Below are 46,224 nucleotides of genomic sequence, written 5' to 3'. Positions count from 1 at the left end.
AGATTAAATTTCATAATTATACAAACATACATTCTTATTGGACTGTATGCTTGTTAAGGTTACCCTTTTTTAAAGAAATCATTTCATTTTTCTTTTATTTTGTTCTTGACATATTACCAAATTGCTTATTTTTTTATATAAAATTTATATTATGATTATTTGATAAAGTATTTAATTTATCAAATAATCAAATTATTTTAATTAAAATCCATATGGTAAATATATTATCATTATAATTATGCCCTAGGATGAGTTTTATTATATACCTCTGCTATCCTACTTTTTTTAGAAATACTGCTATATATTTGTGTAGCTGCTATGCTTGTATGTCCTAATAATTCCTGCACTATTCTTATATCTGCTCCATTTTGAAGCAAATGCACAGCAAAAGAATGTCTTAAAGTATATAAATTTATATTTTTCTCTATTTTTGCATCCTTAGCATATTCCTTTATGATTTTCCAAAATCCCTGCCTTGTTAATTTAGTTCCTTGCGAATTAAAAAATAAATAATCTAAATTGTTTACATTAAAGCTAGACCTTATTTTCAAATACTCTTCAATACAATTTGATGCATAGGAACCTATGGGAATTATTCTTTCTTTTTCCTTAGTTCCTTTACACTTTATATATCCTAATTTTAAATTTATACTATAAATATTTAAATTTAACAGTTCTGTTACTTTTATACCTGTAGCATACATAACCTCAAGCATTGCCTTATCTCTTATACCTTTATGGCTACTTAAATCCGGCATATTTAAAAGTTTATCTACTTCTTCTACCGTCAATACCTTTGGTATATCTCTTTTAACTTTAGGCACTTCATATTTATACGTAGGATCTTCATCCACTATTCCCTTACTCATTAAAAATACATAAAATCCTCTTATAGAAATTATACTCCTCACTATAGAACTATTGGCCATTTTTCCCTTTTGAAGTTCCTGAACATAAGCCATTATAGTTATTGTATCTACTTCGCTTATTTTTTCATCTCTGGCACTTAAAAATTTTATATATCTTTTTATGTCTCTTTTATATGCCTCTATGGTATTTTCACTTAATTTCTTTTTTCTCAAATTTTCTACATATTCTATTAAATTTAACTCATTCATATGTAATCACCTAATCTCTCATAGAATATATTAAACTAATTTCATTATTTTTTCAATAGAATTTAAAATTTAAAAATTTAAAGTATCATTTTTATTATATGAGGTACTATATATCCCTCTATAAAAAAACCAATAAAGCATATTAATGTACAAATCATTACTATGACTGAATAAGAAGCTATTTTACTAATGACATTTGTGGTCCACTGCTTATTTAATCGGTTTTTAACCATAGATAATGAAAACTCCATAGCCAAAACAGATATAAATACTATACAGGGTATATATATTATATTTTGTGGGATAAGTCCAAATATGCTCATCCAAATACCTTTCATTCCTAAAGCATTTATTAAGGAGCTTATAGAAAATCCCAAGGTAAATCCCTTTACCATATCTATTATCAATATTATAGGTATTCCAATAACAGTTAACCCCAAAAACCATATACCTAAAATCATTGGAAGAATATTTTTTATGGCTTGAATAAAAATTTCTTTAGGTTCAGCACTAGTTAGGGATATATTTTCTACAAATTTATTTAAATACTCATACAAAGTGTTTTTTTCAGCTTGTCCCATATATTTAACGCAATACACCCCCAAAAACATTCCTATTAAAATGCATACTATACTTCCCACGTATAACCAAGTATTTTCTTTTATATGCCTATTCAAATTATTTTCAACATTACTTATCATATATAAAATCCTCCTCAGTTTATCGTCATATTATATTTATGATAAACCAAGGAGGAATATTACTTATCTTTAATCAAGTAAAGCTTTCCAAGTATTTATACCTACTATACCATCTGACACTAGATTTCTACGCTTTTGAAAAGCCTTCACTACATTTTCAGTAATTTGTCCAAATACACCATCTACACCTGCTGAACCTAAATTATATCCTTTTTTCTGCAATATTTCTTGAATTATTTTGGTTATTTCACCTTTAGCGCCTTTTTTAACATTAACCAAGGCAGCTAAAGTTTTAGGACCTAGTATGCCATCTTCTACAAGCTTAGCATTAAATTGAATATTTAATTGTTTTTGAAACCTTAAAACCATATTATTTTTCCTATACTCTGGAATAGGATCACTTTGTATAATATCCTTTTGGGAATTTAAATCCTCCAGTTCTAACCCTTTCACAATTGCTTCTGCAATTTTAGTTTTACCTAAACTTCTATACATGTCCATATCACTTTTATTATCTAAAAAACAAACTTCAATAAGCATAGCTGGGCATTTAGTCCTTCTCACAACATATATCCAACTTCCTTCTTTAATCCCTCTACTCCTAAATCCAAGTTTTTTTATTACTTCTCTTCCAACCTCTCTAGTCAAAAACTCTTCCTTAATCCCTAAACTTCGTGCACCTAAATCATATCCAGATACACAATGTCCCATGTCAATTGCTATTTTCATATATACCACCTCTCTATATATTATGTATATATACAAAACAGCGTCACCATTAACTTTATCTTCACTTATTCATGCTGAAGTATAAATTTATTCTCTTAATACAAATATATCATTTATTTTAATTATACTAAAAATACTTCTTCAATTTTAATAATTTTGCATAATAAAATAACACCTCCATTTTCAAATACATTTCTGCAGTTGATAATAGAAGTGTTTATAGGCTTATCTAATAACTAGTTTGTTATCCTAAAAAACAGTTAGTTGGTTTTTTAATATAAATTTGACAAAATACCAACCACCTGTTCCATAGGGATTTTTCTATAGTCTATCCATATAAAAAATTAACAAATCCATCAACCATGCGGCTTAAGAAACCTTATTTTTAAGTCTTAGCTTGTCTGCTACCATAGCAATGAATTCACTATTTGTTGGCTTGCCCTTATCATTGTGTATAGTATAGCCAAATAGCTTATTAATTGTATCAACTTGTCCTCTGCTCCAAGCTACTTCAATAGCATGTCTTATAGCCCTTTCAACTCTACTAGCGGTAGTATTATACTTTTTAGCAATGGATGGGTATAATTCCTTTGTAACCGCTGACAACAACTCTATATTGTTTACCACCATAGTTATAGCTTCTCTTAAATACATATAACCTTTAATATGTGCTGGAACTCCTATTTCATGAATTATATTTGTTATTTCTGTTTCTAAATCCACTGGTTTATTTTCATCACTCATATTAGATTCTACTTTTGGATAACGATTATTAGTTTTTACAATATCACAATTAGATATGGTATTATTAAACATTTGTCTTATTCTTTTTATAAATACATCCATATCAAAAGGTTTTACCACATAATAATCTGCTCCCAAATTTATTGCTCTCTGAGTTATTTTATCTTGACCCACAGCAGATAATACTATTATTCTAGGTATTTTTTTCATTTCCATGCTATTAATTCTTTCCAATACCCCCAATCCATCTAAATGAGGCATTATTATATCTAATATTACCAAGTCCGGTTCTCTTTCTTCAATTAATCTTAATGCTTCTAATCCATCTTTTGCTATTCCTGATACCATTATATCTCTTTGGCTCATTAAATAATCATTTAAGATATTACAGAATTCCTTATTATCATCTGCAATAACTACATTAATTCTTGAATCCTCCATTTCACACGCTCCCTTATAAATAATTACCATATCTTAACAATACTATTCGACAAATAAACTTCGATTCCTTCCTGTAAAAAAAAATTATATAAAATAAGAGCAAAAGAATCAATTTTAAACTTCTTTTACTCTTATTTTACTATTTTTAATATACTTTTTCCACCATTATTTCTCTAGAATACCTGAATCCTTAAGCATCCACTCAATATATACTCCATATCCTACATCAGGCTTGTTTACAAGTACGTGAGTTACTGCTCCAACTATTTTATTATTTTGGATAATTGGACTTCCACTCATTCCTTGAATTATTCCTCCAGTGGTATTTAATAGTCTTTTATCAATTATTCTTATAACCATGCTTTTTGGTCCTGGTTCTCTTTGATTTAACGTTTCTTCTATTTCTATATCATAAAGTTTAGGCTCTTCGCCTTCTATGGTAGTTAAAACTTGTGCTTTTCCTGTTTTAACCTCATTTTTATAAGCTATACTCATAGGTTTATTAAAGCTTTTATTTATTAATTGCTCTTGACATTTACCAAAAATACCGCAATTAGTATTGTACTGTATACTACCCAAATTATTATTTTCATCAGTAAATATTCCCCTTAATTCTCCTGGTTCACCTCGTACACCCTTTTTTACTGATACTATAGATGATGATATTATCTTTCCTTCTCTTACTTTTAATATATCACCTGTATCCATATCAGTTATAGCATGACCTAGGGCACCAAAACTTCCCGTTTCAGAATGATAAAATGTTAATGTTCCAATTCCTGCAGTAGAGTCTCTTATCCATAATCCTATTTTATATTTACCTTCTTCTAAAGTCTTTATAGGCACCAAGGTTTTATTTATTTTAGCTTCTTTTCTTTGTATAGTTAAATCCAAACCCTTACCTTCCGATTCTTTTATTTTTTTTGAAACTTCTTCACAGGTATTTACCTCCATTCCATTGATAGCAATTATTATATCTCCAGCTTTTACACCGTTATCATTGGCAGGGTTATGCATTTTTCCATCCGTTCCCTTTAAATTGGATAGCCCCACAACTAAAACACCTTTAGTATTTAATTTAACTCCTATTGGCTGGCCTCCGGGATAGACCTGAATATTAGGTTTGGCACTAACAGCAGATATGTTTAAGTACCCAGGATATATTTTATACTGGAAACTTAAAATAAAAAAGAAGAAAGGAGCTATTAAAATCATAATGGATTTATTTATTTTTTTGTCCATTCTATCTCCTCCTAACTCTTTATTTAATTTTAAGTTACCCTTTTAGTAATCTTCTTATGCTATAATTTTAATGCTTTAAAAGTCAATGATTTATTAATAAACTAATTTATTATACTTATTAAAATTTTATAATATTTCTGTGTTAATTTTCTTTAGAATATTATTGAAAAAAATTTAAAAAGTCAAATTTAAACAACTTATTTTTATATAAAATTTATTTTTATATAAAAAAATAAAACTACATTAAACTGTAGTCTTATTTTTTGCATAAACTATGTTTTTTATTATAGCCATTATTTATAAGTTCTTTAGAATTTTTTAAAGCTAAATCTGTTAAATTGCTACCGCTAATCATCTTTGCTATCTCTTTAACTTTGTCATCTTCAGATATTTTAATTATATTGGTATAAGTTTCATTTTCTTCCACATTTTTTTGAACTAAGTAATGATTATCAGACATAATTGCTATTTGAGGTAAATGAGTTATGCAAAATACTTGATGCTTTGTAGATACCATGTACATTTTTTCTCCAACTCTCTCGGCTATTCTTCCACTTATACCTGTATCAATTTCATCAAAAATTATAGATGGTATATCGTCCTTATCAATAAATACTGTTTTTAAAGACAACATTATTCTTGATAGTTCTCCACCAGACACTACCTTTGCTAACTCCTTAAGTGGCTGTCCTGGATTAGTGGATATTAAAAACTGTACAATATCTCTTCCTTTTTCATTAAATTCCCTAGAATACTGCACATTAATTTTAAAATCTGCTTTATCTAATCCCACGTAGCTTAATTCCTCTTTAACTTTTTCTTCCAAATCTTTTGCTAAATCACTTCTTATAATATGAATTTGTTCACTTTTTTCTTCCATATTACTTATTATTTTTTTCTTTTCTTTATTTAATCCTTCTACTATTTCCTTATAATTAATCATTTCTTCGTATTTAGAATTCATTTCTTCTCTATAATCTAATATTTCTTTTATAGAGTTGCCATATTTTCTTTTGTAGTTATCTATTTCGTACATTCTTTTATTAATTATTTCTAATTCTTCTTGATCATAATATAAATTATCAACTATATCTCTTAAGTCCTCTGCAGCCTCTTGAATATTATAATAAGTTTCTTCAAAAAAGCTATATATCTTCCCTAATCTTTCAGAAAAGTTTTCTACCTCTTTAATATTTTTTAAAACCAAATTTATTGCATCACAAATAGCTAAACTGTCTCCATCTCCACTATTTAACAAAGCATAGGAACTTCCTAAAGCTTTATTTAACTTCTCATAGTTTGATAGATTGGTGAATTTTTCCTCTAGTTCTTCCTCTTCACCTATTTTTAAGTTTCCTTTATTAATTTCATCTATTTGATACTTTAAAAAATCTACTAATTTCTCTTTTTCTCCTGTTTCACCTATTAATTCATCTATCTTAGAATCTATTTCTTTTAATCGGTTATAATAAATTGTATACTGACTTAATAACTTCTCTATTTTCTCTCTACCATAGGAGTCTAAATAGTCTATGTAATTGCTACTATCTAATAGACTTTGATTTTTATGTTGGCCATGTATATCTAGAAGGCAGGTGGTAATTTCCTTTAAATCAGATAAAATCATACTTTTGCCATTGACCTTAGCCACATTTTTACCAGATTGAAAAGTTTCTCTGCTTATTATAAGAATATCCTCTTCATACTCTATACCTTTTTTATCTAATATTTCTCTGGTATTTTCATTTTCTATAGAAAAAATAGCTTCTACATAAGTTTTATTTTCTCCTATTCTTATTAAGCTTTTTTCAAACTTTCCACCTAATACATAATCTATAGCATCAATTAATATAGATTTACCCGCACCAGTTTCACCAAGTAGTACATTAAATCCCTTTTCAAAGGATACACTTATGTCTCTTATTAATGCAAAATTCCTTATATTTAACTGTAGGAGCATTTATTATACCTCCTATTCATTTATCATTTTTTTAAGTTTTTGAACTATTTCCTTAGCTTTTTCTTCACTTCTTATTAATAAAAATATAGTATTATCTCCTGCTATCGTTCCTGCTATACCTTCAAAATTCATTGAATCTATTGCTTCTGCAGCACCTGGAGCAGAACCAGAAATGGTTTTCACCACTACGAAATTAGAAATATTTTCTACATAAAGTACAGTTTGAGAAAATATGGATATCAATTTGTCAGATAAAAAACTTTCTGTAGGAGATATGGTGGCATATTTATATCTTCCTGTAGTTCCTAAAACTTTTATTAACTTAAGTTCCTTTATATCTCTAGAAACTGTAGCTTGTGTAACTTCAATACCGCTTTTTCTTAATTCATCAGCTAACTCCTCTTGAGTTTCGATTTCCTTTGAGTTTATTATTTCTATTATCTTAGCATGACGGGCTATCTTCATAAATAATCACCTTCTCATTCTTTAATTCTTGATATTATTTTTTTTCTTAATACATTGAAATAATCATAGTTATGAGTCTTTATTAACTTAGTTTTATTTTTAGATTTCTTTATAGAAATTTCACTACTATTATTAAGTTCAAAGGCCTCCTGTCCATCTACAGTCAAAAAGGCATTTTCTTTATTTTGGTCAAAATTTATATTTATCTCGCTGCCACCATCTAATACAAAATTTCTTGCACTTAAGGATATTGGACATATAGGAGTTATAGTAACAAGCTCTAAAGTAGGATATATTATTGGTCCACCAGCTGATAAAGAATAGGCTGTAGAACCAGTAGGTGTTGATATAATAATACCATCTGCCAATATACTATTGTAATGTGTACCATCTATATTAATATTGTAATTAATTACTCTAGATAAAGTGCCCTTACAAACCACCACATCATTTAAAGCTAACAATTTTTGCTCTATTCCACAATGCTTTATGGTACATTCCAACATCATTCTTTCTTCTATAGAATATTCATCATTACAGGCTTTTTCCAAAGCATCTTCCAATTCTCTTCCTTCTGCAGTAGTTAAAAATCCTAAATTTCCAAAATTTATCCCTAGTATAGGTATTTCTCTATTACCTATAGCTCTAGCAGTTCTCAATATAGTTCCATCTCCACCAACGGAAATTACAAAGTCAAATTCGCTGCGGCTTTCCTTTAACTCTTCAGCGTCACTAAATACCACTACATTGCATTTTTTTTGCAACTTTCTTAATATTCTATTTAAAATTTGATTTTCTGGATCCTTTTGACTATTAATATTAATTCCTACATTTTTCATTTTCAACCCTACCTTAAACAACCGTGTGCTGATTTTACTGTCATTTCTATATTTTCATCTGTTATAATGTCCACATGGGAAATATCTTTAGTAAAATAAATTAAATATTCTATGTTACCTTCTGGTCCTTTAATAGGCGAATAGTTTAAACCTTTGATTTTTAAATTTTCTGCCCTCAAAAAATTTACCATTCTTTTTATAACCTCTAAATGTACTGAAGGTTTTTTTATAACACCATGTTTTCCTACTTTGCCTTTTCCAGCCTCAAATTGAGGTTTTATAAGTGCCACCACTTCTCCAACCTCACACAAAAGATCAATAACTGTTGGTACCACCTTCTCCAAAGATATAAAAGAAACATCTATGCTAGCAAAATTAACCTCTTGGTTTATTTTTTCTTTAGTTAAGTATCTAATATTAGTTTTTTCAAGATTAACAACTCTTTCATCTTCTATTAGCCTTTTGTCCAATTGACCTGTTCCCACATCTATTGCCCAGACTTTAACTGCTCCATTTTGAAGCATACAATCAGTAAATCCACCTGTAGATGCACCTATGTCAAAACATACCTTACCTTTTAAATCTATTTCAAAACTCTCTAAAGCCTTTTTTAACTTTAATCCCCCTCTACTTACAAAGGGCAATTTTTCTCCCATAAATTCTATTTTGTCTTCTGAAGAAACCTTTTGGGATGCCTTATTGACTTTAATTCCATTTACATATATCTCACCTTTTATTATACTCTCCCTTCCTTTTTCTCTGGAAGGGAATAGGCCTCTTCTTACTAATTCTATATCTAATCTTTCTTTTTCTGCACACATAATAATCTCACCTTTAATTAACAGTTCTCAAAATTGTCTGGACCATTCCCTCTATGTCCATATCATTTACTTTGTAAAGAGTTTTGGTATCACCGTGAGGAATAAATTCATCTTTATATCCAATATTAACAATATCAACTTTTTTATTTATTTTATTCAAGTAATTCAATATATTACTTCCGAATCCACCACTTACTACATTATCTTCTATAGTAAATATGTACTTCTTTCTTTGGGCTAAATCTTCTAAAAGCATCTCATCCATAGGTTTTATAAAATACCCATTTACAACAGATACTTTTATTCCAAAATCATATAATTTTTCTCTAACTTTTAAAGCCTTTTCTACCATATTACCTGTAGCTATTATGGCTATATCACCTTCATCCTTTAAAACTTCCCACTTACCAAGCTTTATATTCTCCACTGGTTTTAATGGTTCCCCATCATCCCCGCCTCTTGGGTATCTTATGGCTATAGGGAAATTTTGCTTTATGGACCAATTTAATATAGCCCTTAATTCTTCCGTGCTTTTAGGGCTCATGATTGTTAAATTAGGAATATGAGATAAAAAAGATATATCAAATACCCCTTGATGTGTTTCTCCATCATTTCCTACAATTCCTGCTCTATCAATAGCAAAAACTACCGGAAGATTTTGCATGCACACATCATGCAATACTTGGTCATAAGCTCTTTGTAAAAAAGTAGAATATACCGCAAACACAGGCTTAAATCCCCCAGAAGCAATGCCTGCAGCCATAGTAACCGCGTGCTGTTCTGCTATTCCCACATCAAAAAACCTTTTAGGATATTTTTGAGAAAATTCCTTAAGTCCTGTTCCATCGGGCATAGCTGCAGTTATAGCCACTACTTTTTTATTTTTCTCTGCAATTTTAACCATTTCATCTCCAAACACTTTTGAATATGTAATCTTTCCAGAAGAAAGTGATTTACCAGTTTTCCAATCAAAAGGCCCAATTCCATGAAATTTATTTGGGTAACTTTCTGCATAAGTATATCCTTTACCTTTTTTAGTTATAACATGTATAAGTACTGGACCATTTATATTCTTGCACATGGATAAAATTTTAACCATTTGCTTTATATTATGACCATCTACTGGTCCTAAATATTTAATGCCCATATCTTCAAATAACATTCCTGGCACTACTAATTGCTTTATGCCATCCTTTAATTTTTGAATTGAGTTTGCTACTCCCTCTCCTAAAGGCATTTTTCTAATAGTACTATTAAAATCACTTTTAAATTTATTGTATTTTGGATCTGTTCTTATGGTGCTTAAGTATGTAGATAATCCACCTACATTCTTATCTATAGACATTTGATTATCATTCAATATTATTATAACCTTGTTTTTTGAATATCCTAAATCATTTAGAGCTTCTAGAGCCATTCCCCCGGTTAAAGCTCCATCGCCTATTACAGGTATAACCTCGTAATTCTCACTATTTAAGTCTCTAACCCTAGCCATTCCAATAGCTGCAGAAATAGATGTACTACTGTGCCCTACTTCAAATACATCGTAAGGACTTTCTTTTCTTTTTGGGAATCCACTCATACCATCATATTGTCTTAGGGATTTAAAGTCATCTTTTCTTCCCGTAAGTATTTTATGTACATATGCTTGATGTCCCACATCCCAAATAAGTTTATCCTTTTGAAAATTAAAGACTTTATATAAACTTAAAGTAAGTTCAACTACACCTAGATTTGATGCCAGATGTCCTCCTGTTTTTGATACTTCCTCTATTAAAAATTCTCTTATTTCCTTTGCAAATATATCTAAATCCTCAAAGGACATTTTTTTAATTTGTTGCATGTCCTTATAATTTTTTAATAAATTTCCCATTATCATCTTTCCTTTTTAAACTTAATTTTTTGAACCCTTTAATGACTTTTGCTACATTATGAATTATATTATTACTTTTATTTATAGCTATTCCCTTTCCCAAGGCTTTTCCTCCTATAGTTACAGAAGCTATAATAGCTCCCACAAAAGCACTAGCTATGGGCATGTTTAATTTCGGAAAAACTTCAACAATCTTTTGCAATATTAAAATACCAACAGAACCACTGACTATACCGCAAATATCTCCTACTACATCATTGCAGACGTTTGATACCTTATCAGCATTTCTTATTAGATTTACTGCAATCTTCCCTTCTGGAATTTTTTTAGACGCCATAGAATGAAAGGGAGCCTCATCAGCTGCAGTTACCGCCACCCCTATAGCATCAAATGCAATTCCAATAGAAACTATAAAAACTAATATAATAAAAGCTACTAAAGTGTCCACTTCTCTTAGTAGCGTATCTGACAAAAGGGTAACACTTCCTCCAATTAATATACTCCAAATAACAATAGTAATTACCCATTTTCTATTACTTTTTTTACCATCATTCTTACTCCGACTTCCCAACCAATCATTCCCCCATTTTATACATTAAAACTAGATTTCTAAAAATTTTAAAATCTATATGAATTCTTTTTAACTTATAAAAATAAAAAATTTATTTTTGGTAATTATAAGATTAAGAGGTGGTGATATATTAAGTAAATCTTACGGCTTAGGTCCAGTAGGATTTCCCATAGTCTAATCTAAGTGTCGCCACTTTGACGGTTTCCCTTTAATAGACTATCTATTTTGTTACCAGAAATAGGACTGGATTACCACTTAGTCCGTACTTTAATCCCTAATATATCTCTTATGGAACAGTCTAGGAGTTTTCCTCGACAGTTAGGTGTTTCTCTAGCCTCTTTTGCAGCATAGGTTTCAGCATGCAATGGTTAAATGCCTTCGGCCAAAGTCATTTAACTTGTTCACACCTCTCCCTACACCACTTCAAGGCAGGCTACGCTGCACATAGCTTTTTTACCACAATGCAGGTTTAATCCACTGTCGTAGATTAGGCGACTAGCTTAACCCACAAGCAGTGGTCTCCACGAAGGTAGGGTCAGTGTCGCATGCCATTGCGATTGCCCCATCCCCCTTACTCCCAGCACCAACCCATAACTGGGCGTCATAAGCCAGCACCAGGAACTTCATCGATGTGCCCTTTAACGGATTTTTAGCCCCGTCTTCAAAAAACACTTACCCGACTAGAATACTGCACCACCTCGCAGAATAATTATATCATATGGATATTAATTATTCAAAATGTTTAAATTAAATTTAAAATAAATTTACTAATTATTTCTTTCTAAAAGAAACCTGGTTAATGCCACCAACGGCTCTGAATGTAAGTTTAATTCTCTTAATATTTTAATACATTCTCTAGTTAATTGTTCACATTTTATCTTACATTCCTCTAATCCATAGGTGGTTATAAAAGTAGTCTTGTGCATTTTATCATCACTATGGACATTTTTTCCAAGGACATTTGCATCTCCAGTTACATCTAAAATATCATCTTTAATTTGAAAGGCAACCCCTAATTTCTCACCATATAATTTAAGCTTTTCCACATGTTCATTAGGTGCTTTTGCCAATAATGCTCCTGCTACTATAGGTGCTGTAATAAGCTCCCCTGTCTTTTTTTTATGCATATATGTAAGTTCATCCTCTGTAACTTTTTTGCCTTCTCCTAAAATGTCAACTACTTGCCCTCCTATCATACCCTCTACTCCTGCAGATTTTGAAATAGTATAGCAAGCTTCTAAACCTTCCTTATTATCCAATATATATTTAAACATTATATTCATAGCTTCATTTAGCAATCCATCTCCTGCTAAAACTGCCATAGCATATCCAAAAACCTTATGATTAGTAGGTTTTCCTCTTCTTAAGTCATCATTGTCCATACAAGGTAAATCATCATGAATAAGAGAATACGTATGTATCATTTCCACTGCACAAGCCAAAGGAATAATTTTTTTATAATCCTCCCTATACATTTTATAGGTAAGAAGCATTAATATAGGTCTTATTCTCTTGCCTCCCACAGTTAAACTATATTTCATTGCATCGTATATTATTTTATTATAATTTCCCTTATCCTTAAAATAATCTTCAATCCAAAGCTCTATTTCCTCTTTTATTTGTCTCTCTATCATAACTATTCCCTTTCATCTAAGAAATCTTTCTCTTCTTCATCCTTGATTATCTTTATTTTACCCTCTGCTGTACTAAGTGTAGAATTTAACTTATTATATAATTTTATGCCTTTTTCATAATTTTTAATGGCATCATCTAAAGATAATTCTTCACTGTCCATAAGTTTAACAATGCCTTCTAATTCTTTTAACATCTCTTCATAGGATATTTTTTTAGCCATTGCTCTCCTCCAGAACTTGTATTTTTAATCTTACTTCTCCATTTCGTAACCTTATGTTTATTATATCATTTTTTATTATATCTTCTTTAGTTTTTATTATATTATATTTATCATCATATATAATTGAAAACCCTTTACTTAAGGAATTTAAAGGATTGTTTGATTCCAATATTATTTTATATTCATTTAATTTGCTTTTTTCTTCATATAATCTATTTTTAATAATACTTTCCATAGTATTTTTATAATTGTCCAGTATTCTATATTCATTTACAATACGATTTAAAGGACTGTTTACCTCTAGTACACTTCTTAAAGAATTAATTTTATTATATGATATATCTATAAACTTTTCCATATATGAGAATAAATATTCACCATAGTAAGATATTTCCTTGACCATATCCTCTAATTTGGGAACTAATATTTCTGCAGCTGCTGAAGGAGTGGGAGCTCTCCTATCTGACACAAAATCTATTATAGTAAAATCCGTTTCATGACCTACCCCTGACACCACTGGAGTTTTACATTTATATACTGCTTCTGCTAACTTTTCATCATTAAAAGCCCAAAGTTCCTCTAATGATCCTCCACCTCTAGCTATTATTATTGCTTCTATGTCTTCTCTTTCATCTAAATATTTCAAAGCATTTATAATTCCCAGGCTGGCAGCATCTCCCTGTACCAATGTGGGATAAATTAATATATCCATTTTAGTATTTCGTCTTTTACATACATTTATTATATCTCTTACAGCCGCACCAGTAGGTGAAGTTATTACTCCTATTTTTTTAGGATACTTAGGAAGAGGCTTTTTATTGTCCTCTTCAAACATTCCTTTTTCATATAATTTTTTCTTTAAATTTTCAAAGGCAATATGTAATTCTCCCAATCCTTCTATTTGCATCTCACTACAATATAATTGATAGTTTCCATCTTTTATGTATACAGATACCCTTCCTGTAGCTAAAACCTTCATTCCATTCTCAGGTTGGAAAGTGAGACCTTCAGCGGAATCCTTAAACATAACACAACTAATTTTACCTTCTGAGTCCTTTAAAGAAAAATATATGTGTCCACTACTATGTATCTTTAAATTTGATATTTCCCCTTTTACATATATATTTTTAAGTATAAAATCGCTGTCCATTATCTTCTTTATGTAACTATTTAGTTTACCCACAGTTAAAGTTTTAATAAACATATCTTGGCAGCTAACCTCCCATATTTTATTATTACTTTGCCATATTACCTAATATACCATTTATGAATGCTGGTGACTTATCATCTGAATATTTTTTTGCAAGTTCAATAGCTTCATTTACAGCTACTCTATATGGTATCTCTTCTATAAATTTTATCTCATAAATTGCTAATCTTAAAATTGAAAGATTCACCTTAGAAACTCTGCTAATTTTCCAACCACTTAAATATTTTTCTATCTCACTATCTATTTCTACTATGTTATCTTCAATTCCTTTTAAAGTTTTTATTACATATGAAAAATCTATATCTTCTATATTTTCTTCTGCATTTTCTTTAAAGTCCTCTATTAAATCCTCATACTCACCTTTGTTTATAATTCTTCCATATAATAATTTCATTGTAGCTTCTCTTGATTTTCTTCTGTTCATAAAAATTCTCCCTTCAATATTTGTTTTTACCTCTATTATTTAATTATTATCAAAAAAATTGTAAATATACTAAAATTATTCACAATGTTGAACATGGAAAAACCCTCTGAAATCAGAGGGTATATTTTAATCTTCTTTCTCTTCTTTACTATTTTGATCTTCAAGTTTAGGAATTGCTACGTTCTGAACATACACATTCACTGCTGAAACTTTTAATCCTGTTATGGTTTCTACTGTTTTCATAACATTCTTCTGCACTTTCTCACAAATTTCAGGAATTCTAACGCCGTATCTCACAACTACGTATAAATCTATGGTTGCACTTCCTTCATTCACAGATACCTTAACACCTTTAGATATATTTTTTTTGCCTCCAAGTATTTGTGATATGCCTCCAGCTAAGCCAGCATTTATTTCCTCTATTCCTTCTATTTCATCAGCAGCTAATGCAGCAATGACACTAACAACTTCATCAGAAATCTTTACAACTCCTACAGACTCTGTGTTTTTTAAACTTTCATCCATCTCTTTACCTCCTTAAGTCTCTTAAATAAACAGAGCTCTTAGCTTCAGATAGAGTTTTTACTCCATCTGAAGGTTAGAGATCGTTATCCAGGGACGTAGCTGCCGTTATCTCCCACTTTGTTAGAAGTGGGAGTGTTACGGCAGGTAGTCATCGAATAAATCTCTTTACCCTTAGATACATTATATCAAATACATTTTGCATTTACAATTATTATTCCTTATTTTCAATTTCCACATTATTTGATCCAGTAACACTCATAACCACATCTTGAATTTCTTTTGCTTGTTTATCTGATAATTTTTTACTAGACTTAACTATTACTCTGACCTTATTGTTCTTCTCTATCATGCATACAACATCTTCAAAGCCTTTTCCTTTAAGTGCTATTTCAATTTTATTTTCCTTATCTGCATTAGTTGATATGTTTTTGAATTCTTCTATAACCTTGGATTTTTGTTCTTTATCGATCTTTTCATCATCGATTATAGATTTTAATTCTTCAAGAGTTTGAATAGTACGCTCTTCTTTTAACATTTTTGATTCTGTAAAATAGTTGCTTTTACTTTCTTCCTTTTGGTTATTATTAAAAGATATAGCACTTTTCTCTCCAGTCTTTCCACCACTTTTAGATATTACTGAAGTATTTACCTTAGTTGCCACCATACCTAAGCAAACAATTAACACTAATAATGTTGCAATAATAATAGCTTGTTTCTTATTCATTACAAAACCCCCCATTTCTTCTTACATAGAATTATATGCTACTTTTTCATAGGATATACATTGACTTTAATATTTGGTATGTCAAATAATGCACATACCGCCTTACTTATCCTTAGTTCCGTTACCTTACTTTCAGCCCCCTGTGCCACTACTAATACTCCTGTAATCCTAGGCTTATTTTTTTTCACTATAAGTGGTTTATTACTTCCATCTTCATTAGTAATCACTACGTTTTTATCGTTATTGTTTTGAGAAATTTTTCTCTTTCCACCTGCTGTATCTTCTTCATTAGTCACATTATCAGAATTGCTGATATTCACTGCAGGTACTTTTTCTTCACCACTTTCAAAATAAATCATCACCTCTACCCTTCCAACTCCCTGAATTTTTTCTAGTTTATCCTTTAGTTGATTTTGAAGGAATATTTCATACTCCTTATCATTATTTCCTGTGTACTCTATATTTTCTTTAGTATTTTGATTATTGGCTGCAACTGTGTTTATGCTCTTTTTCCCCTTGAAACTACTGCCAGCTATCATCAATATGCATCCAATTAATATTATTACTATTAAATTAAAAATTTTTTTATTACCATCCTTGTCCTTATTTAATTCATTTTTAAACTTTAATAATTTATCCTTAAAGTTCATTTTATCCCTCCCTAGATTTTATATATATTTATAACATTAATTGGAATTTCAAATTCCTTATTAATATAATTTTTTATCTCTTTATCTAATTTATCCTCAACTTTTTCCTTACTTTTAGGCTCCCTTTTGGTATTTATCACAACTTTTTCTACCACCTTGTGTTTTTTTACTCCCACATTCATGCTCATTATTTTAAAGCTATTAGTGTCCTCTTGATATTTTACTTTTACAGCTATCTTAAAATTATTATCACTATATTTTTCCTTAAGTTTATTCATGCACTGCTTTTCTAAATTATATTCAAAATTTTTACAAGTACTTTCAATATTCTTATTTTTATATTCTTCATAAGTATTTTTATATAACTTATCTTCAGTATATTTATCCATGTTTATAGCACTTGTAATATTTAAATTTCCATTAATGATCTTTATAATAGGATTTATTATTGTGATTATTAATATTAATCCTAATACAAATTTTGCGTATTTTTTCAAATCATTAGAGGGCAATATGGATTCTACTGCTATTATAAAAAATACACAAACACTTATAGTTATTACCCAATTTTTCATAAATTCTATCATTTTTATCCTCCTAAAACCCCACTTCCAGCTGCTGCTATAATGCTTATCATTATAAAAAACATAAATGAAACACTAATTAAAGTGGACATTAGCATGATCAAAGAATCTCCAGAGTCACTTATACATTTCACTATACCCTTGTCACATATAGGCTCTATCAGTGCTGCACTTATTTTATACATAGAAGCTATAATAAATATTTTCATTATAGGGAAAATTATAATAGCTAAAAGTATCACAAGCCCTAAGCTACTTAAAGCATTTTTAGCTAAAAGTGAATATCCCGCTACTGTGGATACTGCATCTGAAAGACATTTACCTACCACTGGAACAAAATTATCTACTGCATATTTTGCTGTCTTAGACGTAACTGCATCTAAAGTTTTAGAAGTAATACCTCTTATACTTACCATGCCTACAAAAACTGTCATAATTATTCCTTGCGTCCATAAAGCTACCTTACTGAATATTTTTGTTAAATTACTTATTTTATAATCATTAGATATGTTATTTACAAAATTTAATACAAAGCTCATAAGTATCATAGGTATAATAAAGCTTACATAAATTCTAGAACATACATTTATAGCCACAATTATTATTGGATTCATAACTGCTGCTTCTGCAATGCCACCTATACTAGCCAGCATTACCAAAAGTACTGGTATAAGTGCAGTCATGAAGTCTACCATGGAATTTATAGTACCTATAACCAGCGATACTCCTATTTTAAAACTCTTAGCTACAATTATTATCACAATAGAATAGCAAGCAAAATATGCTACCTTTGTCATCTTTTCATTACTGAAGGCATTTTCTAAATTTTTTAGTAGTGCACTTATAATTCCTATTACAAGAATATTTATCATTATTTTTAAAGATGCCGATATTTCTCTAAAAGCATAGGACCATAAAGCTTTACCTAGCTTTTTAATTGAAAATTTACCATCACCAGTTTTCATAAAATCCATAACATATTCTTTAGGATTTAATTCTTGTATTATTTCATATTTATTTTTCATATTAGAAATATACTTATACAAACTTTCTATTTGCTCTTCATTAGCAATTTCATTTGTTTCACTGTAGTTCTTTGAAGATGCTTGTACATTATAATTTGTAAAAAACAGGGTAAATATTATTACTAAGCTTATTATTTTCTTCATATCTACCTCACTTTTTTATCTATAAAATTTTTGTAATAGTATCTAAAACCGCCATTAATATTGGTATTGACAATGCTAAAATAAGTATTTTTCCACCAAACTCCACTTTCGATGCTATAGTGCCCTCTCCTGCATCCTTGCATATTTCACTGCAAAAGGTGGCTAAAAAAGCAATAGCCAATACTTTAAAAACTATGTTCAGATAAACAAAATCAATATTAGCCTTTGTAGCTAAATTTTGTAGAAATTTAATTATTACCGATAGTTTATCTATCATAAATACAAATATAGAACACCCGCAAAATATACTAATAAGCAGGGCTATATCATCTCTTCTTTTTTTGAATATGGATAGTATAAACAAAGCTATAAAAGCAAAAGTGGCTATCTTAACAATTTCCATACCTTCCTCCTATTGTTTAATATGTTTATTTAGAAACCTAAAATTAAATTCTTTACATATTGCTATACTATAGCTGAAATAATGTTTTAACTGTAGAAAACAATTTACTTATTAAATTAATAACCATCATAAGTATAATAACCACTCCTGCCAAATTAGTTATTACTGCATATTCATCCTTTCCTCCACTTTTAAGAACCTTGTCTAGGATTATTATAAGTATACCAACAGCTCCAATTTTAAATATTAAACCTACGTCTAACATGCCTACCTCCTATAACAACATGATTACTAACATAGCTCCTATAGAAAAACCTAAATATCTATACATCTTGATGTTTTTTTCCATAGCTTTTTCTGCAGCATCAATTTGCTTTTTTAATCTTTCCATAGTAAATAGTATTATTGCCCTTTGTCCTTCTAAATCAGATTTTCCTAAGCTCTTACTTAAATTTAAAAGTATATCTATATCCTCCTCCTTTAATTTTAAATCCTTCTGCTCATCAATACTTATTTTAAATCCTTCGTATACATCTTCTACTTTATTATTATTTAAAAGCTCCCACATACGATTAAAAATCTTTTTAACTTCCCCCTTTGCTTTAAAACTTATAGACTTAAAAGCATCTGGCAGTGATGTATATGTGTAAAACATTTCGTTTTTCAATAGATATACAGCTTTTTCAAACTCTCTTAATTGTTCTACCCTTTTTTTAAATTCCCCACCATAGTAAAACCCGGTATAAGTAGAAGATATAATTATAATTAAACTTCCAATTATTTTAATCATAATAACCTCTTTCTAAACTTTACTTCCTTTATTAAAATCATATACATATTCAACAGTGCCAACTCCTTTAGTGTTACTGAGTATAATGGCTCTAGAGAATACCTTATTATCTATTATTTCCTTAAACACAGCTCTTCTATAAAGATCGTTTTCATCGTATCCATGTATAGTTGTGATAACCTTTACTCCAGAATTTAGTGCAAGTATTATATTTTCCATGTCCCTATAAGTTCCTATTTCATCACAAACTATAACTTCAGGCCCCATACTTCTTATGGCCATGGATATACCGTAGCTTTTAGGACAACTATCCAAAACATCGGTTCTTATTCCTACATCCATTTGCGGCACCCCTAGATAGCATCCGGCTATTTCACTTCTCTCATCTATTACAGAAACTTTTTTGCCATTTATACGCCCATCCATTCCATTAGATATATTTCTTGTTATATCTCTTATCAAAGTGGTTTTGCCACATTTAGGCGGTGAAATTATTATAGTATTCATAGGCTCTCCATTTTCAATTAAAAAAGGCATTACCTTGTTTGCACAACCTATTATTTGCCTACAAATTCTAATATTTATGGAGCTTATATTTTTTATGGTTTTTATTTTGTCCTTTTCCACCACACAGCTGCCACATATGCCAATTCTATGTCCGCCCCTTATGGTAATATATCCTTGTCTTATTTCTTCATCAAAGGCATATAATGAATAACTACTAAATCTTTGAATAATACTTTTAAGTTCCTCTTCCTTAGGAATATAATTCTTTAAAATTTCTTTGTTATTTATCCCCAAAATTATAGGTTTTCCAAGTCTTATTCGTATTTCCTGAAGTTTGTCCAATTCTTCTGTGTTTTGTATTAGTTTAATTAAAGCTTCATTTAAGAATTTTTCTAAACCATATAAGTACATCAACATTTCCTCCTCTCTTAATTAATTTCTATTTATTATCTATCTAATTTATTACTTAATTTTTGAAATATTTACAAATAAGAAAATACAAAAGATCCTATTAAAAATTAATTATTTTGAGATATTACTTTTACAATTTAAAATATTATATTTTAAGGCATAAAAAAAGAGCATACCACTAGTGTATACTCTCATTTTATCAATGCTTTGGTTACATTTTATTCAGTTTTTTCTTTTTCCTTGCAACATAAAACCATATTATATCTGCAATTAGGACATTCTAAATGTTCGTTACTTTGGAATAGTGTTTTGTCAATGAATATGGACTCACTACAACTAGGACATTTTATTTCTTCAAAGTCTTCATCATTGTATTCACAGCCTTCATCAATAATCTCTTCACTTAACCCATATATTTCATCTTCAACATTTATTAAGTCATTATCAATCTGCTCTATGTATTCTTTTATTTCACCATTAGAATTCTTAAGAGAACAAATTTCATCTGCCATGCATTCTAATATATCTACCATTTCTTTAATTACTTTTCCTTCTTTTGTTTCCGAATCTATGTGCAATCCATCTATATATCCCTTAAGATAGGATACTTTTTGCTTAACCGAATTCATATAACCACATCCTTATAAACAATTTAAGTTATAATTAGTATAACCTAAACTCTTTCCATATATTCTCCAGTTCTTGTATCTATTCTTACCATTTGTCCTTCTTCTACAAATAAAGGAACTTGAATCATTGCTCCTGTTTCCATTTTAGCTGCTTTTGTAACGTTAGTAGCTGTATTACCTTTAACACTTGGTTCTGTTTCAACTACTTGAAGTTCTACAAAGTTTGGAGCTTCTACTGAGAAAGCTTCTCCTTTAAAGAATTTTATAACTGCAAACATATTTTCCTTTAAGAATTTTATTGCATCTTCTACTTTTTCATAGTTTAAAGGAATTTGCTCATAAGTTTCTTGATCCATGAAGTAATATAATTCTCCATCAGAGTATAAGTATTGCATTTCTTTTCTTTCTATAACAGCTTCTTGTAATTTTTCAGTTGGGTTAAATGTTCTTTCTACTACTCCGCCAGATATAACATTTTTTATTTTAGTTCTAACGAAAGCAGCTCCTTTACCTGGTTTTACATGTAAGAAATCTACTACTGTAAAAACTTGTCCATCAAATTCAAAAGTTGTTCCTTTTCTTAAATCTCCTGCTGAAATCATTCGGTATCCCTCCAAAAAAAAATAAATTTCATTTATTATTATAACCTTTAATAGGCAATCAATACAATTATATTGTATCTATATCCATCATATGCATACTCAATGCAACTTCATATGTTGAACAATGATATTTTATCAAAACTAATCAATATTTGCAAATATTTCTTTATAATGCAGTTGTGAACTACCTTCACATACTTCATTGAAGTGAAAGTTTCTTGTTAAATATACCCAACGTTAAATATTCATAGTACTTTTTAAAGCACAATACATTCCATATTTATTATTACCTTATTTTCTTTAAAAATAACACTTTTAATTTTAAAATTTTTATTTTTTAAAAAGAATTTTTTAATATTAATATCATTAGCAAACTCCTCTAAAGTTTTGGTATAACATAGCTGTAACTTTGCACATTTACTGCCATTAACTTCTTCTAATGACATTTCATTTATCTCCAATAATTTTAAACTATGTATTTCTTTTAGTACATGGCTATACTTATTTTTATTTTGTTCTTTATTTTCCTTTATATTTACTTTATTTTTGTACTGCCACAATTGTGTGCGCTGTTTAACTCCTTTCAAATCCTTGCCTTTTATACTCAACTCCCTATGTAAAAAATAATTATACAATACTAATACTGTAGACATAGTAATAACAATTATTATAGTTAAAAATTTTTTTCTATTCATTACTTCACTTCCATTTTTACACTAAAACCTATATTTTCTTCTTTCTTTGAATTGCTAAAATCTTTAATCTGGTATTTATTTTCCTTTTCCATTTTTTCTAAGTAATTTATATAACTACTTATACCACTAGCGTTTGCATTAAACTGGATTTCTTTTTCATTTACATTTATACTATTAAAACTAATACTACTTTTAGAAAAATTATATAAATCTATAAAATTATTTATAGATTCTATACTTGCTTTATCATTGCTATTATATTTAATACTATCCTTGCTATTATTTTTGCTATCATCTTCATTACTATATTTACTGATGTTTTTACTACTGTAATTATATTTATCCATATTTTCCTCACATATTTTAATTTCCTTAGAGATCTTTTGAACTTTCTCTTTATAGAAAAGAGCATTTATTATCATCATTATATTAATTATGGTAAATATAATTATAATTTTATTAAAAATTTCATTTCTATTTTTTTCTTTATATTCCCTAGGTAAAAAATTTACTTTATACACATTCTATACTTCCAATCTTTTGTAAAGTTTTCTATTATATTCTTTTCCTTATAATCCAATATAACTAATTTATATTTTCTTTCTAGTTCCTTTAATATATCCTCATATTCAAACCACAATACATAAACTTTATTGTTCTCTATATCCATCAATTGATTTTCTATTATAGGGCTAAACTCCAGAAAAAACTCCTGAAAATCCCCAGTAAAATCTCTAATCATAGAATTATCTACCAAAATATCATTTTTTATAGCCATTATATATACATTTCTATTATTTTCAAATAGCAATGTATATTCCTTATCATCCACATAATTTTTTACATAATTTAAAATAACAAATTGAATTAAATTCACTAATTTCAATTTAGTTCCCTTTTCTAATAATCCATGCAAATTATTGATTTTTCTAGAATTAATACAAAAGACCATTATTTCATAAGACTTTTTTAGCTTTTTACATATATAATAGTCAAATAGAATATCCTCCATATCTGTGAAATAGTACTTTAACTGATACTCTATCATTTTGTACAATTTATCCTTTGATACCTTAGGAAGATTCAAAAGTTTAATATAAACTCTTTCTCCTTCTACTATTAAATATAAATTTCTATTTTTTAAATCTACATTTACGTTTTTAATGCTTTCAAAATTATTTTTGTTCCATAAAAAAGTATCCCTATCCTCTATTTTAATTATTGTATTTTTTTTAATCAAATAAAAACCTCCTCATTATATTTCTATAAACAGAGCTCTTAGCTGCAGATGGAGTTTTTGCTCCAACTGAAGGTTAGAGATCGTTATCCAGGGACGTAGCTGCCGTTATCTCCCACTTTGTTAGAAGTGGGAGATAACGGCAGGTAGTCATCGAATAAAACATTAATTTTCAAATAGCATTTAAAACTGTTTCTCATTAGAAAATAATTCAGAAAAATAAAATTAATATTTACTTAGTAATACATATGTGAATTTAATATTTTCTTTCTCTATAGTACACTTATATATTTCCCTTATCCTATATGCTTTCGAAAATATGGTAACTATTTGAAAATATACTCCTGCCTCCAAAAATTCATATTCCTTATCTGGCTCTACATATTCTATAAATGATTTTTCACAGATAAAATTATCATTTAATTTAGATGCTCCTTCTTGTATAACATTGTTATTTAATTCCTCTACCAAATATTCTTTTACTCCCTCACAACTTAAAGGTTGAACATTCAAATTAATGGAATTGTATATTTCACTCAATAACACTTCTTTGCTATCTTCTTTTATATCACTTTTAAGCTGATATTCTTTAATATAATTATTTACAGTTATAGTGGAAGTGTTCAATAATAAACTATAGTTCACTAATGTAATAAGAATTAATACTGCAAATATAGTATAAATAAATATATATCCCTTTTTCTTTAGTTTTCTAATGGTATAAATCTTGAACACTCCTTTCCTGTAATATCTTGAATTTTCACAAACAAAACTTTGGCATTTTTATATACATTAAAATTCTTAACATCTTTGCATATTGTATTGAAAGTCTTTTTACCAGAATGGTAATTTACATCTTCATACTCTATCTTTAATACACCTTTTTCTAATTTAATGGTTTTTATTTTATTTTTCTTATTGTCTACTACTTTAATTGTATTATCCTGCACTTGAATATCTGATTTACCATGTAATACTTTATGTATAAAATTAATTCCTTCATTTATAGATGAATAATTAACTGTACATTGAAGATTTCTAGAAAAACTTCTTATTTCTCTTGCTAAAACCCTAATTTCTAATGAAAATAATATAGATGCAATACTCACAGCTATTACTAATTCTATAAGTGTAAAAGCTTTTTTCTTCATTGATAATTCCCCTTCAAAAATTCTGTACTAATATTTTCAATTTTATTGTTTACTAAAAAAAATACCTTTAATTTTATTTTAAATACCTTTTCACTTCTAAAATCCTCTATTTCCACCTTTACCCTAGGATAATCATCTACACTAATGGTTTCATTGAAAATCTCATTAAAGTTCTTATTAAAATCCCCATTACCAAGCATATCCACATCTATTTTATCTTTTGAAATATTTAATTTATTATTTTCCTTAAGGAATTTTATTTGTTCATAGGTAGTATTTTTCAACAAATTGTACTTTAACCCTGATAGAAAACAACAATACCTCTGTATATTTTCTTGCCTATGGTTTATTTTATTAATAAATATTTTAAGTCTAAATACGGATGCAATTACCATAAAAAATATCACTGCACTGCATAAAACTTCTACAAAACCAAAACCCCTTCTTTTTTTAATCATTTTACTCCACCTTTACACTGGCATAGCCTGAACCTACTTGAATTGTCACTCTTTTTTTTCCCGAATTGGTATTAATTTTTATAGTACATGCACTGCTGGTAAAACCTAATCTATCTATTTCTATCTTTTCTAACGTACTATTCATACTTTCCACTTCTATACCAGAAGGTACTATTAATGTATCTATTTTTAGGGAATTATGTTTAAACACAAAACCCGATCCATTTTGAAGTTTTTCTATTGTCCCTGACTGTTCATGACCTTTACAATAACTTTTACATTTATTTATAAATAATACTACATTGTGTACACAGAAATTTACTTCTACATCTTGTTTTAATTTTTTAAAGTTTCTATAAGCAAATACCATTCCACAAGAAATCCCTGTAATTAAGGCCATTACTATTATAATTTCTATCAGTGTATATGCTTTTTTCATATATCTTTCACCCCAAGTAATAAGGCCGTTGCATTAATGAATTTACATACAATATATTGTTTTGTGGCTTTAAATCTAATACAAGATATCATAGTATTTGTGGCTGGTGCAACAACCCCTTAGTAATTTTTATAAATTAGACTTTCACTTTTACTATTTAAATAGAATATCTCACATATATTTTTTTCTAAATCCATTAAACATTTATATTCTTTTCCATTGTAATTGTATTTAACTTCCAAATAACTTTCTTTTGCTGATCCCTCATTACTCACGCTAATTACAGAACTCCCTAAATCCTTCTGGATAAATTCCTTTATAGATTTCAAATCACTTTTTTTATTAATAAAATAACAGTCCACAGCACTTAAATATATTCCTTTACCTACAGTTAAAGCCTCCTCTTCAATAACATAATCCCTATATTTTAAATAATTAGGAGTGGCTATTAAAGTTATTATTGAAATTATAGATAAAACTATAATCAACTCTATCATTGTAAATCCTTTATTTACAAACTTACTCACCCTAACACTCCCTCCTAAGTCACAGCTTCATAGATGATGTCATATTTATAACAGGTATTAAAGCAGCAATAATTATACTTCCTATAAATATGGATATAAAAACTATCAGCGCTGGCTCTATAATTTCAGAGATTTTATTTAATTTATATTTAAATTCCTGCTCCAAAATTATTTCTATATTATTTAATGCCTCTTCCATGTCTCCACTAGTCTCCCCTATAGAAAGCATGGAAATAGTAAAACTTTGAAATATATCTATGCACTCCAATGTTTTATAAATACCGCTTCCCCTCTTTATTTTATCTAAAGCAGCTGTATATTTATCTTTTATGTACCCATTATCTGTGGATTCTATTATAGTGTTCAAAGCCGTTACTATATTTGTACCGCTACTTAGCAATATACTTAAACTTTTTACAAACTTTATCTCTTCCCATCTTAAAATGTATTTTCCAATAAAGGGTATTTTAAATTTTATCTTTTGACTATAACTTTTATTAAATTTAAAACATAATAAAACTGACATTATAACCATGGCCATAAACATAATTCCTTTGTCAAATAAAAATATAAGTATTTTGGTACTTTTGGGAACCACACCACCCATTTCTACAATCATATTAATAAAAGTTGGTATAGCCTTTATCCTAAGCAAAATTATAGCAATAGATGAAACCGTTAATGTTATTATTGGATAGGTTAATGATTTTTTAATCTTATTCTTCAGTTCTTCTAAATAGTAATAGTGCCTTGCCAATTTATAAAATATCCCCTCTAAATTCCCGCTTTCTTCTGCTATTTTGATCATACACATCATAAAGGATGGATATATACCATTTAAGCTTTCCATAGCACTATATAAACTTTCTCCTTGGGAAACCAATTGAAAAAGCTGCCAAGTTTTTTTCTTAAGAAACTGTTCCTTGAATCTAGCACTTAATAACCGTAAAGATTCAGGTACACTTATACCAGATTTTATCAAATAATAACTTTGCTGACAAAATAAAAATGTCTCTTTTAAATTAAGTTTTCTTTTTAACCCTATTCTCTCTTCTCTTACTTCCTTGCATTCTAATAGAAATAATTTTCTTTTGTTTAAGTCCCTAACCATTTCCTCTACACTAATATTGTTATATACCCCTTTAATGATTTTTCTATCTATATCTAAAGCTTTATAACTATATTTCTTCATCTTTTTCACCTACAGCACATAAATATTAATTTTACATTTTTCTTTTATAACTTATAAAGTTGAATTACTAACTCTATCTTTTATACACTATGTTTTATATAATGTGTTTCACTATCTCTTCATAGGTAGTTGTGCTCATTTTAACTAATTCAATTGCTCTTTCTTTTAATGATTTTCCTACATAGAAATTATACTTATGAGATTTTTCATCTATAGAATTTATATTTCTTATAAATTCTCTTTCCTTATCACCTATAACCAGTATTTCATATAGTACAGTTCTAGAAGAATACCCTGTGTTATTGCAATAAGCACATCCCTTTCCTCTAAAAAGCAACTGTTCTTCATTTAAATTCAAAACTCTTTTCTCTTCCTCAGAGGGTTTATAACTTTCTTTGCAATAATTGCATATCTTTCTTACAAGTCTTTGAGAAATAACAGCTAATAAGGTATCTGCTAATAAATAATTTTCAACCCCCATATCCATGAGTCTAAGTATGGTTCCTGAAGAATCCTTGGTATGAAGTGTAGAAAATACTAAATGTCCTGTCATAGCAGCTTTTACTGCTATTTTTGCAGTCTCACTATCTCTTATTTCTCCTACCATAATTACATCTGGATCCTGCCTTAATATACTTCTTAAGCCCTGTGCAAAAGTCAAGCCCACTTTATTGTTTATATTAATTTGATTTACAAAAGGCATATTGTATTCTACTGGATCTTCTATGGTAGTAATATTGTATTGCTTTTGATTTAGCTCCTTTAAAAGAGAATACAAGGTAGTACTTTTTCCACTTCCCGTGGGCCCAACTACCAATATCATCCCATTAGGCTTTTCAATACATTTTTTTATTAATTTATAACTTTCCTCTTTAAATCCTAAAGAATCTAGTGAAATTTCTCCTCCCTCCTTGTGCAAAATTCTTATTACTACCTTTTCACCATACACCGTAGGTAAAGTAGATACTCTAAGGTCATATCTATTTTCCTCAAGCTTATAATAAATTTTTCCATCTGCTGGCATAAACTTTTTAGATATGTCCATGTTTGCCATAATCTTTATTCTGCAAACTAAAAAGCTATATACTCTTTTGGACAATTCTGTATACACTATTAATGCTCCATCTATCCTAAATCTTACAATAACATAATCTTGAAATGGTTCTATATGTATATCACTAGCTCTCATTGATATAGCTTCATTGATTATAGTATTAGCTATTTTAACCGCTGGAGCATTCTCTACCTCTTTTGAATTTTCAATACCTTGAATGTTCTCATCTAATCCATTACTTTTCTCAATTTCCTTTATAGCTCCCTGAAGAATTATTTTCTTATGATATTTTTCTATCACCATACTTAATTGTTTTTTCTCTACTAAATATATTTTTAAATCCATTTTATATATGAATTTAATATAATCTATAGCACTTTCATTTAATTCCTTTGAAGCTAAAACGCAGACCTTGTAATCTTCTATATTAAACGGTAAAATACAAAATTTATTAGCTGCACTTCTAGATATTTTAGTTAATACATCCATATTTAGTTTTAAATTAAAAATATCTAAATTATGTTCTTTAATTACAACCATATTACCCCACCTTTTTTATACTATATTTATATCCTTTAATGTATTTTTTAAACATGTATGTAAAAAAAATCTGGATTATTTTATTAAATAATCCAGATTTAACTTTATACTATTTTTAATTGTTCTTATAAATCTTATAATTATTTGAACTATTTGTTATTAGACTAGTAGAATTGTTTTTTGTATCGTAAATATATATATCATTTTTATCTTCACTATCTTTCCCTGCAAATATAACATTCCCCTTTGGATCTAAGGCCAAGCCTCCCAATTTATCTACATTTTTAGGTAAATCATAGGTTAGCTGAGAACATTCAAAAGTATTTAAATCTATTGAAAATAATGAATACCCACCGCTTTGTAAAGATTCTCCTATAAAATATAATAGTTTTTTATCTTTATTTTGGACTACTGCCGTCATGTCACTTATATTTTTACATATAAGCTTTTTATCTCCTGTTTTTACATTATAATAAGTAAGTTTATATTCATCTTCTCTATTGTCTAAAACTAATATTTCATCCTTAGATATTGAATATATATTACAGCAAAGCCCCTCTAATTTATCTAAATATACAGATTCCTCTCCAGATTTTATATTATACTTATATATATGTCCTGAATTAGGTTTATCTGATATAATACCATAATAAATTATATTTTCATCGTCCAACCACTGATATACATTTCCAGATACTAAAACTTTTGTTTTAATCTTGATTTCTTTATCCTCATCTATATTATATATCCTAATTCCTTCAGGCATATTCATGTTTGCATCCTTAAAACTTCTAAATAATATATTATTATTATTTGGAGATATTTTAATATCTGCATAAATAGAAGATTCATTTAATATTTTAGTATTATTACCTTTTTTAATTTTTATCTGATTTGCAATTTTCCCATTTTTATCTATTTTTTTCACAAGGAAGATATATACATCTTTTTCTTTGCTGTAAATTAAATCTAAAATATCCTCTGTAGGTATCTTCCCAATTTTATCTAAGGTATCTCCATTTATACTAAATAATTGATTATAATCACTTTTTCTACACAGTATGGTTACATTTGGAAACTTTATACTGCCTATGTCTATAGAAACTTCTGGGGTATTTTGACTATTGTTTTTATTTGTATTAGATTTACTACAAGCTGAAATATTTAAAGCTATTATTAATACTAAAGTTGTTGATAATAATCTACCAGTGCGTTTCATTTATATTTCACATACTCCTTCAAAAGAAATTTCTGCACTACCTGTCATTAAAACTTTATTATCTTGTATCTCTATTTGTAAAATGCCACCTGGAACATGAACTTTTACTTTTTCACCTAATAAATTCAATGTGTTTCCTGCTACTACCGAAGCACAACTGCCAGTACCACAAGCCATAGTCGCTCCAGCACCTCTTTCCCAAGTCATAACTCTTATTTCTTCTCTACTAACTATTTCTACAAAATTAACATTGGTGCCTTGAGGAAAAAGATTATATTTTTCTATTACTTTTCCCTCCTCCACATTAAAATCATTTAATTTTCCAAAAACAACGGTATGAGGAACTCCCATTAATAAGCTAGTTATATTATATTTCTTGTTACCTACCTCTATGGCTTTATCAATTACCTTTTCGCTACTTAAAGAAGGTATTTTATCCGGTTCAAATTCGGGACTTCCCATATTTATAGTAACATTCTCTAATTTATTATTATTTATATTAAGATGAGCTATTTTTATGCCATCTCCTGTTTCTATATTTATCTTATCTTTCTTTACAATATCCTTTTCCCAAAGGTATTTTGCAAAGCATCTTATGCCATTACCGCACATTGCAGCATAGGAACCATCTGCATTTATTATTTCCATCCTTATATCCCCTAAACTACTTCTTTTTACACATATTATTCCATCTGCACCTATTCCAAAATTTCTATGACACAATTTACTGGCTAATTCACTTAAATTATTTAATTTGTTCTCCAAATCATTTATAACTATGAAATCATTTCCACAACCATGCATTTTAGTAAAATACATTTTCACTTACATCACCTTCCACATTTCTATAAATATATTGTAACATAAAAATTTAATTCTCTTAATGTTTTATTAGTGTTTTATTAATGCTATACTAAAGTATACAATATTTAAATAAATAATCAATACAAGTTTGGTTACAATGATTATTTATTTTATAACTTTTTTAGAGAGGATGAAATAAATTGGCTTTAGATGGATTATTTTTATATAGTATAAAAGAAGAATTAAAAAACTTAATAGGCTGTAAAGTAGATAAAGTAAATCAACCTGAAAAGGATGAAATAATATTAAGTATAAGAGAAAATAGACAAAATAAAAAACTTTTAATAAGTGCTAGTTCCAATTATCCAAGAATACACTTTACAAATATTCAAAAACAAAATCCCCAAAAGGCACCTATGTTTTGCATGATTTTAAGAAAGTACCTAAATGCTGCTAAAATAATAGACGTTCAACAGTTAAATTTTGATAGAATACTGAATATAACTTTTGAGAGTTCTGATGAAATGGGCTTTAATAGTAAATACAATTTAATAATAGAAATCATGGGACGACACAGTAATATAACTCTTGTAAGGGAAAGAGATAATATAATAATGGATAGTATAAAGCACATTACCTCGGATATAAATAGTTATAGAAATCTTTATGCAGGAATAGAATATATCTATCCTCCAAAGTCTAATAAGCTTAACCCTGGAGACTTTTCAATGGAAGATTTCACAAAACATATAAATGAAAACAACATAACTATTTCTGAAAAGTTTTTTTCTAAAACCTTTACGGGCATAAGCACTGATCTTTCAAAAGAAATTTTTTATAGATTTAATACTTATAATGTATATGAAAAAAGTAGTTTGGAAGATTTATTTAAATTCTCAAAAGAATTTTTCACTAAATTTTTAAGTAACCAATTTGAATTTTCCTATTATATGGATAAAAATGGTTTATTAAAAGACTTTCACTGCATGGACTTATTAAGTCTTGAGGAAAATAACATAAAAAAACAATACGCTTCCCCATCATTGTTATTGGAGGATTTTTACTTTGCAAAAGATAAAATAGATAGGCTTAAATCGAAAAGCGCTGATTTAGAAAAATTAATTCATACTAACATGGATAGATGTTTAAAAAAGATAAAAATTTTAAATGAAACTTTAGAAAAATGTAAATCTAAGGATACCTTTAAACTTTATGGCGAATTGTTAACTGCCAATATATATAGTATAAAAAAAGGAGATTCTGAAGCCACACTACTAAATTACTATAGTGAAAAAGAAGAATACCTTACTATAGGCCTGGATGAAAATAAAACTCCTTCAGAAAATGTTCAATATTATTATAAAAAATATAACAAATTAAAAACTTCAGAAGAAATGGGTACTCTTCAACTTAAAAGTACAGAAGAGGAACTTGAATATTTATCATCTGTTTTAAGCAATATAGAAAATGCTGATAACTATGATGAAATTGACGATATAAAAAAGGAATTAGTCCAAACTGGCTATATAAAATTTAGAAAATCTTTGAAAAATAAAAATAAAAAAGAATCCACTCCTCTACACTTTATATCCAGCGACGGCTTTCATATTTACGTAGGAAAAAATAATTTACAAAATGATTATTTAACATTAAAGTTTGCTAGAAAAAATGATATATGGATGCATACAAAAGAGGTACATGGCTCTCACGTAATAATTAAAAATACCGGTGACATAACCGATAAAACCCTTGAAGAAGCAGCTTCCCTTGCAGCTTACTACAGTAAGGGGAGAAATTCATCAAAGGTAGCTGTGGATTATACAGAAATTAAAAATGTAAAAAAACCTTCTGGAGCTAAGCCAGGCATGGTTATTTACTATACTAATAAAACCATATTGGCAGAGCCAAAAATCTTAGTTACAGAAGAAGAATAGATTGTGAAGTAAGTGGCTTAGGAAAAATCTGCTTTTAATTCCGTGATAAAATTGAAATTTGGGACTGTGAACAGTACGCTAAGAATTAAGTAAGAAGTAAAAAGTAAGAAATAAGAAATACGAGATTAGGTACTAGGTACTGGGTGCTAGGTGCTAGGAAAGGATGATTTTTCTCCACTACGTTACGGAAAATCTTTAATTAAATAAATAGGATAGTAAGAAAAGCTATAACTGTTTCATTTAATGGAATAGTTATAGCTTTCTTTTAAACGCTTTAAAAATCTTTTATTGGCGATAGCCAGGCTAAATACGTAAGTACGATTAGGGTTTATAGATAAGAATATGTAATTTTAATTGTTGAGTGAATAGGAACTTGTAGATAAGTAATGGGGAATAGTTAAAAAAGTCAGAACTAATAGGTAAAAAGTCAGAAGTTTAGCACTTAAAAAGTGTTTTGCGCGTAAGCCCGCTGAGTGTAGGTGAAGGTATAGCTATTTTGCGACCTATCGGTCTGTGGCCTTACCAGCCCTTTAAGCAAATAACTTTCGAAAGGCTACGCCTAAAAAAAGATTATGAACACTCCCTTTTTATAAACAGAACTCTTAGCTTCAGATGGAGTTTTTACTCCAACTGAAGGTTAGAGATCGTTATCCAGGGACGTAGCTGCCGTTATCTCCCACTTTGTTAGAAGTGGGAGTGTTACGGCAGGTAGTCATCGGATAAATTAAAAATTTCCTAAATAAAATGAAGAAAATCCACATTAATTGATATTTGATATCTGATATTTATTATTTATATATTAAGGCTGGCTATCGCCAATAAAAGATTTAAGTTAAGCCCTAAAAGATAAATAACACAATTTCACAACGTGAAATTATGTTATTTATCTTTTACTAGTCCTCTAGCACACTAGCCCACTGAAAATTGTGACAGCGTCACAATTTTCTTATCTTAAGTATTGATAGTAGTAGCACTTGATTCTGCCATTATAAAGCTTTCTGTTTTTATCCGCTTTTCTACCAAAATCCTTTTGGAATTGTTCATTAGATGTTATAACAAAAAATGACCAAGTATCATTTTCCTTATATAGCTCTCCTAATCTTTTGTATATTGCTTCAACCTCTTTTGCTTCTCCTATTCTCTCACCATAAGGTGGATTACATATAATACATGCACCTTTTTTCTTTGTGGTAAACTCTTGGATTGGCATTTGTTGAAAATGAATGTATTCTGAAATTCCTGCGCCTTTGGCATTTTCTCTGGCAGTTCTTAAAACACCATTATTTATATCTAAAGCCATTATTTTTATATCATCATTATTTATTTTTCTTTTAGCATAATCTCTTGTTTGTTCCCAAACTTCTTTAGGGATCAAAGGCCAAGTTTCTGATACAAAACTTCTATTTAGTCCTGGAGCTATATTTTTACCTATAAGAGCTGCTTCTATAGCTATAGTACCGGAACCACAGCAAGGGTCTATAAGAAGTTTTGAACTATCCCAATTACTTAAAAGTACCAAAGCTGCTGCTAATGTTTCTTTCATAGGAGCTTCTCCAGCCTTTGCTCTATATCCTCTTTTATGCAATCCTGGGCCTGAGGTGTCAATGGTTAATGTTACTACATCTTTTAAAAGAGCCACTTCTATTTTATATTCTGGGCCATCCTCTGAAAACCATTCTTTGTTATATGTTCTTTTCATAGATTCTACTACAGCTTTTTTTACTATACTTTGACAATCTGGAACACTAAATAGCTTTGATTTTACTGATTTACCTGTGATATGCATAAAACCATCTTCTGGCACTATCTCTCCCCAATTTACTTTTAGTGCCCCTTGGTACAATTCTTCAAAGGTTTCAGCTTTAAATTCAGATACCTTTATAAGAACTCTATCGGCACATCTAAGCCAAATATTACACAAAGCTATATCATATTCATCTCCCTCGAAAGTTACCTTTCCATTTTCCACCTTCAAGTCATCATAACCCAATTCTTTTAATTCTTTTGCAACCACTGACTCTAATCCGAAAGTGGATGTTGCTATCAATTCATACATCTATTATTCATCTCCTAAATATTCATATTATCATTCGTAAATTTTTACTGAATCACTTCCATCTATCTCTGTAACTTCTACTGAAATATTCTCCTTGCGTGAAGTAGGTATATTTTTTCCAACGAAATCTGCCCTTATAGGGAGCTCTCTATGTCCTCTATCTACTAGTACAGCTAATTCTATCCTCTCAGGTCTTCCATTATCTATAATTGCTTCTAATGCAGCTCTTGCAGTTCTTCCTGTGTATAATACATCATCTACTAAAACAACTTTTTTACCTTCAATTTTTACCTGTAAATCATTATTATTTATTATAGGTTGTTCGTTCACTGTAGATAAATCATCTCTATACAAAGTAATATCTACACTGCCTACTTGAACCTTTTCTCCCTCTATTATTTCTATTAGTTTAGCTATTCTTTCAGCAAGAGGATACCCCCTTCTCTTTATTCCTATTAATATTACATCCTTTACCCCTTTATTTTTCTCTATTATTTCATGAGCTATTCTTGTAAGCGTCCTTCCCATAGCCTTTTCATCTAAAATCACTGCTTTAAGTTTCATATAAACCCCTCCTATTACATAAATAGAAAAACGTCTAGATCCCCATGACCTAAACGCATTTAATACTTAAATACTATTTTACAGACAATTTTCCAATTTTTCAATGACATTTTGAAAATAATCTGGAATAGGCGTAGAAAATTCTATATACTGCCCTGTAGTAGGATGAATAAATCCTAGTTTATGCGCATGAAGCATTTGTCCCTGCAATTTAAATTTTTGTTTTTTGTATCCATACACTGGATCCCCTACAAGTGGATGTCCTATATACGCCATGTGTACTCTTATTTGATGTGTTCTTCCTGTTTCTAGCTTACATCTTATAAGTGTGTTGTTTTTATAACGTTTTTCCACTTTAAAATGAGTAATTGCTTCTTTACCACCTGAAATAACAGCCATTTTAATTCTTTCCGTTGCATGTCTTCCTATAGGTGCGTCTACTTTTCCTTCATCTTCTTTTACAACACCTTCTGTAAGTGCAATGTACTCTCTATTCATTGAATGTTCCTTAAGTTGTGCTGCTAAACAATTATGAGAATTGTCATTTTTAGCTACTACTAAAACTCCAGAAGTATCTTTATCTATTCTATGGACAATTCCTGGACGGGTTATACCATTTATGCCTGATAAATCCCTACAATGATATAACAGTGCATTCACCAATGTTCCACTGTAAACCCCTGGTGCTGGATGAACTACCATACCTTGTGATTTATTTACTACTATAACGTCGCTATCCTCGTATAATATATCTAATGATATGTTTTCAGGTTTTATATTTAATTCTATAGGCTCCGGTATTTTTAACTCTACTATATCATTTTCCTTTAGTTTATAATTACTTTTTTTCTCTTCATTGTTTACAGTGGCATTTCCACTTTTAATTAACTTTTGTATATAGGATCTAGATTTGGTTTCTAAAGCTTCTGCCAGAAATATATCTATTCTTTCCCCATCAAATTCTTCTTCTATTTTAAATAAATAATTATTTTGTTCCTTCATCTTTATCTTCCTTTATTAAAAAAATTATCAATAAAAAAGTACCTATACACACCAATATGTCTGCCACATTAAATACTGGGAAATAGTAAACATCCTTAAAATGAAGCAGTATAAAGTCTATTACATATTTATATAATACCCTATCTACTAAATTACCTATGGCCCCCGCTATTATTAAAGATAAACTTATTCTTATTAATTTATCCTTTGGTCTCTTAAATAATAAATAATAAATTATACCACCTAATACCAACACTGTTACTATACTTAAAAAATATATTTTATTTTTCATTATACCAAAAGCTGCACCAGTATTCTCTAAATAATAAAAACTAAAAAATTTATCTATTATTTTTATTTCGCCTATTTTTGATAATATATTCACACTCCAATATTTGGTAAGTCTATCTAATAATACGCCAAATATAATTATGCTTATTTCCATTCCCATCCCCCAATTTCATATTAATGTTACAATATATTTAATTAATCGCAGGTTTACTTAAAAATATGAAGCTATAATATTGTATTACATTCCAATATATTTAATCTGGTAATTGATTTTTATATTGAGAATTGCTTACCCTTTCAATAGGCTCTACATAACCTATTTCATCCTCACTCTCATGAAAATCTCCATAATTATAATATTTAATTGAACTATAGCTATTATAAGGCTCGTTAAATCTTTCTACACTTTGGTAACTATCCTCTGCATCAAATCCTACTTTGTCAGTTAAATCATTATATCCATATCCGAAGGGCATCCTTAATACTTCTTCTTCCACTGGCCTTTCATCCACTACAGCAGCAGTATTAACTTCCTTTTGGCATTTGGTACAGTACTGTGCATAAGGTATAAATTCTAATCTTTCCTTAAGTATCTCTTTTCCACAGCCTTTGCACTTACCATAGGATCCATCTTCAATGCTCCTTAAAGCATCGTCAATTTTTTTTATTATAGTTACTTCATGTTCTTTAAGTGCTATACCCTTTTCTTTTTCGTAGAGATTTCCACCTGAGTCTGCGGGATGATTGTCATAATTGGATAATTCATCTTCTAAACCCATATTAGTATTTATAGTATCATTGTCTTCCATTTGCTTTAGTAAGTTTTCTACATCCCTCTTTTGATTTAAAAGTTTATTTTTAAAATGTTCCCTATCTTTAAGGTTCATACCATCAACTCCTTTAAAAGTACTTTTAAGTTTAGTTTTTCTAAAGGAGCTTTTTTTATTCTGTATTTTATTTTATCCAATGACTACCTGCCGTAACACTCCCACTTCTAACAAAGTGGAAGTGTTACGGCAGCTACGTCCCTGGATAACGATCTCTAACCTTCAGTTGGAGTGAAAACTCCATCTGAAGCTAAGAGCTCTGTTTATCCTAAAATTATATAATCTTATAATATTTCTTCTAGCTTCTTTACTTTTTTAATTATTCTTTCTAGGCTTTCAATTGAAATAGTCTGCTTAGAATCTGAAATAGCCTTTTCTGGTTCTATATGGCTTTCTATTATAAGTCCATGAGCCCCAGCAGCTATAGCTGCCATAGACATATGCTCTACCAATTCTCTATGTCCAGTTCCATGGCTAGGATCTACAATCACTGGCAATCTATATTTTTTCCTTATAACTGCTATAGCATTTAAATCCAATGTATTCCTTGTATAAGTTTCAAAGGTTCTTATGCCTCTTTCGCATAAAATAACATTGGTATTTCCCTCTACCATAATGTATTCAGCAGCATAAAGCCATTCAGCTATAGTAGCACTCATTCCTCTTTTTAAAAGCACAGGAACCTTTAGTTTACCTACTTCCTTTAGTAAACTATAATTATACATATTTCTAGACCCTATTTGTATAACATCTATATACTTTAAAGCTTCATCTAAATCTTTTGTGTCCATTATTTCTGAAACCACAGGCATAGAAAATTCATTTCCTACTTGCTTAAGTATCTTTAATCCCTGAAACTCTAAGCCTTGAAAATCATAGGGAGAAGTTCTAGGTTTAAAAGCTCCTCCTCTTAACATATGCACTCCAGCATTTTTTAATTCTTTTGTTATTTGAGCCATGGTTTCATAATTTTCCACTGAGCAAGGTCCAGATATTATTATTTTTTCATTATCTCCTATGGAAAAATCTCCTACTTTGACTTTTATATCTTCTCCGCTTTTTTTATCTACCAATAAATTTTTCATTTTAAATTATCACCTACATATTACAACATATTACTTAACATGTTTCTCAATATACTACAAGAGTTTTTTACTGCTATATCCTTAAAAGTTTCATAGTCTATATGAGCACCATTATTAGCGTTATCTGAAATAGATCTTATTACTACAAAAGGCACTTCATTTAAATAGCAAACTTGAGCAATGCTAGCTCCTTCCATTTCACATGCATAGGCTCCAAATTCTTCATAAAACCACTTTATTTTTTCTACATTATTTATAAACTGATCTCCTGAAACTATAGTTCCTACAAAGCAATTGTGTTCATTTATATTTTTACAGGCTTTTTTTGCATATTCTACAAGCTTAGAATGACTCTTAAAATCAAAAGTATCCAATCTAGGTACTTGACCTATTTTATCTCCAAAAGCAGAAGTATCCATATCATGTTGAATCAAACTATCTCCAATAACCACATCACCTGGATATATTTTTTCTCCTACTCCTCCAGCAATTCCTACATTTATCACTGAATCCACCTTAAAATCATCTATAAGTATTTGTGCACACATGGCAGCATTCACCTTTCCTATGCCACTTCTCACAAGTACTACATTTTTTCCCCATAATGTTCCTCTATTAAATTCCATTGAAGCCTTTACTTTTTTTGTTTGTAAATCTAAATCCTTTAATAATATTTCTATTTCTTCATCCATAGCTCCTATAATTCCTATAGCCATTTGTTACTCCTCCTTAATAATGCTCAATTTTAATGCCTCTAAAATTTCCTCAGATTTTACATTAACTTTTATTTTATATTTACCTATATTCTCAAGCAATACCATGTTAATATTTTCATTTATATTTTTCTTATCACGATTAATAGCATACATAAAGGATTTATAATTGTCAACCTTATACCTAGTAGGCAAACCAAATTTTCTATATAAATTTTCCAGTTTATTATAAAGAGTTTTATCAAGACCCAATTTAATCTCAGAAATTTTTATTGCAACTAATATACCCAATGCCACCGCTACACCATGAGGTATTTTGTATTTTGAATCTACTTCTATTCCATGTGCTATAGTATGTCCAAAATTCAATACATTTCTTATGGATAAATCTTGAACATCTTGAACCACTATTCTATTTTTGATTTTTAAGCATTCTATTACTATATGCAATAATTTATCATGTTCCAAATTTAAAATTGGTACTGCATTTTCATTTAAAAAACTCAATAGTTTTCCATCAGAAATTAAACCATACTTTATTATCTCACCTAACCCATTTAATATTTCTTTTCTATCTAAGGTTTTTAAAAAATTTAGTGATATATATACAAACTCTGGATCATAAAAACTTCCTATTATATTTTTTATGCCTCCATAATTAAAGGCCACCTTACCGCCTATACAACTATCCACTTGAGATAAAAGGGTAGTTGGAACATTTATATACCTTATTCCTCTCATATATGTTGATGCTACAAATCCAACCAAGTCTCCAACTACGCCACCACCTAAAGCTATTAATATACTCTCTCTATCCACTTTATTTTCTATTAAAAAATCATATACTTTTTTCACTGTATTTATATTTTTACTTTGTTCTCCATTTTTAAAATAGAATATTTTGAAAGGAATTTTTATTTTTAGCCATTCAATATTGTTCTTATAAGTGTTATATATTAAATCATCAGTTACTACGAATACTTTGCTTTCTCCACTTATCTTGTAATCCTTAAGCGCTATTTTAAATCTGTCCATAGTATTTTCTACATATACTCTATAAATCTTTCCTTCTTTACCTACTATTATTTCGTGCATAAAATTCCTCCTTAAAACCATTTTTATTGAAATTCCATAATGGATAATAAAAAATGTGACAATTATACTTCCCTTTGAAGTACCTTATTGTCACATTTAAATTATCTAATCCTCTTTTGCAAAAAAACTTTTTATCTGGTTTAAATCCTCTTCCTTTAAATCCTTGTCTTCAAAATCCTTTATATCTAATCCAGTGTTTTTTTCATTATCTGAAAAATCCTCTATGCTTTTTTCTCCTATGTCCTCAACAGGATTTCCTACATTGTAGTTCTTTACAAAATCTTTCTCTAAACTTTCGAACATATCTAATTGACTCTTCATAAAGTTCCTAAATTTATTTGTAAACTTAAGAAATTCCTGTTTTATTATGTCGTAATCATCATTTATCTTAACTACATCATTATGAGCCTTATCCAATATTCTTTGTGCAGAATCATTAGCATTTTTAATAATTAAATCTGACTCTTGTTGAGCAGTCTTCTTAGCTTGTTCCGCTGCATTTTGTGCTAAAATCAATGTGTTTTGAATAGTTTCTTCAATTTTTGAATAATGCTCAATTTTTTCATTTTGAAGATGTAGCTTTTCCTTTAAGGATATATTTTCTTTATATACCTTTTCGTAATCTTCCACTATAAGGTCTAAAAATTCATCTACATCGTCTATGTCGTATCCCCTAAAACCTCTTTTAAATTCTTTATTGTTTATATCTACAGGAGTAATCAAACCCATCACCTCAGTTTAAATAAATTTTTTTATTTGTATTTTAATTCTATCCTTTTGAGTATATCCTATAATATTCTCAATTTTATATTTTCCATAACCTCTTACAGTTATAATTGAATCAATTTTAACTCTATAATCCTTTTTATCCACTACTGCATAATCTACTAAAATATTACCCATTTCAATGTATTGAATGGATTTACCTCTAGACATATTACACAAACCACAAACTATAGCATCTAACCTAATAGACGATGTAATTATTAATTTTTCTTCAAAGCTATACTGTGGTATTTCATCATCTGTAACATCTAAAAGTGATATTTTGCACGGACTTTTACCTATATGTTTCAAATTATACATTATGAAATCCACAAGATCCGATGCTACTGGAAGGTAACAACAGTCATCTTTTAAAATTAGATCCCCTAGCTTTTCCCTTTTAATTCCCAAAGCCATAATGGAGCCTAAAAAGTCTCTATGCTCTAAGTTTATAAACTTAGTATTAGCTTTTATCTTTATTAATTGAAGTGGATAAAATAATTCTTCCTCTTCTGGTGCAAAAGCCAGCATCTTCCTCTCTGCCTCATTAAAAACACCATAAGAATAAAAATTAATAGCTCTTTTGTTACTTATTATTTTAATTTCATTGCACTCATCAGGGGTATAAAATTCATTAGAATAAACAACCATGTTAGCTTTATAGGCTAAACAAATTTTTTCTTCTACATTAGATAATTTGTTTTTATCCATAATATCATTCCTAAAAGCCTGCAAATATTGTAAATACAACTCTTTTTAATAGACCTATAATAAGTATTGCTATTATAGGAGAAAAATCTATCATTAATCCGGGCATCAATCTTTGTTGCAATTCTCTTCCTGGACGCAATAAAGGCTCAGTAATAGTATGAACTATATTTGTAAATGCATTTTCTCTTCCAAATGAAACCCATGATAAAACAACATCTATAAGTATTGCATATTCTAAAACATTAAATAGTATACTGAAAAATTTAAGAAAAAACATTTTTTCCTCCATAGTTATTTTTATATTTTATCTATTTAGTAAAACTGAATATTCCTTTGGAAAGCTCATTTTTCAATTCATTACTCACTGCTACATTTGATGGAGATAGTATGTATACATTTCTTTCTACTTCTTGTAAATTTCCATTTAAAACATAGCTTGCGCCACCTATAAAATCTAAAAGTCGTTGAGCTATTTTACCCTCTAAATTTGATGTATTTACCACAACTATTTTTCTGTTTTTTAAATCATCACATATGCCTGCTGCCTCATCAAAGGATTCTGGCTTTACTATCACAACCTTTGCTGAAGCATTAGTATGTATATTTACCACTTTGTTTTGCTTTTTATTGTTAGGAATATCATAACGTTCTATTTCTTCTTCTTTTTCTTCTTCTACTTCCATTTCATCCTCTTCTAACTCTTCATACTCATCTTCTAATCCAAATATACCCATAACCTTATTTAACATTTTACCTGACATTGTATCAACCTCCTATTTATAATTTCTAGGCCCAAATATTCCTTGACCTACTCTTATCATATTTGAACCTTCTTCTAATGCGATTTTGTAATCACCAGACATTCCCATGGATAATATATTCATGCTTATATTTTTGTAATTTTTGCCTTTCAACTCTTGAAAAATATCATTCATCTCTCTAAAGTACTTTCTATTTTCTTCTTCTGTTCCTTTAGGTATTATACACATAAGCCCTTTTACTTTAACGTTTGTACACTGCTCACACTTATTCATAATTTCTTCTAATTCATTTAAGTAAATGCCTGTTTTGCTTTCCTCCTTGCCTATGTTAATTTGTATTAATACATTAGCAATAGCATCTTTAGCTTTGAATCTTTTTTCTATTTCCTCTAATAATTTTATACTGTCTAAAGAATGAATTAAATGAACCTTGCCTACTATATACTTAACCTTATTGGTTTGTAAATGCCCTAGTAAATGCCAATGGACATCCTTATGGAACTTATCATATTTATCCACTAATTCCTGTACCTTATTTTCTCCAAAGTCTCTTATGCCAATTTTATATGCTTGTTCCATTTCCTCTACAGTTCTAGTTTTTGAAACTGCAATAAGTTTTACATCTTCTTTTAATTCTTTTAATATTTGTTGAACATTTTCCTCTATAGACAATTTTATCGCTCCCTAACAAAAATTACGTCATAAATGGTAAATTATTTATAGTATTCTTCAAAAATGTTTAAAATCCTTTTAAAAGGCAAGAATTTTTAATTAAATTTAATTTTTTATTTTAGGTTTTGCTTTATCATATTTTTTACTACCTACATATGCATTTATCTTTATGTGGTCTTGAGTTTTTACATCTACAGATATCTTTCTAAGAATCATCATAGATTTTAAATAATTTTCATCCATAAGCATATATTTTTCCATAACACTTTTATTTCCTATGGCACTAATATAAAAAGGAGATACTATAGTTACTTCATTTAATTTTATATTAGTTCCTCCACAATAATCATAAGTTCCATCCACTATCCTCTGACCATTTACTTCAATTGCTTCTGCCCCTGCATTTTTCAAGTCATTTATTATAAATATAATATCGTAAAAGTGCACCAGGTGCTGTTCATTACCTGTAGCATTATACTCATCAATAGCATCATTAACTGTAATAGTTATTCCTTCTCCTTCTACATCTTCCATCCCTAAAATAGCTTTATTTTCTTGTAATTCTTCTTTTATTTCGCCTATAATTTTATATCTATCTTCTTCACTATTCTTATACTTAGACAACTTTGAATTATATTTTCTGTATTGACTTTTCAAGCCACTGATTTCATTGTACAGTTTACTTCTCTCTGTATAAGCATTTTGATATTGATCCACTGTCAAAAAATTATTTACTTTTTCATTTTTAAAATCAATGTTCATAGAAATTAAAATTCCTATTATTATACATGAAATAAATAGAAATATATGAGCCTCGTTAGTCCTCATTTAATCACCCTCACTGATGTGATTTAGCTTTTTCGATAAGCACTCTTCTTATAGTAGCAAAGTTGTCAAAAATCCTTCCTCCAAAAACTATAACTGCCGCTAAATAAATTGGCACTCCCAATTTATCTCCTAAATAAGCTAATGCTGCTGCAAGAACTGCATTTCCAAAAAAGCCAGATATAAATATATCTACTCTAAATTGTTTAGCTAAACTTGCTTTTAATGCTCCAAATACTGAATCTAAGCATGCAAATATAGCAACAGAAATGTATGGTGAAAACTTATCTGGAATGTTTATATTCCAAACAGCACCTAAAATTATTCCTAAAATTAATCCTACTAGAGCTATCATATTGAATCCCCCTATTTACCTTTTACAGTATTAGCATACTTAAACTTGAATATTTTATTAGTCTTCTTTATGGATACACTTTTCTCAACATTCCATTTAATGTCACAACTTTCATTTAACCCTACTGGTATACTATCCGGAAAAGTTACAGCTGATTCTAAAGCTGCTTTATCACCTATAGCCTTAATAACTACTCTTTTAACAGGGGATATTTTATCATTATCTATTCTTATAGCATTTCCTGCATTTCTTATTCCAGTATTAGAAGTTATTCTAATATCATTTACAGATATAGCTTCCGCTCCCCCTGCGTATAGTTCATTGATTATATACAATATATCCCTATCATTAATAGGAAAATTATCAAATCCTACATTAAAAAAATCGCTTCTAGGAGTAATATAAACAATTATACCCTCTCCTTCTAAATCTGTTTCCCCTAAAAAGTTTCTTGAATTATCTAATTCTTCTTTTAACTTTTTAGTAGCATCATCCCTACCTACTACTTCTGTTTCATATTGCTTTAATTTATATTGTAAATCATTTATTTTGGACTCCATATCCTTTTTCTCTTTTTTCAATTGCTCTATTTCAATAACTATTTCTGGATCAGTTTTTTTTGTGCCAGTTCCTTCTTGTCTCTTGTTTACAAGTTTAAATTGATATGTGAGCATAAAACCCAATAGACAACATACTACTGCTATAGAAATTTGTGCTCTTAAATTCTTCATGCATATTCCTCCTAATTTTCTATATGAAATACAGGATTCCCTTTAAAACTAACATCTACATAACCTTTTTTATTTTGTAAGTTCTGCGTTTTTATTATGGATATAGCTTTGTTGAGTTTTCCCTCTAAGTTATTACAATCACCCATTTTAACACAAATATTGCCATAATAAATTTTTATATCATATAAATTAGTTACATCTACAATACTCATATTTATTTTTGAAGTGTTATCAATTATCAAATCTGTTATATTACTTACCACCTGAACTTTTCTATTATCTTTATAAGGAAGTACTTGTCCTATAACTAAATTATTTTTATCATATCCAACTAATTTTACCAATTTCATTGTATTAATATTACTTCTTTTTTCAAGGACAATAGATTCTTTATCTACTATATAATAATTAGAATCCTTTTGAGTATAAAAAGCTGCACTTCTTTCATTAACATTTATTAATATTTTATCAGGCAATTTCCTTTTTATTTCTACCTTTAATATATATGGATTTCTTAATATATCGTCCTTAATG

General features: G+C 28.8%; 56 protein-coding genes. 1 reads left to right on the top strand and 55 read right to left on the bottom strand.

Translation table 11 applies throughout. The annotated features are described in order from the left end of the window. Positions 1-236 precede the first annotated feature (236 nt). From xerD to dapF, 38 genes are all read right to left on the bottom strand, one after another. Complete coding sequence (gene xerD / locus FGK85_RS05475; RefSeq protein ID WP_138204508.1) at positions 237-1,118, bottom strand: site-specific tyrosine recombinase XerD; 882 nt, start codon at positions 1,116-1,118, stop codon at positions 237-239. A gap of 77 nt (positions 1,119-1,195) precedes the next feature. Beyond that, on the bottom strand, positions 1,196-1,819 hold the full coding sequence (gene spoIIM, locus FGK85_RS05470) for a stage II sporulation protein M (protein WP_138204506.1): 624 nt from the start codon (positions 1,817-1,819) through the stop codon (positions 1,196-1,198). A gap of 69 nt (positions 1,820-1,888) precedes the next feature. Beyond that, positions 1,889-2,548, bottom strand: coding sequence for an N-acetylmuramoyl-L-alanine amidase (locus FGK85_RS05465; protein WP_138204504.1), 660 nt, complete (start codon positions 2,546-2,548; stop codon positions 1,889-1,891). Between the two features lie 369 nt (positions 2,549-2,917). Then, complete coding sequence (gene spo0A / locus FGK85_RS05460) at positions 2,918-3,733, bottom strand: sporulation transcription factor Spo0A (protein WP_138204502.1); 816 nt, start codon at positions 3,731-3,733, stop codon at positions 2,918-2,920. 165 nt (positions 3,734-3,898) lie between these two features. Beyond that, a complete protein-coding gene (gene spoIVB, locus FGK85_RS05455) occupies positions 3,899-4,948 on the bottom strand; it encodes a SpoIVB peptidase (RefSeq protein ID WP_423244907.1) in 1,050 nt (349 codons plus the stop codon). Positions 4,949-5,231: 283 nt separating this feature from the next. Next, on the bottom strand, positions 5,232-6,935 hold the full coding sequence (gene recN, locus FGK85_RS05450) for a DNA repair protein RecN (protein ID WP_138204498.1): 1,704 nt from the start codon (positions 6,933-6,935) through the stop codon (positions 5,232-5,234). A 12-nt stretch (positions 6,936-6,947) separates the two neighbouring features. Continuing rightward, the gene (locus FGK85_RS05445; RefSeq protein ID WP_138204496.1) at positions 6,948-7,400 is read right to left on the bottom strand and encodes an arginine repressor; all 453 of its coding nucleotides are present in this window, start codon (positions 7,398-7,400) and stop codon (positions 6,948-6,950) included. Between the two features lie 14 nt (positions 7,401-7,414). Next, the gene (locus tag FGK85_RS05440) at positions 7,415-8,239 is read right to left on the bottom strand and encodes an NAD(+)/NADH kinase (protein ID WP_138204494.1); all 825 of its coding nucleotides are present in this window, start codon (positions 8,237-8,239) and stop codon (positions 7,415-7,417) included. 8 nt (positions 8,240-8,247) lie between these two features. After that, positions 8,248-9,060, bottom strand: a complete 813-nt coding sequence (locus tag FGK85_RS05435; RefSeq protein WP_138204492.1) for a TlyA family RNA methyltransferase — start codon at positions 9,058-9,060, stop codon at positions 8,248-8,250. A 13-nt stretch (positions 9,061-9,073) separates the two neighbouring features. Next, a complete protein-coding gene (gene dxs, locus FGK85_RS05430; RefSeq protein ID WP_138204490.1) occupies positions 9,074-10,933 on the bottom strand; it encodes a 1-deoxy-D-xylulose-5-phosphate synthase in 1,860 nt (619 codons plus the stop codon). Beyond that, complete coding sequence (locus FGK85_RS05425; protein WP_138204488.1) at positions 10,908-11,504, bottom strand: hypothetical protein; 597 nt, start codon at positions 11,502-11,504, stop codon at positions 10,908-10,910. Before FGK85_RS05425 ends, dxs begins: the two co-directional genes overlap by 26 nt. A gap of 767 nt (positions 11,505-12,271) precedes the next feature. Then, entirely contained in the window at positions 12,272-13,138 is an 867-nt protein-coding gene (locus FGK85_RS05415; protein ID WP_138204486.1) for a polyprenyl synthetase family protein, read from the bottom strand. A gap of 2 nt (positions 13,139-13,140) precedes the next feature. Beyond that, positions 13,141-13,359, bottom strand: coding sequence for an exodeoxyribonuclease VII small subunit (locus FGK85_RS05410; RefSeq protein ID WP_138204484.1), 219 nt, complete (start codon positions 13,357-13,359; stop codon positions 13,141-13,143). Further along, positions 13,352-14,563 carry an exodeoxyribonuclease VII large subunit gene (gene xseA, locus FGK85_RS05405; RefSeq protein WP_138204482.1) on the bottom strand — a complete coding sequence of 404 codons (1,212 nt, stop codon included), beginning with the start codon at positions 14,561-14,563 and terminating at the stop codon, positions 13,352-13,354. Before xseA ends, FGK85_RS05410 begins: the two co-directional genes overlap by 8 nt. Positions 14,564-14,594: 31 nt before the next feature. Next, positions 14,595-14,993 carry a transcription antitermination factor NusB gene (gene nusB / locus FGK85_RS05400; protein WP_138204480.1) on the bottom strand — a complete coding sequence of 133 codons (399 nt, stop codon included), beginning with the start codon at positions 14,991-14,993 and terminating at the stop codon, positions 14,595-14,597. A gap of 126 nt (positions 14,994-15,119) precedes the next feature. Then, positions 15,120-15,518 (bottom strand): Asp23/Gls24 family envelope stress response protein, encoded by a 399-nt coding sequence (locus FGK85_RS05395; protein ID WP_138204478.1) that lies wholly within the window; start codon positions 15,516-15,518, stop codon positions 15,120-15,122. 211 nt (positions 15,519-15,729) lie between these two features. Further along, positions 15,730-16,242, bottom strand: a complete 513-nt coding sequence (locus tag FGK85_RS05390) for a SpoIIIAH-like family protein (protein ID WP_171011334.1) — start codon at positions 16,240-16,242, stop codon at positions 15,730-15,732. 38 nt (positions 16,243-16,280) lie between these two features. Further along, positions 16,281-16,892: a stage III sporulation protein AG gene (gene spoIIIAG, locus FGK85_RS05385; protein WP_138204474.1), complete on the bottom strand. Its 612-nt coding sequence runs from the start codon at positions 16,890-16,892 to the stop codon at positions 16,281-16,283. Positions 16,893-16,903: 11 nt separating this feature from the next. Then, entirely contained in the window at positions 16,904-17,479 is a 576-nt protein-coding gene (gene spoIIIAF, locus FGK85_RS05380) for a stage III sporulation protein AF (RefSeq protein ID WP_138204472.1), read from the bottom strand. A gap of 2 nt (positions 17,480-17,481) precedes the next feature. Further along, positions 17,482-18,645, bottom strand: coding sequence for a stage III sporulation protein AE (gene spoIIIAE / locus FGK85_RS05375; protein ID WP_138204470.1), 1,164 nt, complete (start codon positions 18,643-18,645; stop codon positions 17,482-17,484). Positions 18,646-18,664: 19 nt separating this feature from the next. Beyond that, a complete protein-coding gene (gene spoIIIAD / locus FGK85_RS05370) occupies positions 18,665-19,048 on the bottom strand; it encodes a stage III sporulation protein AD (RefSeq protein ID WP_138204468.1) in 384 nt (127 codons plus the stop codon). A 67-nt stretch (positions 19,049-19,115) separates the two neighbouring features. After that, positions 19,116-19,313 (bottom strand): stage III sporulation protein AC, encoded by a 198-nt coding sequence (spoIIIAC, locus tag FGK85_RS05365; RefSeq protein WP_138204466.1) that lies wholly within the window; start codon positions 19,311-19,313, stop codon positions 19,116-19,118. Positions 19,314-19,322: 9 nt separating this feature from the next. Further along, on the bottom strand, positions 19,323-19,838 hold the full coding sequence (gene spoIIIAB, locus FGK85_RS05360; protein ID WP_138204464.1) for a stage III sporulation protein SpoIIIAB: 516 nt from the start codon (positions 19,836-19,838) through the stop codon (positions 19,323-19,325). Between the two features lie 12 nt (positions 19,839-19,850). Then, the gene (spoIIIAA, locus tag FGK85_RS05355) at positions 19,851-20,756 is read right to left on the bottom strand and encodes a stage III sporulation protein AA (RefSeq protein WP_138204462.1); all 906 of its coding nucleotides are present in this window, start codon (positions 20,754-20,756) and stop codon (positions 19,851-19,853) included. 218 nt (positions 20,757-20,974) lie between these two features. After that, positions 20,975-21,385, bottom strand: a complete 411-nt coding sequence (locus FGK85_RS05350; protein WP_138204460.1) for a CD1247 N-terminal domain-containing protein — start codon at positions 21,383-21,385, stop codon at positions 20,975-20,977. A gap of 44 nt (positions 21,386-21,429) precedes the next feature. Continuing rightward, positions 21,430-21,987, bottom strand: coding sequence for an elongation factor P (efp, locus tag FGK85_RS05345; RefSeq protein ID WP_138204458.1), 558 nt, complete (start codon positions 21,985-21,987; stop codon positions 21,430-21,432). A 257-nt stretch (positions 21,988-22,244) separates the two neighbouring features. Then, the gene (locus tag FGK85_RS05340; protein WP_138204456.1) at positions 22,245-22,682 is read right to left on the bottom strand and encodes a hypothetical protein; all 438 of its coding nucleotides are present in this window, start codon (positions 22,680-22,682) and stop codon (positions 22,245-22,247) included. Next, positions 22,682-23,203, bottom strand: coding sequence for a hypothetical protein (locus tag FGK85_RS05335; RefSeq protein WP_138204454.1), 522 nt, complete (start codon positions 23,201-23,203; stop codon positions 22,682-22,684). The genes FGK85_RS05340 and FGK85_RS05335 overlap by 1 nt, the downstream gene beginning before the upstream one ends. Further along, positions 23,191-23,922, bottom strand: a complete 732-nt coding sequence (locus FGK85_RS05330; RefSeq protein WP_138204452.1) for a type IV pilus biogenesis protein PilM — start codon at positions 23,920-23,922, stop codon at positions 23,191-23,193. The genes FGK85_RS05335 and FGK85_RS05330 overlap by 13 nt, the downstream gene beginning before the upstream one ends. Positions 23,923-24,144: 222 nt before the next feature. Beyond that, a complete protein-coding gene (locus tag FGK85_RS05325) occupies positions 24,145-24,654 on the bottom strand; it encodes a hypothetical protein (RefSeq protein WP_138204450.1) in 510 nt (169 codons plus the stop codon). Next, entirely contained in the window at positions 24,624-25,070 is a 447-nt protein-coding gene (locus FGK85_RS05320; protein WP_138204448.1) for a type II secretion system protein, read from the bottom strand. Before FGK85_RS05320 ends, FGK85_RS05325 begins: the two co-directional genes overlap by 31 nt. Further along, positions 25,067-25,528 (bottom strand): type IV pilus modification PilV family protein, encoded by a 462-nt coding sequence (locus FGK85_RS05315; protein WP_138204446.1) that lies wholly within the window; start codon positions 25,526-25,528, stop codon positions 25,067-25,069. Before FGK85_RS05315 ends, FGK85_RS05320 begins: the two co-directional genes overlap by 4 nt. A 1-nt stretch (position 25,529) precedes the next feature. Then, complete coding sequence (locus FGK85_RS05310; RefSeq protein WP_138204444.1) at positions 25,530-25,967, bottom strand: prepilin-type N-terminal cleavage/methylation domain-containing protein; 438 nt, start codon at positions 25,965-25,967, stop codon at positions 25,530-25,532. Positions 25,968-26,086: 119 nt separating this feature from the next. Further along, on the bottom strand, positions 26,087-26,494 hold the full coding sequence (locus FGK85_RS05305) for a prepilin-type N-terminal cleavage/methylation domain-containing protein (protein WP_207670519.1): 408 nt from the start codon (positions 26,492-26,494) through the stop codon (positions 26,087-26,089). Positions 26,495-26,513: 19 nt separating this feature from the next. Further along, positions 26,514-27,686: a type II secretion system F family protein gene (locus tag FGK85_RS05300; protein WP_138204442.1), complete on the bottom strand. Its 1,173-nt coding sequence runs from the start codon at positions 27,684-27,686 to the stop codon at positions 26,514-26,516. A gap of 94 nt (positions 27,687-27,780) precedes the next feature. Beyond that, positions 27,781-29,280 (bottom strand): GspE/PulE family protein, encoded by a 1,500-nt coding sequence (locus FGK85_RS05295; RefSeq protein WP_138204440.1) that lies wholly within the window; start codon positions 29,278-29,280, stop codon positions 27,781-27,783. 115 nt (positions 29,281-29,395) lie between these two features. Beyond that, the gene (locus FGK85_RS05290) at positions 29,396-30,499 is read right to left on the bottom strand and encodes a TolB-like translocation protein (protein WP_138204438.1); all 1,104 of its coding nucleotides are present in this window, start codon (positions 30,497-30,499) and stop codon (positions 29,396-29,398) included. Next, positions 30,500-31,318 (bottom strand): diaminopimelate epimerase, encoded by an 819-nt coding sequence (dapF, locus tag FGK85_RS05285; protein ID WP_138204510.1) that lies wholly within the window; start codon positions 31,316-31,318, stop codon positions 30,500-30,502. Between the two features lie 185 nt (positions 31,319-31,503). Here dapF and FGK85_RS05280 point away from each other — a divergent pair, with 185 nt between their 5' ends. Further along, positions 31,504-33,237, top strand: coding sequence for an Rqc2 family fibronectin-binding protein (locus FGK85_RS05280; RefSeq protein WP_138204436.1), 1,734 nt, complete (start codon positions 31,504-31,506; stop codon positions 33,235-33,237). Positions 33,238-34,183: 946 nt separating this feature from the next. On the opposite strand, the gene FGK85_RS05275 is transcribed toward FGK85_RS05280, so the two are convergent. From FGK85_RS05275 to FGK85_RS05195, 17 genes are all read right to left on the bottom strand, one after another. After that, the gene (locus tag FGK85_RS05275) at positions 34,184-35,293 is read right to left on the bottom strand and encodes a THUMP domain-containing class I SAM-dependent RNA methyltransferase (RefSeq protein WP_138204434.1); all 1,110 of its coding nucleotides are present in this window, start codon (positions 35,291-35,293) and stop codon (positions 34,184-34,186) included. A gap of 30 nt (positions 35,294-35,323) precedes the next feature. Beyond that, positions 35,324-35,857 carry a bifunctional pyr operon transcriptional regulator/uracil phosphoribosyltransferase PyrR gene (gene pyrR, locus FGK85_RS05270; RefSeq protein ID WP_138204432.1) on the bottom strand — a complete coding sequence of 178 codons (534 nt, stop codon included), beginning with the start codon at positions 35,855-35,857 and terminating at the stop codon, positions 35,324-35,326. A 78-nt stretch (positions 35,858-35,935) separates the two neighbouring features. Next, on the bottom strand, positions 35,936-36,859 hold the full coding sequence (locus FGK85_RS05265) for an RluA family pseudouridine synthase (protein ID WP_138204430.1): 924 nt from the start codon (positions 36,857-36,859) through the stop codon (positions 35,936-35,938). Beyond that, the gene (lspA, locus tag FGK85_RS05260; protein ID WP_138204428.1) at positions 36,843-37,304 is read right to left on the bottom strand and encodes a signal peptidase II; all 462 of its coding nucleotides are present in this window, start codon (positions 37,302-37,304) and stop codon (positions 36,843-36,845) included. The genes FGK85_RS05265 and lspA overlap by 17 nt, the downstream gene beginning before the upstream one ends. Positions 37,305-37,404: 100 nt before the next feature. Further along, the gene (locus tag FGK85_RS05255) at positions 37,405-38,037 is read right to left on the bottom strand and encodes a TraR/DksA C4-type zinc finger protein (protein ID WP_138204426.1); all 633 of its coding nucleotides are present in this window, start codon (positions 38,035-38,037) and stop codon (positions 37,405-37,407) included. A gap of 224 nt (positions 38,038-38,261) precedes the next feature. Beyond that, the gene (gene aroF / locus FGK85_RS05250) at positions 38,262-39,062 is read right to left on the bottom strand and encodes a 3-deoxy-7-phosphoheptulonate synthase (RefSeq protein ID WP_138204425.1); all 801 of its coding nucleotides are present in this window, start codon (positions 39,060-39,062) and stop codon (positions 38,262-38,264) included. Between the two features lie 20 nt (positions 39,063-39,082). Further along, positions 39,083-39,778 (bottom strand): 5'-methylthioadenosine/adenosylhomocysteine nucleosidase, encoded by a 696-nt coding sequence (locus FGK85_RS05245; protein ID WP_138204423.1) that lies wholly within the window; start codon positions 39,776-39,778, stop codon positions 39,083-39,085. Between the two features lie 3 nt (positions 39,779-39,781). After that, the gene (aroB, locus tag FGK85_RS05240; protein WP_138204421.1) at positions 39,782-40,870 is read right to left on the bottom strand and encodes a 3-dehydroquinate synthase; all 1,089 of its coding nucleotides are present in this window, start codon (positions 40,868-40,870) and stop codon (positions 39,782-39,784) included. A gap of 105 nt (positions 40,871-40,975) precedes the next feature. Beyond that, positions 40,976-41,599: a DivIVA domain-containing protein gene (locus tag FGK85_RS05235; protein WP_138204419.1), complete on the bottom strand. Its 624-nt coding sequence runs from the start codon at positions 41,597-41,599 to the stop codon at positions 40,976-40,978. 9 nt (positions 41,600-41,608) lie between these two features. Beyond that, positions 41,609-42,346: a YlmH family RNA-binding protein gene (locus FGK85_RS05230; protein WP_138204417.1), complete on the bottom strand. Its 738-nt coding sequence runs from the start codon at positions 42,344-42,346 to the stop codon at positions 41,609-41,611. A 10-nt stretch (positions 42,347-42,356) separates the two neighbouring features. Next, positions 42,357-42,623, bottom strand: coding sequence for a YggT family protein (locus tag FGK85_RS05225; RefSeq protein WP_138204415.1), 267 nt, complete (start codon positions 42,621-42,623; stop codon positions 42,357-42,359). Positions 42,624-42,654: 31 nt separating this feature from the next. After that, complete coding sequence (locus FGK85_RS05220; protein ID WP_138204413.1) at positions 42,655-43,107, bottom strand: cell division protein SepF; 453 nt, start codon at positions 43,105-43,107, stop codon at positions 42,655-42,657. A 12-nt stretch (positions 43,108-43,119) separates the two neighbouring features. Further along, complete coding sequence (locus FGK85_RS05215; protein WP_138204411.1) at positions 43,120-43,779, bottom strand: YggS family pyridoxal phosphate-dependent enzyme; 660 nt, start codon at positions 43,777-43,779, stop codon at positions 43,120-43,122. Between the two features lie 105 nt (positions 43,780-43,884). Next, positions 43,885-44,607, bottom strand: a complete 723-nt coding sequence (locus FGK85_RS05210) for a DUF881 domain-containing protein (RefSeq protein WP_138204409.1) — start codon at positions 44,605-44,607, stop codon at positions 43,885-43,887. A gap of 10 nt (positions 44,608-44,617) precedes the next feature. Continuing rightward, positions 44,618-44,959 (bottom strand): small basic family protein, encoded by a 342-nt coding sequence (locus tag FGK85_RS05205; protein ID WP_035290090.1) that lies wholly within the window; start codon positions 44,957-44,959, stop codon positions 44,618-44,620. 11 nt (positions 44,960-44,970) lie between these two features. Beyond that, positions 44,971-45,690: a DUF881 domain-containing protein gene (locus tag FGK85_RS05200; protein WP_138204407.1), complete on the bottom strand. Its 720-nt coding sequence runs from the start codon at positions 45,688-45,690 to the stop codon at positions 44,971-44,973. A gap of 11 nt (positions 45,691-45,701) precedes the next feature. Further along, on the bottom strand, positions 45,702-46,224 hold a 523-nt coding region (locus tag FGK85_RS05195; protein WP_138204405.1), incomplete at its 5' end, for a cell division protein FtsQ/DivIB.

The sequence above is a fragment of the Haloimpatiens lingqiaonensis genome (assembly GCF_901447495.1).
Taxonomy (GTDB): Bacteria; Bacillota; Clostridia; order Clostridiales; family Clostridiaceae; genus Haloimpatiens; species Haloimpatiens lingqiaonensis.
The sequence above is the reverse complement of the archived record's forward strand: the minus strand, read 5'-3'. Positions and strand labels throughout refer to the sequence as shown.

Excerpts from the sequence above, each read along its gene's own strand:
- xerD (WP_138204508.1), bottom strand. The coding sequence starts at position 1,118 with ATGAATGAGTTAAATTTAATAGAATATGTAGAAAATTTGAGAAAAAAG.
- spoIIM (WP_138204506.1), bottom strand. The coding sequence starts at position 1,819 with ATGATAAGTAATGTTGAAAATAATTTGAATAGGCATATAAAAGAAAAT.
- FGK85_RS05465 (WP_138204504.1), bottom strand. The coding sequence starts at position 2,548 with ATGAAAATAGCAATTGACATGGGACATTGTGTATCTGGATATGATTTA.
- spo0A (WP_138204502.1), bottom strand. The coding sequence starts at position 3,733 with ATGGAGGATTCAAGAATTAATGTAGTTATTGCAGATGATAATAAGGAA.
- spoIVB (WP_423244907.1), bottom strand. The coding sequence starts at position 4,948 with ATGATTTTAATAGCTCCTTTCTTCTTTTTTATTTTAAGTTTCCAGTAT.
- recN (WP_138204498.1), bottom strand. The coding sequence starts at position 6,935 with ATGCTCCTACAGTTAAATATAAGGAATTTTGCATTAATAAGAGACATA.
- FGK85_RS05445 (WP_138204496.1), bottom strand. The coding sequence starts at position 7,400 with ATGAAGATAGCCCGTCATGCTAAGATAATAGAAATAATAAACTCAAAG.
- FGK85_RS05440 (WP_138204494.1), bottom strand. The coding sequence starts at position 8,239 with ATGAAAAATGTAGGAATTAATATTAATAGTCAAAAGGATCCAGAAAAT.
- FGK85_RS05435 (WP_138204492.1), bottom strand. The coding sequence starts at position 9,060 with ATGTGTGCAGAAAAAGAAAGATTAGATATAGAATTAGTAAGAAGAGGC.
- dxs (WP_138204490.1), bottom strand. The coding sequence starts at position 10,933 with ATGGGAAATTTATTAAAAAATTATAAGGACATGCAACAAATTAAAAAA.
- FGK85_RS05415 (WP_138204486.1), bottom strand. The coding sequence starts at position 13,138 with ATGATAGAGAGACAAATAAAAGAGGAAATAGAGCTTTGGATTGAAGAT.
- FGK85_RS05410 (WP_138204484.1), bottom strand. The coding sequence starts at position 13,359 with ATGGCTAAAAAAATATCCTATGAAGAGATGTTAAAAGAATTAGAAGGC.
- xseA (WP_138204482.1), bottom strand. The coding sequence starts at position 14,563 with ATGTTTATTAAAACTTTAACTGTGGGTAAACTAAATAGTTACATAAAG.
- nusB (WP_138204480.1), bottom strand. The coding sequence starts at position 14,993 with ATGAACAGAAGAAAATCAAGAGAAGCTACAATGAAATTATTATATGGA.
- FGK85_RS05395 (WP_138204478.1), bottom strand. The coding sequence starts at position 15,518 with ATGGATGAAAGTTTAAAAAACACAGAGTCTGTAGGAGTTGTAAAGATT.
- FGK85_RS05390 (WP_171011334.1), bottom strand. The coding sequence starts at position 16,242 with ATGAATAAGAAACAAGCTATTATTATTGCAACATTATTAGTGTTAATT.
- spoIIIAG (WP_138204474.1), bottom strand. The coding sequence starts at position 16,892 with ATGAACTTTAAGGATAAATTATTAAAGTTTAAAAATGAATTAAATAAG.
- spoIIIAF (WP_138204472.1), bottom strand. The coding sequence starts at position 17,479 with ATGATAGAATTTATGAAAAATTGGGTAATAACTATAAGTGTTTGTGTA.
- spoIIIAE (WP_138204470.1), bottom strand. The coding sequence starts at position 18,645 with ATGAAGAAAATAATAAGCTTAGTAATAATATTTACCCTGTTTTTTACA.
- spoIIIAD (WP_138204468.1), bottom strand. The coding sequence starts at position 19,048 with ATGGAAATTGTTAAGATAGCCACTTTTGCTTTTATAGCTTTGTTTATA.
- spoIIIAC (WP_138204466.1), bottom strand. The coding sequence starts at position 19,313 with ATGTTAGACGTAGGTTTAATATTTAAAATTGGAGCTGTTGGTATACTT.
- spoIIIAB (WP_138204464.1), bottom strand. The coding sequence starts at position 19,838 with ATGATTAAAATAATTGGAAGTTTAATTATAATTATATCTTCTACTTAT.
- spoIIIAA (WP_138204462.1), bottom strand. The coding sequence starts at position 20,756 with ATGTACTTATATGGTTTAGAAAAATTCTTAAATGAAGCTTTAATTAAA.
- FGK85_RS05350 (WP_138204460.1), bottom strand. The coding sequence starts at position 21,385 with ATGAATTCGGTTAAGCAAAAAGTATCCTATCTTAAGGGATATATAGAT.
- efp (WP_138204458.1), bottom strand. The coding sequence starts at position 21,987 with ATGATTTCAGCAGGAGATTTAAGAAAAGGAACAACTTTTGAATTTGAT.
- FGK85_RS05340 (WP_138204456.1), bottom strand. The coding sequence starts at position 22,682 with ATGAATAGAAAAAAATTTTTAACTATAATAATTGTTATTACTATGTCT.
- FGK85_RS05320 (WP_138204448.1), bottom strand. The coding sequence starts at position 25,070 with ATGAAGAAAAAAGCTTTTACACTTATAGAATTAGTAATAGCTGTGAGT.
- FGK85_RS05315 (WP_138204446.1), bottom strand. The coding sequence starts at position 25,528 with ATGATTAAAAAAAGAAGGGGTTTTGGTTTTGTAGAAGTTTTATGCAGT.
- FGK85_RS05310 (WP_138204444.1), bottom strand. The coding sequence starts at position 25,967 with ATGAAAAAAGCATATACACTGATAGAAATTATAATAGTAATGGCCTTA.
- FGK85_RS05300 (WP_138204442.1), bottom strand. The coding sequence starts at position 27,686 with ATGAAGAAATATAGTTATAAAGCTTTAGATATAGATAGAAAAATCATT.
- FGK85_RS05295 (WP_138204440.1), bottom strand. The coding sequence starts at position 29,280 with ATGGTTGTAATTAAAGAACATAATTTAGATATTTTTAATTTAAAACTA.
- FGK85_RS05290 (WP_138204438.1), bottom strand. The coding sequence starts at position 30,499 with ATGAAACGCACTGGTAGATTATTATCAACAACTTTAGTATTAATAATA.
- dapF (WP_138204510.1), bottom strand. The coding sequence starts at position 31,318 with ATGTATTTTACTAAAATGCATGGTTGTGGAAATGATTTCATAGTTATA.
- FGK85_RS05275 (WP_138204434.1), bottom strand. The coding sequence starts at position 35,293 with ATGTATGAATTGATAGCAACATCCACTTTCGGATTAGAGTCAGTGGTT.
- pyrR (WP_138204432.1), bottom strand. The coding sequence starts at position 35,857 with ATGAAACTTAAAGCAGTGATTTTAGATGAAAAGGCTATGGGAAGGACG.
- FGK85_RS05265 (WP_138204430.1), bottom strand. The coding sequence starts at position 36,859 with ATGAAGGAACAAAATAATTATTTATTTAAAATAGAAGAAGAATTTGAT.
- lspA (WP_138204428.1), bottom strand. The coding sequence starts at position 37,304 with ATGGAAATAAGCATAATTATATTTGGCGTATTATTAGATAGACTTACC.
- FGK85_RS05255 (WP_138204426.1), bottom strand. The coding sequence starts at position 38,037 with ATGAACCTTAAAGATAGGGAACATTTTAAAAATAAACTTTTAAATCAA.
- aroF (WP_138204425.1), bottom strand. The coding sequence starts at position 39,062 with ATGAAAAATTTATTGGTAGATAAAAAAAGCGGAGAAGATATAAAAGTC.
- FGK85_RS05245 (WP_138204423.1), bottom strand. The coding sequence starts at position 39,778 with ATGGCTATAGGAATTATAGGAGCTATGGATGAAGAAATAGAAATATTA.
- aroB (WP_138204421.1), bottom strand. The coding sequence starts at position 40,870 with ATGCACGAAATAATAGTAGGTAAAGAAGGAAAGATTTATAGAGTATAT.
- FGK85_RS05235 (WP_138204419.1), bottom strand. The coding sequence starts at position 41,599 with ATGGGTTTGATTACTCCTGTAGATATAAACAATAAAGAATTTAAAAGA.
- FGK85_RS05230 (WP_138204417.1), bottom strand. The coding sequence starts at position 42,346 with ATGGATAAAAACAAATTATCTAATGTAGAAGAAAAAATTTGTTTAGCC.
- FGK85_RS05225 (WP_138204415.1), bottom strand. The coding sequence starts at position 42,623 with ATGTTTTTTCTTAAATTTTTCAGTATACTATTTAATGTTTTAGAATAT.
- FGK85_RS05220 (WP_138204413.1), bottom strand. The coding sequence starts at position 43,107 with ATGTCAGGTAAAATGTTAAATAAGGTTATGGGTATATTTGGATTAGAA.
- FGK85_RS05210 (WP_138204409.1), bottom strand. The coding sequence starts at position 44,607 with ATGAGGACTAACGAGGCTCATATATTTCTATTTATTTCATGTATAATA.
- FGK85_RS05205 (WP_035290090.1), bottom strand. The coding sequence starts at position 44,959 with ATGATAGCTCTAGTAGGATTAATTTTAGGAATAATTTTAGGTGCTGTT.
- FGK85_RS05200 (WP_138204407.1), bottom strand. The coding sequence starts at position 45,690 with ATGAAGAATTTAAGAGCACAAATTTCTATAGCAGTAGTATGTTGTCTA.